This is a genomic window from Abyssibacter sp., assembly GCF_964229365.1.
Classification (GTDB): Bacteria; Pseudomonadota; Gammaproteobacteria; order Nevskiales; family OUC007; genus Abyssibacter.
The window spans coordinates 1-56,823 of sequence record NZ_CAXRDQ010000050.1 but is presented as its reverse complement, the minus strand read 5'-3'; the positions used below and the strand labels follow the sequence as shown (position 1 = coordinate 56,823).

Annotated in this window: 50 protein-coding genes, 5 tRNA genes and 1 pseudogene (1 of these 56 only partly in view); 37 read left to right on the top strand and 19 right to left on the bottom strand. The window is 62.9% G+C overall.

The genetic code is table 11. From position 1 onward, the window contains the following. Both lapB and ACE1EY_RS08465 read left to right on the top strand, forming a co-directional pair. A protein-coding gene (gene lapB / locus ACE1EY_RS08470) for a lipopolysaccharide assembly protein LapB (RefSeq protein WP_370299940.1) crosses the window boundary here: on the top strand, positions 1-274 show its final stretch. 884 nt of this gene lie to the left of the window's left edge; 274 of the gene's 1,158 nt are visible here — the last part of the coding sequence; its start codon lies beyond the left edge, outside the window; the stop codon is at positions 272-274. Positions 275-388: 114 nt separating this feature from the next. Next, positions 389-1,396 carry an NAD-dependent epimerase/dehydratase family protein gene (locus ACE1EY_RS08465; RefSeq protein WP_291512503.1) on the top strand — a complete coding sequence of 336 codons (1,008 nt, stop codon included), beginning with the start codon at positions 389-391 and terminating at the stop codon, positions 1,394-1,396. On the opposite strand, the gene ACE1EY_RS08460 is transcribed toward ACE1EY_RS08465, so the two are convergent. Next, complete coding sequence (locus tag ACE1EY_RS08460; RefSeq protein ID WP_370299939.1) at positions 1,371-2,819, bottom strand: M48 family metalloprotease; 1,449 nt, start codon at positions 2,817-2,819, stop codon at positions 1,371-1,373. The genes ACE1EY_RS08465 and ACE1EY_RS08460 overlap by 26 nt on opposite strands. Positions 2,820-3,128: 309 nt before the next feature. On the opposite strand from ACE1EY_RS08460, the gene ACE1EY_RS08455 reads away from it, so the two are divergent. Continuing rightward, positions 3,129-4,238 (top strand): AI-2E family transporter, encoded by a 1,110-nt coding sequence (locus ACE1EY_RS08455; RefSeq protein ID WP_370299938.1) that lies wholly within the window; start codon positions 3,129-3,131, stop codon positions 4,236-4,238. On the opposite strand, the gene ACE1EY_RS08450 is transcribed toward ACE1EY_RS08455, so the two are convergent. The 3 genes from ACE1EY_RS08450 to ACE1EY_RS08440 form a co-directional block, all read right to left on the bottom strand. Then, the gene (locus ACE1EY_RS08450; protein ID WP_370299937.1) at positions 4,228-5,628 is read right to left on the bottom strand and encodes a PhoH family protein; all 1,401 of its coding nucleotides are present in this window, start codon (positions 5,626-5,628) and stop codon (positions 4,228-4,230) included. The two genes, ACE1EY_RS08455 and ACE1EY_RS08450, sit on opposite strands and share 11 nt — an antisense overlap. Positions 5,629-5,698: 70 nt before the next feature. Continuing rightward, entirely contained in the window at positions 5,699-6,163 is a 465-nt protein-coding gene (locus ACE1EY_RS08445) for a peroxiredoxin (protein ID WP_370299936.1), read from the bottom strand. A gap of 18 nt (positions 6,164-6,181) precedes the next feature. Next, a complete protein-coding gene (locus tag ACE1EY_RS08440) occupies positions 6,182-6,721 on the bottom strand; it encodes an ACT domain-containing protein (RefSeq protein WP_291512497.1) in 540 nt (179 codons plus the stop codon). 137 nt (positions 6,722-6,858) lie between these two features. Between ACE1EY_RS08440 and dapA the strand changes: the two genes are divergently transcribed. The 3 genes from dapA (at position 6,859) to ACE1EY_RS08425 (ending at position 8,264) form a co-directional block, all read left to right on the top strand. Continuing rightward, the gene (gene dapA, locus ACE1EY_RS08435) at positions 6,859-7,740 is read left to right on the top strand and encodes a 4-hydroxy-tetrahydrodipicolinate synthase (protein ID WP_291512496.1); all 882 of its coding nucleotides are present in this window, start codon (positions 6,859-6,861) and stop codon (positions 7,738-7,740) included. Beyond that, positions 7,741-8,079: a hypothetical protein gene (locus ACE1EY_RS08430; protein ID WP_291512495.1), complete on the top strand. Its 339-nt coding sequence runs from the start codon at positions 7,741-7,743 to the stop codon at positions 8,077-8,079. Positions 8,080-8,174: 95 nt separating this feature from the next. Further along, positions 8,175-8,264 (top strand) — tRNA-Ser (locus ACE1EY_RS08425). Between the two features lie 61 nt (positions 8,265-8,325). On the opposite strand, the gene ACE1EY_RS08420 is transcribed toward ACE1EY_RS08425, so the two are convergent. Further along, on the bottom strand, positions 8,326-9,159 hold the full coding sequence (locus tag ACE1EY_RS08420; RefSeq protein WP_291512494.1) for a MerR family transcriptional regulator: 834 nt from the start codon (positions 9,157-9,159) through the stop codon (positions 8,326-8,328). 111 nt (positions 9,160-9,270) lie between these two features. Between ACE1EY_RS08420 and ACE1EY_RS08415 the strand changes: the two genes are divergently transcribed. Together ACE1EY_RS08415 and ACE1EY_RS08410 are read left to right on the top strand one after the other, a co-directional pair. After that, positions 9,271-10,125, top strand: a complete 855-nt coding sequence (locus tag ACE1EY_RS08415) for a metal-dependent hydrolase (protein ID WP_291512493.1) — start codon at positions 9,271-9,273, stop codon at positions 10,123-10,125. A 122-nt stretch (positions 10,126-10,247) separates the two neighbouring features. Next, positions 10,248-10,324, top strand: a tRNA-Met gene (locus ACE1EY_RS08410). Between the two features lie 114 nt (positions 10,325-10,438). Here the strand turns inward: ACE1EY_RS08410 and ACE1EY_RS08405 are convergent. Continuing rightward, positions 10,439-14,047 (bottom strand): annotated as a pseudogene (locus ACE1EY_RS08405) (hydantoinase B/oxoprolinase family protein). A gap of 311 nt (positions 14,048-14,358) precedes the next feature. On the opposite strand from ACE1EY_RS08405, the gene rimP reads away from it, so the two are divergent. The 7 genes from rimP to pnp all read left to right on the top strand — a co-directional run bounded on the left by rimP (position 14,359) and on the right by pnp (position 23,035). Beyond that, entirely contained in the window at positions 14,359-14,808 is a 450-nt protein-coding gene (gene rimP, locus ACE1EY_RS08400; protein ID WP_291512491.1) for a ribosome maturation factor RimP, read from the top strand. An 11-nt stretch (positions 14,809-14,819) separates the two neighbouring features. Beyond that, a complete protein-coding gene (gene nusA, locus ACE1EY_RS08395) occupies positions 14,820-16,361 on the top strand; it encodes a transcription termination factor NusA (RefSeq protein ID WP_370299964.1) in 1,542 nt (513 codons plus the stop codon). Between the two features lie 50 nt (positions 16,362-16,411). After that, entirely contained in the window at positions 16,412-19,150 is a 2,739-nt protein-coding gene (gene infB, locus ACE1EY_RS08390; RefSeq protein ID WP_370299935.1) for a translation initiation factor IF-2, read from the top strand. Positions 19,151-19,186: 36 nt separating this feature from the next. Next, positions 19,187-19,555, top strand: a complete 369-nt coding sequence (gene rbfA, locus ACE1EY_RS08385) for a 30S ribosome-binding factor RbfA (protein WP_291512488.1) — start codon at positions 19,187-19,189, stop codon at positions 19,553-19,555. Positions 19,556-19,562: 7 nt separating this feature from the next. Further along, positions 19,563-20,468, top strand: a complete 906-nt coding sequence (gene truB / locus ACE1EY_RS08380; protein ID WP_370299934.1) for a tRNA pseudouridine(55) synthase TruB — start codon at positions 19,563-19,565, stop codon at positions 20,466-20,468. A gap of 149 nt (positions 20,469-20,617) precedes the next feature. Further along, positions 20,618-20,887 carry a 30S ribosomal protein S15 gene (gene rpsO, locus ACE1EY_RS08375; protein ID WP_291512486.1) on the top strand — a complete coding sequence of 90 codons (270 nt, stop codon included), beginning with the start codon at positions 20,618-20,620 and terminating at the stop codon, positions 20,885-20,887. A gap of 60 nt (positions 20,888-20,947) precedes the next feature. Then, positions 20,948-23,035, top strand: a complete 2,088-nt coding sequence (gene pnp, locus ACE1EY_RS08370; protein WP_291512485.1) for a polyribonucleotide nucleotidyltransferase — start codon at positions 20,948-20,950, stop codon at positions 23,033-23,035. Between the two features lie 599 nt (positions 23,036-23,634). Here the strand turns inward: pnp and phaR are convergent. After that, positions 23,635-24,138, bottom strand: a complete 504-nt coding sequence (gene phaR, locus ACE1EY_RS08365; RefSeq protein ID WP_291512484.1) for a polyhydroxyalkanoate synthesis repressor PhaR — start codon at positions 24,136-24,138, stop codon at positions 23,635-23,637. A 54-nt stretch (positions 24,139-24,192) separates the two neighbouring features. After that, positions 24,193-25,077: a tRNA glutamyl-Q(34) synthetase GluQRS gene (gluQRS, locus tag ACE1EY_RS08360; RefSeq protein WP_291512483.1), complete on the bottom strand. Its 885-nt coding sequence runs from the start codon at positions 25,075-25,077 to the stop codon at positions 24,193-24,195. Between the two features lie 78 nt (positions 25,078-25,155). Here gluQRS and ACE1EY_RS08355 point away from each other — a divergent pair, with 78 nt between their 5' ends. After that, a complete protein-coding gene (locus tag ACE1EY_RS08355; protein WP_291512482.1) occupies positions 25,156-25,929 on the top strand; it encodes an HAD-IA family hydrolase in 774 nt (257 codons plus the stop codon). Beyond that, positions 25,922-27,478: an FGGY-family carbohydrate kinase gene (locus ACE1EY_RS08350; RefSeq protein WP_370299933.1), complete on the top strand. Its 1,557-nt coding sequence runs from the start codon at positions 25,922-25,924 to the stop codon at positions 27,476-27,478. The genes ACE1EY_RS08355 and ACE1EY_RS08350 overlap by 8 nt, the downstream gene beginning before the upstream one ends. A gap of 25 nt (positions 27,479-27,503) precedes the next feature. Here ACE1EY_RS08350 and ACE1EY_RS08345 read toward each other — a convergent pair whose 3' ends face one another. Together ACE1EY_RS08345 and queF are read right to left on the bottom strand one after the other, a co-directional pair. Then, the gene (locus ACE1EY_RS08345; RefSeq protein WP_291512480.1) at positions 27,504-29,474 is read right to left on the bottom strand and encodes a M3 family metallopeptidase; all 1,971 of its coding nucleotides are present in this window, start codon (positions 29,472-29,474) and stop codon (positions 27,504-27,506) included. Further along, positions 29,471-29,884 (bottom strand): preQ(1) synthase, encoded by a 414-nt coding sequence (gene queF, locus ACE1EY_RS08340; protein WP_291512479.1) that lies wholly within the window; start codon positions 29,882-29,884, stop codon positions 29,471-29,473. Before queF ends, ACE1EY_RS08345 begins: the two co-directional genes overlap by 4 nt. A 173-nt stretch (positions 29,885-30,057) precedes the next feature. Here queF and smc point away from each other — a divergent pair, with 173 nt between their 5' ends. From smc to ligA, 3 genes are read left to right on the top strand one after another with little or no spacing between them, the layout of a single operon-like run. Beyond that, a complete protein-coding gene (gene smc / locus ACE1EY_RS08335; RefSeq protein ID WP_291512478.1) occupies positions 30,058-33,564 on the top strand; it encodes a chromosome segregation protein SMC in 3,507 nt (1,168 codons plus the stop codon). 52 nt (positions 33,565-33,616) lie between these two features. Further along, a complete protein-coding gene (locus ACE1EY_RS08330; RefSeq protein ID WP_291512477.1) occupies positions 33,617-34,273 on the top strand; it encodes a cell division protein ZipA C-terminal FtsZ-binding domain-containing protein in 657 nt (218 codons plus the stop codon). Then, positions 34,270-36,282, top strand: coding sequence for an NAD-dependent DNA ligase LigA (gene ligA / locus ACE1EY_RS08325; RefSeq protein ID WP_370299932.1), 2,013 nt, complete (start codon positions 34,270-34,272; stop codon positions 36,280-36,282). The genes ACE1EY_RS08330 and ligA overlap by 4 nt, the downstream gene beginning before the upstream one ends. Here ligA and ACE1EY_RS08320 read toward each other — a convergent pair. Then, positions 36,262-37,209, bottom strand: coding sequence for a MipA/OmpV family protein (locus ACE1EY_RS08320; protein ID WP_291512475.1), 948 nt, complete (start codon positions 37,207-37,209; stop codon positions 36,262-36,264). The two genes, ligA and ACE1EY_RS08320, sit on opposite strands and share 21 nt — an antisense overlap. A gap of 39 nt (positions 37,210-37,248) precedes the next feature. Here ACE1EY_RS08320 and ACE1EY_RS08315 point away from each other — a divergent pair, with 39 nt between their 5' ends. Then, positions 37,249-38,304, top strand: a complete 1,056-nt coding sequence (locus ACE1EY_RS08315; protein ID WP_291512474.1) for a hypothetical protein — start codon at positions 37,249-37,251, stop codon at positions 38,302-38,304. Positions 38,305-38,314: 10 nt separating this feature from the next. On the opposite strand, the gene ACE1EY_RS08310 is transcribed toward ACE1EY_RS08315, so the two are convergent. Genes ACE1EY_RS08310 through ACE1EY_RS08300 form a run of 3 tightly spaced genes read right to left on the bottom strand, consistent with a single transcriptional unit; the run spans position 38,315 to position 39,422 of the window. Continuing rightward, positions 38,315-38,581, bottom strand: a complete 267-nt coding sequence (locus tag ACE1EY_RS08310; protein ID WP_291512473.1) for a BolA family protein — start codon at positions 38,579-38,581, stop codon at positions 38,315-38,317. After that, entirely contained in the window at positions 38,578-38,880 is a 303-nt protein-coding gene (locus tag ACE1EY_RS08305) for a YciI family protein (protein WP_370299963.1), read from the bottom strand. Before ACE1EY_RS08305 ends, ACE1EY_RS08310 begins: the two co-directional genes overlap by 4 nt. After that, positions 38,880-39,422: an inner membrane-spanning protein YciB gene (locus ACE1EY_RS08300; protein WP_291512471.1), complete on the bottom strand. Its 543-nt coding sequence runs from the start codon at positions 39,420-39,422 to the stop codon at positions 38,880-38,882. Before ACE1EY_RS08300 ends, ACE1EY_RS08305 begins: the two co-directional genes overlap by 1 nt. A gap of 70 nt (positions 39,423-39,492) precedes the next feature. On the opposite strand from ACE1EY_RS08300, the gene ACE1EY_RS08295 reads away from it, so the two are divergent. Genes ACE1EY_RS08295 through ACE1EY_RS08265 form a run of 7 tightly spaced genes read left to right on the top strand, consistent with a single transcriptional unit; the run spans position 39,493 to position 44,750 of the window. After that, positions 39,493-40,116, top strand: a complete 624-nt coding sequence (locus ACE1EY_RS08295; RefSeq protein ID WP_370299962.1) for an L-threonylcarbamoyladenylate synthase — start codon at positions 39,493-39,495, stop codon at positions 40,114-40,116. Between the two features lie 7 nt (positions 40,117-40,123). Continuing rightward, positions 40,124-40,798, top strand: coding sequence for a site-2 protease family protein (locus ACE1EY_RS08290; protein ID WP_291512469.1), 675 nt, complete (start codon positions 40,124-40,126; stop codon positions 40,796-40,798). Further along, positions 40,795-41,796 (top strand): tryptophan--tRNA ligase, encoded by a 1,002-nt coding sequence (trpS, locus tag ACE1EY_RS08285; RefSeq protein WP_291512468.1) that lies wholly within the window; start codon positions 40,795-40,797, stop codon positions 41,794-41,796. The genes ACE1EY_RS08290 and trpS overlap by 4 nt, the downstream gene beginning before the upstream one ends. Then, entirely contained in the window at positions 41,793-42,605 is an 813-nt protein-coding gene (locus ACE1EY_RS08280; RefSeq protein ID WP_291512467.1) for a ScpA family protein, read from the top strand. Before trpS ends, ACE1EY_RS08280 begins: the two co-directional genes overlap by 4 nt. Continuing rightward, positions 42,602-43,342: an SMC-Scp complex subunit ScpB gene (scpB, locus tag ACE1EY_RS08275; RefSeq protein WP_291512466.1), complete on the top strand. Its 741-nt coding sequence runs from the start codon at positions 42,602-42,604 to the stop codon at positions 43,340-43,342. Before ACE1EY_RS08280 ends, scpB begins: the two co-directional genes overlap by 4 nt. Beyond that, positions 43,339-44,094 (top strand): pseudouridine synthase, encoded by a 756-nt coding sequence (locus ACE1EY_RS08270; protein ID WP_291512465.1) that lies wholly within the window; start codon positions 43,339-43,341, stop codon positions 44,092-44,094. The genes scpB and ACE1EY_RS08270 overlap by 4 nt, the downstream gene beginning before the upstream one ends. A gap of 23 nt (positions 44,095-44,117) precedes the next feature. Beyond that, entirely contained in the window at positions 44,118-44,750 is a 633-nt protein-coding gene (locus ACE1EY_RS08265; protein WP_291512464.1) for a hypothetical protein, read from the top strand. On the opposite strand, the gene ACE1EY_RS08260 is transcribed toward ACE1EY_RS08265, so the two are convergent. The 5 genes from ACE1EY_RS08260 to ACE1EY_RS08240 form a co-directional block, all read right to left on the bottom strand. Continuing rightward, the gene (locus tag ACE1EY_RS08260; protein WP_291512463.1) at positions 44,717-45,418 is read right to left on the bottom strand and encodes a response regulator transcription factor; all 702 of its coding nucleotides are present in this window, start codon (positions 45,416-45,418) and stop codon (positions 44,717-44,719) included. The two genes, ACE1EY_RS08265 and ACE1EY_RS08260, sit on opposite strands and share 34 nt — an antisense overlap. Before the next feature lie 113 nt (positions 45,419-45,531). After that, positions 45,532-46,230, bottom strand: coding sequence for an SDR family NAD(P)-dependent oxidoreductase (locus ACE1EY_RS08255; RefSeq protein WP_291512462.1), 699 nt, complete (start codon positions 46,228-46,230; stop codon positions 45,532-45,534). Next, positions 46,227-46,883, bottom strand: coding sequence for an HAD family hydrolase (locus tag ACE1EY_RS08250; RefSeq protein WP_370299931.1), 657 nt, complete (start codon positions 46,881-46,883; stop codon positions 46,227-46,229). Before ACE1EY_RS08250 ends, ACE1EY_RS08255 begins: the two co-directional genes overlap by 4 nt. After that, positions 46,880-47,584 (bottom strand): bifunctional 2-polyprenyl-6-hydroxyphenol methylase/3-demethylubiquinol 3-O-methyltransferase UbiG, encoded by a 705-nt coding sequence (gene ubiG / locus ACE1EY_RS08245; protein ID WP_291512460.1) that lies wholly within the window; start codon positions 47,582-47,584, stop codon positions 46,880-46,882. The genes ACE1EY_RS08250 and ubiG overlap by 4 nt, the downstream gene beginning before the upstream one ends. Further along, positions 47,581-48,885: a TRZ/ATZ family hydrolase gene (locus ACE1EY_RS08240; RefSeq protein ID WP_291512498.1), complete on the bottom strand. Its 1,305-nt coding sequence runs from the start codon at positions 48,883-48,885 to the stop codon at positions 47,581-47,583. The genes ubiG and ACE1EY_RS08240 overlap by 4 nt, the downstream gene beginning before the upstream one ends. An 86-nt stretch (positions 48,886-48,971) precedes the next feature. On the opposite strand from ACE1EY_RS08240, the gene mtnA reads away from it, so the two are divergent. The 9 genes from mtnA to ACE1EY_RS08195 all read left to right on the top strand — a co-directional run bounded on the left by mtnA (position 48,972) and on the right by ACE1EY_RS08195 (position 56,745). Continuing rightward, entirely contained in the window at positions 48,972-49,973 is a 1,002-nt protein-coding gene (mtnA, locus tag ACE1EY_RS08235; protein ID WP_291512459.1) for an S-methyl-5-thioribose-1-phosphate isomerase, read from the top strand. A gap of 49 nt (positions 49,974-50,022) precedes the next feature. Then, positions 50,023-50,107: transfer RNA gene (locus ACE1EY_RS08230), tRNA-Leu, on the top strand. 54 nt (positions 50,108-50,161) lie between these two features. Further along, complete coding sequence (tig, locus tag ACE1EY_RS08225) at positions 50,162-51,493, top strand: trigger factor (protein WP_291512458.1); 1,332 nt, start codon at positions 50,162-50,164, stop codon at positions 51,491-51,493. Continuing rightward, the gene (clpP, locus tag ACE1EY_RS08220; protein ID WP_370299930.1) at positions 51,490-52,110 is read left to right on the top strand and encodes an ATP-dependent Clp endopeptidase proteolytic subunit ClpP; all 621 of its coding nucleotides are present in this window, start codon (positions 51,490-51,492) and stop codon (positions 52,108-52,110) included. Before tig ends, clpP begins: the two co-directional genes overlap by 4 nt. Before the next feature lie 93 nt (positions 52,111-52,203). Beyond that, complete coding sequence (clpX, locus tag ACE1EY_RS08215; protein ID WP_370299929.1) at positions 52,204-53,484, top strand: ATP-dependent protease ATP-binding subunit ClpX; 1,281 nt, start codon at positions 52,204-52,206, stop codon at positions 53,482-53,484. Positions 53,485-53,566: 82 nt separating this feature from the next. Then, positions 53,567-55,957 (top strand): endopeptidase La, encoded by a 2,391-nt coding sequence (lon, locus tag ACE1EY_RS08210; protein ID WP_370299928.1) that lies wholly within the window; start codon positions 53,567-53,569, stop codon positions 55,955-55,957. Positions 55,958-56,231: 274 nt separating this feature from the next. Continuing rightward, positions 56,232-56,504, top strand: coding sequence for an HU family DNA-binding protein (locus ACE1EY_RS08205; protein ID WP_291513774.1), 273 nt, complete (start codon positions 56,232-56,234; stop codon positions 56,502-56,504). A gap of 61 nt (positions 56,505-56,565) precedes the next feature. Next, positions 56,566-56,641: transfer RNA gene (locus tag ACE1EY_RS08200), tRNA-Val, on the top strand. 27 nt (positions 56,642-56,668) lie between these two features. Next, positions 56,669-56,745: transfer RNA gene (locus ACE1EY_RS08195), tRNA-Asp, on the top strand. The last annotated feature ends 78 nt before the right edge of the window (positions 56,746-56,823 follow it).

Below are 56,823 nucleotides of genomic sequence, written 5' to 3'. Positions count from 1 at the left end.
AGAGGGTGTGGCGTTGCTCGCGAGTTACCTGTCCTCCACCCCTTCATGGACGGCATTCAATCACCTGCTCGAACTGAATCAGTCCGAGCTGCCGGCCACATTGGCCGCTCCGCTACAAACACTGCACGGCGCTCTGCGCGCCACCCTGGCCAGCGCGCCGCTATACGCCTGCCAGCATTGCGGGTTCTCCGGGCGGGCCATTCACTGGCAATGCCCCAGCTGCCGGCATTGGGCGTCGATGATTCCCGTCTCTGACGCTGCGAAGCCAGCATAGGGCGCTTTCGCGCAGCCCGCGCGCACCTGGTATCTGCCCGTCAATTCGACGTTGGTCGAAGTTTTTCATATCCTCGACAGGATTTGCATAAGGCAGGTTGCGTAGGGAGGCTGGATGCCGCTGGCGTTTGTGACCGGGTCTACCGGGTTCGTGGGCCAGAACCTAATCGAAGCGCTAGGGCGGGACGGTTGGGACGTGATCGCTATGCATCGCGCCCATTCCGACATTGCGTATCTAGCCCAACTCGGCGTCACCCTGCAATGCGGCGATGTCACCCAGCTGGACAGTATCCGATCCGCCATGCCGCAGCGCCCCGATGTGGTGTTCCATGTTGCTGGGGATACCAGCCTATGGCGCCGTCAGCGTGCTGAACAAACCCTGGTCAACGTTCGCGGGACCCGAAACGTCGTCAGGGTCGCACTGGAACGCCGCGCGCGGCGCTTCGTCCACACGTCCAGCGCGGTCGCCTTCGGTTTGCATTCCGGTCGCATCAATGAGCAAACGCCGGTGTCGGCCGCGAAGTCCCCCATCGATTACGTTCGTACCAAGGCGATGGCGGAGCGCGAGGTACGTCGTGGTATTGCACGTGGCCTGCCGGGAGTGATCATCAATCCCGCGAATATCCTGGGTCGTTACGATCACAACAACTGGTCGCGACTGTTTCAGCTGGTGCAGCAGCGTCGTTTGCCCGGCATGCCGGACGGCGGTGGATCGTTCTGCCACGCCAATTCAGTCGCGCAGGCCCATCTCGCTGCGGCGCAGCAAGGACGCATCGGTAGCAACTATCTGCTGGGTGGCGAGGATGCGGCATACCTGACATTGGTGAAGCGCGTGGCCAAGGCGCTGGGGCGCACCGTCGCGCCACGTCCGTTGCCGGTGGCTGTCCTCTCGGCATACGCTCGCCTGGAAGAAACATTGGCACCCGTCTTCCGGCGCGAGCCGGATCTTACGCGCGAGACGGTGACACTGCTGTCCAGCAACATCTACTGCGATACATCACGAGCCGTCGAGGAACTCGGCTTCGAATGTGTTGATATGGACAGCATGTTGAACGACACCATTGAATGGATGCTGTCCGAGGGGATGCTGAAATCGATCAGCCGGTCGATCCCGTCCGCCTGAGTTCTTCCGGCGCCGTGCGCCGATACTCCAGCATTCTTGATTCGAGCCGTGCGCGTTCGGAATCGCTGAGATTCGGTCGCTGCAGACCCGTGTGCAACTGGTTGATCGCCGCCCGGTAATTGCCCCGGTATTTAAAGAATGCCGCCATTTGGTAGTGCGCCTCCGGCTCGCGTCCGCTGTCGCGCGCTGCCAGCGCGAGCAGACGGTAGGCATCGGGCTCGTGGCGGCGATAGGCGATACTGTCGAGCAGCACGCGACGCGCCTCGTCAGATTCGCCGGTGCGAACCAGCGTATCGGCGTAGGCGAGGGCGATCGGCTGGTAGTTCGGATGGCGTCGCAGCAATGCCGCATAACGCTCGAGGGCGGCTTCGTTCTGGCCAGCAGTGTGTTCGGCCTGGGCCATGGCCAACTGCACGTTCACCTGATCCGTGTCATCGATAGCCTGCAGATGCTCGAGCGCTCCGCTCCCATCGCCGCTGAGGATGTCGATGACCGCGAGGCCGTAGCGAGCCTCGTCGTCTGATTCGTCGTGGTCCAGCGACCGCTGGAAGAACTCGCGTTCCAGCGTGGGTGGCGCGGAAGCCAGGATGCGCGCGCGGGCGCGCATGTACTTGTATTGATCCGAACTGCTGCGGTTGACGGGTTCGTAGTCGTCGGCCCGATTCAGGGCTTCGGACACCCGGGTCGCAGACACCGGATGGGTCAGGAGGATTTCCGGCAACTGATTGCCGTACAGCCGTGTTTGCTGGTGCAGTCGCTCGAAGAAAGTCGCCATGCCCTTGGGATCGTAGCCGGCGTCCGCGAGAGTACGTATGCCCAGGCGGTCGGCCTCCAGCTCATGCGCGCGGGTGTGATTGATCTGGCGCTGCTGAATGGAGGCCAGGCCTACGCCCAGCGCAGCCTGGATCAGGTCGGGATCCGTCGCGCCGGCCAGGGCGGCCGCCACAACCAGGGCGGCGGTCGCAAGAGTCCAGCCGGTGGACCCCTGAAGTTGCCGCGCGATGTGGCGCTGAGTCACATGCGCCTCTTCGTGCGCCACGACACCGGCGAGTTCGGATTCGCTGGTCGACGCCTTGAGCAGGCCGGTGTGTATACCAATGTACCCGCCGGGCAGGGCAAAGGCGTTGATCGAATCATCCCGGATCACGAAGAACTTGAAGCCGTTGGGGCTGGACCCGCCGTGCGCCGCCAGCTTTGCGCCCACACTGGTGATGTACTCGGTGAGTTCCTGGTCTTCGAGTATCAACCCGGCGGCGTGCAGCTGCGCCTCGATTCGCGCGCCGATTTCCGCCTCCTCGGCGGGCGAGAGGGTCTGATCTGCGGGTTCGCCGAAATCCGGCAGATTCACGTTGGCTGCGACCGGGGAGACGATCAATCCCAGTGAGCAGATCAGGATTAGGAGACGGCGGGTTGTTGCAATCATTCGGTTTGCTGGCGTGTGCTACATTCGGCGGCACCCTGATCGACAGCGTGCGGGCGTGATTTTTAATCGTACGCCGATTAGATCATGGCTGCGCGCAGGAGTTCGTGAACCACGCATCAAGCGGCTTTCGGAACTCTGCGCGGTCGCTGGCGGTCTTCTCGATCCATGACGGAGGCCGACAAGACGTTTGCGACAAGCAGCGTGTGGTCAGCGCTTCGATCAACGAATGCATCCAGTGCGTAACAGATCGGTCCGCCGATCTGGGCGAATCATCGCCGTCGCCTATTCAAGTGAAGGAGCCGTTTCGACGTGCATGCGCTCAAGGACTGGCTCAAGCGCCAGATCTCCAATCCACAGGTGGTCAGCCTGGCGCTGGTCCTGCTGGCGGTCTGGATCATCATCACCTTTTTTGCTGGCACGCTGGCGCCGGTGCTGGTTGCGGTCGTGCTGGCGTATCTGCTGGAAGGCCCAGTCGCGTTGTTGCAGAACCGCACGCGGCTGCCTCGCATTTTTGCGGTGACGATCACTTGGGCCGTGTTCTGCGTGGGTTCTCTCGCCGCGTTGATCCTGTTGCTGCCGCTGCTGTCACGGCAGACCACGCAGATCGTGCAGGAAGTGCCCGTTATCATCGGCAACATCCAGGCTTACCTGATGACCCTGCCGGAAAAGTATCCGTCCATGGTGTCGCCGAAACAGGTCGAGGAGATCATGCTGTCGGCGGGGGATTACGTCACGCAGCTGCGTCAGTTCGTGCTGAGTAACAGCGTTGTTGTCGGTGTTGGCTTGCTGTACATCGCGGTGTACCTGGTGCTCGTGCCGCTGCTGATGTTTTTCCTGCTCAAGGACAAGGACCGGATCCAGGGCTGGTTCCGCGGGTTTCTACCCACCGACATCGGCCTGTTGCGGACAGTTTGGGGTGATGTCGACCGCCAGCTCGCCAATTACGTGCGCGGCAAGTTTGTCGAGATCGTGATTGTCTGGGCTGCCGCATTTCTCACGTTCACGGCGCTGTCCTTGAACTACGCGGTGCTGCTGTCGGCGCTGGTCGGACTCTCGGTGTTGGTGCCTTATCTGGGAGCGCTGGTTGTCACTGCGCCGATCGCGGCCGTGGCCTGGGCGCAATGGGGCACTGAGCCGGAGTTCTACTACGTGTTGATCGCCTACGGCATTCTGCAGGCGCTGGACGGAAACATCCTGGTGCCGCTGTTGTTCTCAGAAGCGGTGGATCTGCATCCGGTCGCGATCATCTTCGCGGTGTTGTTCTTCGGCGGTATCTGGGGCTTCTGGGGCGTGTTCTTCGCCATTCCATTGGCCACGGTCGTGAACGCCATTATCAACGCGTGGCCGGAACGCTTGCGCGAGCAACCTGTGCCGTTGACGACGGATGAGCCGGCAGACGACGCCTCCGTTACAACGTAGCTGAGGCGAAGGCGGCCAGCCGTGAGCGTTCGCCGCGTGCGAGGGTCACATGCCCGCCGTGTTCCCAGCCGCGGAAGTGATCCACCACGTAGGTGAGCCCGGAGTTGGTTTCCGTCAGATACGGCGTGTCGATCTGGCCGAGGTTGCCCAGGCATACGATCTTGCTGCCTGGTCCTGCGCGGGTGATCAGCGTCTTCATCTGTTTGGGCGTCAGGTTCTGCGCTTCATCCAGGATGATGTACCGGTTGACGAAGGTGCGTCCCCGCATGAAGTTCACCGAGCGGATCTTGATGCGCTTGGACAGCAACTCATTGGTGGCGGCGCGTTCCCACTCGCCGGCATCGTCGGATTGCGTCAGGACTTCCAGATTGTCCATCAGCGCGCCCATCCAGGGCGTCATCTTTTCTTCCTCGGTGCCTGGGAGGAACCCGATGTCGTCGCCCACCGGCACGGTGACTCGCGTCATGATGATCTCGCGGAAACGGGAGTGATCCAGCGTCTGCGACAGGCCAGCGGCCAGGGCGAGTAACGTCTTGCCGGTTCCGGCGGCGCCGAGCAGCGTGACGAAATCGATGGACGGGTCAAGCAACAGGTTCAACGCCAGATTCTGCTCGCGGTTGCGGGCATGCACCCCCCACACCGACTGCTTGCTGTCAGAGTAGTCGTTGACCACCTGGAGGGTGGCCGTTTCGTCCTGAATCGAGCGGACGATGAGATCAGGGCCGCTGCCATCTTCAAAGTAGACGAACTGATTGGCGTGTAGCTCGGCGATCTCCGGGCCGGCGAGGCGGTAGTGGGCCGAACCCAGCTCATCCGTCCACGATTCCATGTTCTCGCCATGGGCGGACCAGAAGCCGTCCGGTAACGCTTTGTACCCGGCCTCAAGAAGATCCAGGTCGTCGAGAACCCGGTCGCTGGCGTAGTCCTCGGCAGAGATTCCGGTGACCGCGGCCTTGATGCGCAGGTTGATGTCCTTGGACACCAGCGTGACCTGACGCTGTGGATGCTCCGCCTTCAAGGCCAGGGTGGTGACGAGAATGCTGTTATCAGGCTTGTTGCCCGGCAGCAGGTCCGGCAATTCCACGTTGGGCGGGCGAGTCTGGAAGAACAGTCGTCCGGTGGGCATGGCCTTGTTGCGGATGTTCAGGCCGAAATCGGGGAGTGGCAGACCAGCTTCGATCGCCTTCTCATCGGCGCCGTGGATCATCTCGTCCAGAAAGCGGCTGACCTGCCGGACGTTGCGTGACACTTCACTGGAACCCTTCTTGGCCGCGTCCAGCTCCTCCAGCACGACCATCGGTATATAGAGATCGTGCTCCTCAAAGCGGAACAACGAGGAGGGATCGTGCATCAGCACGTTGGTGTCCAGGACGAAAATTCGGGTCGACATGCCGGAGGTCTCGGTTGGCTGGGGCGACGCGCGTCAGTGAACGCGCGAGCTGTCGTTCACGGGCGCGTGTTCAGATCGATTTGACGGCATCGAGGACGGCTTGGGCGTGGCCCTTAACCTTCACCTTGCGCCACTCGTGGCGCAGCATGCCTTGCGGGTCGATGACGAAGGTCGAACGCTCTACGCCCATGTACTTGCGACCGTACATGTTCTTTTCCTTCATCACGTCGTAAGCCTTGCACAGGGTTTCGTCGGGATCGGAAAGCAGTTCAAACGGAAACTCGAACTTGGCCTTGAAGTTTTCGTGTGACCTGATGCTCTCGCGAGACACACCAAGGATCTGGGCGCCGGCAGCCTGAAACTCAGCATGGAGGTCGCGGAAGTCCTGGCCCTCCTGCGTGCAGCCGGGCGTGTTGTCCTTGGGGTAGAAGTACAGCACCAGCGTCTTGCCGTGAAAATCCGACAGCGACAGCGTTTGGTCGCCGGTGGCCGGGGCAGAGAAATCGGGTGCGGGTTGTCCGGTCTCAACGGTCATCTGATGAGCGTGCTCCTGTCAGTTCTTGATGGGGTCCAGCAATCCGTCCGCATGCAATTCATCGCACAAGTCCATGAACGATTCGCGTAGGGCTGGCGGATGCGCCGAAATCGGGACATGGACGACCATTTGCAGGCTGGCCAGCGCGGCGCCGGTCTGCGCCGCGTCGTAGTGCTGGGCGACGATCTCGACCACAGCGGATTCGTGGCTGCGGAAAAAGTCGAGCACGTCGCGCAACAAGCCGGCTTCTTGCGGTGCAATGATCTCCACCGCGTAAGGCCGCATCTTGGTGTCGTCAGGGCGTGGCGCGCTGCGCGTGCATTGCGCCGTCAAGCCGAGTTCGGAGGCGATGGCGGGCAGGGCGGTTTCCAAGCGGCCCAGGCTGCTCCAGTTGCCGCCGACCAACAGCGTCGCGGCGAACTGATCTCCGACCGGGTGGACCCGGCATTCGAGGATATTGCAGCCGCGATTGGCGATTTCGGTAACGAGGGACCGGGAAAGATCAGCCCGCTGAGGACCGTGCATCGCGATCGACAGCAGGTGTTGCGTATGCGGCATAGAAGAATGTCTAAGTTATACTGCCGCGCCCCGAAAGGGCGGCGGCGATTCGATAGTGGGCACGCATCGCCCTGAGAGTTTTCGAAATTCTAGCAAATGCATGCGGTCCAAGGGCCGATTCGCGAGAGTGCAACCCGATGTTTGAAGGCAGCAATGTTGCCCTGGTCACCCCGATGGATGCCGATGGCGCGGTGGATTTTCCCGCGCTGGATGCTCTGATCGAGTGGCATATCGAATCTGGCACCCAGGGATTGGTGGCCGTGGGGACGACAGGCGAGTCCGCGACGCTGAGCGTGGACGAGCACGTCGCCGTGATCCGGCGGGTGATCGAGGTCACCGCGGGGCGCGTGCCGGTGATCGCCGGTACCGGAGCGAACGCGACGGCCGAAGCCATTGCGCTGACACGGGCAGCCGAAGCTGCCGGGGCCGATGCCGCACTGGTCGTGACGCCTTACTACAACAAGCCCCCGCAGGAAGGGCTTTATCGCCACTACATGGCGATTGCCGATGCCGCGACGATTCCCATCATTCTCTACAACGTGCCCGGCCGGACCGGCTGTGACCTCGCGCCGACGACGGCAGAACGCCTGGCTGCGCATCCTCGGATCGTCGCGCTCAAGGAAGCCGTCGGCGCCCCAGAGCGCGTTGCCGAGCTACGCAGCCGCCTGCCGGCTCCGTTCGTACTGCTGTCCGGTGACGACGCGACCTCGGCCGACGCCATGTTGTCGGGCTTTGACGGTGTCATCTCGGTCACCGCCAATGTTGTTCCGGCCCAAATGCGCGCGTTATGCGATGCAGCCCGCGCCGGTGACGACGCCGCAGCACGCGCCGCGGATGCGCCGATGGCGGGGTTGCACTCGGCGTTGTTTCTTGACCCCAATCCCATTCCCGTGAAATGGGCGCTACATCAGATGCAACGCATCGGCCCCGGTATCCGCTTGCCGCTGGTGCCGATGAGAGCCGCATTTGAGGCGCCCGTGAAGACTGCATTGGCTGACGCCGGTGCGCTGGAGAACTGAATGATTGCTCGTTGTGTCGCCCTGACGTTCGTCGCCGCTGCAGCCGCTGGTTGCGCATCTACACCCTGCAGTAAGGATCGCCCTTACGAGCGGGCTGTGGCCTATCCGTATTTGCAGGACGCGCCTCAGGTCGCCGCGCCTGAGCCCAGCACGGAGTTCGCGATTCCGGAACTCGCCAATGCCGTCGACTTCGCCCAGTCGGGGGCCGGCGCCGAAACTGAAGCCGAGGACGACAAGAAAGTCTGCCTGGAAGTCCCGGCGGCACTGCCCTCGGCCGATACGGCACCGACCGATCCAGCCGGAGAGGCTAGCGACGCCGCCGAGGCGCCCGCCGCCTGAGGCTGGGCCGACATTGCCATTCCGGCGCGAGGTCGCTACCATCGCGCGCCGCGCTGGCAGGCTCTCGGCTTGATCCGGCGCGTCAAGAGTGAACAGGAGAAGTGGCCGAGCGGTTTAAGGCGCACGCCTGGAAAGCGTGTTGGGGTTTACGCCCCTCGAGGGTTCGAATCCCTCCTTCTCCGCCAGACTCAAAACCCCGCGACCGCGGGGTTTTTTGTGGGCGCGGGGATGATGCGTGAGCCGCCCCTATCGATTCTGCTCAGCGGCCTCGTGTGTCGGCGCGCGGTTTTGCTGTTCGTAAAGCGCCTCGAGAACATAGGAGAGGCGGTCTCCCAGGTGCTTGTTGGCCGCTATCTCCATGGCTCTGGCGACTTCGGACAGCACGCCTTGCTCGACCAGTGGCCGCAGCCGCCAGACGAGGTCGGCCAGTTCTGGCACCTTCTCGGCCGGTGGCAGGCCGGGTCCGTATTTGTCGAAGCAGTGACGTTCCACCAGGCGAACCATGTCTTCGCTGGCCGCTTCGACATTTGCGCGCAGTTTCCGTACGACGCTCACCATGTCTTCGAAAGGAATACCGGCGGCGACGAGTTCGGCCGCGGCATGCACGATGCGTGGGCTTGGCGCGCGAAACTTGGCCCCGGTTTGCTCCAGCAACCCCAGGTCGGTGGCGATCATCAGCCACCGCGGCGAGAAATGTCCGCGGAAGAGTTTCATGAGCTCGCCCAGCGAATAGGTTTGCGGCACCTCTTCGGTCCAAGGCGATGACACCGCTCGCTGCAACCCCATCAGGTCTGCAATGTCGTGGCCGGCCTCCATCGCCTGAAACAACTCGCCGATGCTGCTCAGCGTGTATCCGCGATCCAGCATCTCGGTGATCACGCGCAGACGCGAAAGATGATCGTAGGAGTAGATGCTGACACGTCCCCGCCGGATCGGCGGTGGAATCAGCGCACGGTCCTGATAGGCCCGGATGTTTCGCACCGAGGTGCCCGACAGGCGCGAGAGTTCGCGTATCCGATACTCGGCAGGTTCCTCATGGGCGCGGGCCCGCGGCGATAGTTCGTTGGCGTGCTCGGTCATGGGTGCCTCCCGTCTGCCATCAACAACAGGAATGTTACATCAAGTGATGTTGACATTCGATTCGAACGTTGACACTGTGTGATGACACTAACATTCACCGGAGTCTGTGAGATGTTGCCCACACGACGCGATTTTCGATTCAACCTGGGTTCTCGGGATGTGCTGGACTGGCACGAGCAGGGCCCCTACGTCACGCATTTCTTCAACACCCTGTCGGTGTTTTTCCCGGTGGGTGAACGCTTTTTCATGAACGCGGTACGGCACTATCGGGATCAGGTCACCGACCCTGAACTGAAGAAGGCCGTGACGGCGTTCATCGGCCAGGAGGCGATGCACGGACGAGAACACGAGGCCTACAACGAGGCTGTCGCGAAGGCCGGTATGCCGGTGGACGCGATGGAAGCCCGCGTGCATTGGCTGCTTGAGGAGCTGAAGTTGTACAGCCCCAAGTCCATGCAGCTCTCCGCGACCATCGCCCTGGAGCATTTCACGGCGATCATGGCCGACAAGCTGCTAGCTGACGAGCGAATCATGGGTGGTTCCGACGAGGTCATGGCCAAGATCTGGAACTGGCACGCACTGGAAGAAACCGAGCACAAGGCCGTGGCATTCGACGTCTGGAAGGTTGCGATGCAGGGCCGCCCGGAGGCTTATGCCAGCCGTGCGCTGGGTTTGGTTCTCGCCACCGTTATCTTTTGGCCGTTGGTGGCTGAATTCCACTGGCGCATGGTGCGCGCTGACAAGTCTTTGAAAAAAGGCGTTGTGGCGCGCCTGAAGGGTTACGCTGGCCTGGCGAACTTTCTGTTCCGCTCGCCCGGGGCGCTGAGCAAGACGGTCCCCGAGTGGTTTGACTACTTCCGACCGGGCTTCCAGCCCTGGGATCACGATAACCGTGCCTTCCTAGAGCGACTCCCTGAATTCGAGGCCGAAATGGCGCGGTTGGCCCACGGGCCGAAGGCGGCCTAGTCTTCGCCCCCTCGATTGCGCTCTGGAGGCGGTATCGGTTTCCGTAACGGACTGAATTGAAAGAAGAAGTAATCTTTCAGTTGCATGACAATCAGGGCTTCTATACTATCCGCGCTCCCTGGTGCGGGGTGGAGCAGCCAGGCAGCTCGTCGGGCTCATAACCCGAAGGTCGCAGGTTCGAATCCTGCCCCCGCTACCAACCGAATCGAAAGCCCTGCCTAGTGCAGGGCTTTTTCGTTTTCGGCTCAGGTGAATAGAACGCATCTGTGAGGTCATTTCGACTGTGCCGTGAGGCGTTCACGTCGTTCGTCGCTCAATCCTCCGGCTTGCCCCAGCCGCCGCCGCCGGGCGTACGGATTTCGATGCAGTCACCTGGTTGTACCTGGAGCCTCGCCTGTGGCCCGAGATCCTGCCGTGTTCCGTCGTTCCTATAGTGGGTGTTACGCCCGCAGGTTCCATCGCCTCCGCCGTGCAGTCCTCGGGGGGCGGTCTTGCGCTGAGAGCTCAGCACGCTGACGTCCATCTCGCTCAGAAATCGCAAGCGGCGAATCGCTCCGCTGCCGCCTCGTGAGCGGCCCGCACCACCGGACTGCCGCCACAGACCGAACTGCTCGACGCGAACCGAGTGCCGTCGTTCGAGAACCTCGACATCGGTCATTCGTGAGTTCGTCATATGTGTTTGCACCGCGTCGGCGCCTGCAAAACCGGCCCCCGCGCCAGCGCCGCCGCAGATCGTCTCGTAGTACTGCTCGGTGTCGTTGCCAAAACTCAGGTTATTCATCGTGCCTTGGGCGTGGGCTGCTGACCCGAAGGCCTCCAGCAATACATTCACAATGGCCTGGGAGGTTTCCACGTTGCCGGCCACGACCGCTGCCGGAGGTTCCGGATTGAGCAGGCTGCCAGCCGGGATTCGGAGCTCGACAGGCCGCAGACACCCATCATTGAGCGGCAAAGGGCGTGCGAGCAGGCACCGCAACACGTACAGCACGGCAGCGCGGGTAATCGCGGTCGGGGCGTTGCGGTTGCCGGCGTGCTGCGTGCCTGTGCCCTGGAAGTCCAGTACGAGATGGCCTGTATGTCGGTCCGGTGTCAGCGAGACGCGTATCGGTGTGCCGTCGTCCAGGTCGACGCTGCCAGTTCAAGGTTGGACTGCGCGGATCATCTGGCGAACGCAATCGGCGGAGTGATCAAGAATATGGTGCAGATAAGCCTGTGCTTGTGCAGCGCCGAACTGGGCGTCCAGCCTATCTAGCCCAGCAAGACCTTGGTGGCACGCCGCGATCTGGGCGCGCAGGTCGACCAGATTCAGGTCTGGTTGCCGGGCCGGGTGGGGGCCCTGGCCGAGATGATCGCGGATGACCGCTTCGTGAAAGCCGGACTCATCAACAATGCAGAGGCCGTCGAAGATGATGCCTTCTTCATCCAGGCGATGACTTTCGGCGGGTACCGAACCCGGGGTGATGCCGCCCACGTCGGCATGATGAGCACGGGCTGCCACCAGTTGCACCAACTCGCCCGAGGTGTCGAACCGGGGGGACACCACGGTGAGGTCCGGCAGGTGAGTGCCGCCTAGATACGGGTTGTTCAGCAGCCATGCGCTGCCGGGCGCTAACACGCTGCGGTGCCGTTGCAGCAGCGACTGCACGGCCGCACCCATGGACCCCAGGTGGACCGGTATATGGGGGGCGTTGGCGACCAGTTCGCCATTCGCGGTGTAGATGGCACAGGAGAAATCCATGCGCTCCCGCACGTTCACCGAGTGCGCGGTGCGGCGCAGAGCCTCACCCATCTGCTCGGCAATGGCCATGAGCCGGTTGTGGATGATCTCCAGCCGCATGGGGTCTGCGGCGGTGCTCTCGTTCGTTGGTGCAACGCGTACTCTGCTGGCCTGTCGCAGGCGCAGCCCGCCACGCTGGCGGGTGGCCATCCAACCCGGCTCGACGACGATGCAGCTATTGGGTTCCGTGATCAGCGCCGGACCTTTGATTTGCTGTCCTTCGGCCATGTCGTCACGGCTAAGCTGCGAGGCGGTGACCCGCTCGAGCCGGCCGGACAGCTTGGCCCAGACGTCGATGCTGCGTCCGGTGGGCGACTTTGCTGGTACGGGGTCGATGGGCCGGAAGCCATGTCCGCCGCCCAGCGCTTCGATCGTGAGCGAGCGCAAGCGGATAGCACGTTGCTGATCGGCGAACCCGAAGACTTGGCGATGTTGTTCGAGAAAGTCCGATGCCAAGCGGTCCAGGCGCTCAAACGGGAGCGTGAGCGTGGTGTCGGTACCGTCAAAATGCAGATCGGCAGAGTACTCCACCCGGATCTGCTCATTGGCTACGCCTTGATCGGCCAGGCGCTGTCGTGACTGCTGGGCCGCGACAGTGATGGCGTGCTGCAGTGTTGTCGAGTCGCAGGCCGCCAGAGGCTGGTCGATCGCCAGTTGTTCGATCTGCGATAGCTCGGAGAGTCCGATGCCTAGGGCGGACAACACGCCCGCGGCCTCCGGGATGAAGATGTCGGAGACCTCCAGCGCCTGGGCCACCAGGCAGGCCAACTGGCCGCCGGCACCGCCGAATGCAACCAGCGTGTAGTCCTGCGTGTCGATGCCTTGCTCGACGGTGATCCTGCGGATCGCGTTGGCCATGTTCTCTACGGCGATCTCGATGTAGCCGTAGGCCAGTTGCTCAGGCGAGTGTGGTGAGTTGTCGCCGTGCAACGCGATGGATAATCGGTCCAGCGCTTGATGAGATGCCTCAGGGTCGAGCGGCTGGCGCCCGTCCTGCCCGAACACGGCGGGAAAATGCTCGCGGAGCAGCCGGCCCAGCACGAGATTGGCGTCGGTGACGGCGGCAGGCCCAGCGCGGCCGTAGCAGGCAGGGCCGGGGTACGCGCCGGCGGACTCGGGACCCACGGTGGCGCGTCCGTCCTGAACGCCGAGTCGCGACCCTCCGCCAGCCGCTACGGTGTGCAGTTGCACACTGGGACTTCGCACGACCACGCCGGCAACCTGCGTCTCGTCGACCCGTTCGACGCGTCCGGCGCAATGGAACACATCAGTGGATGTGCCGCCCATGTCGAATCCGATCAAGCGCTCCACGCCGGCAGCCTGGGCGGTGCGAACGGCGCCCATGACGCCGCCGGCGGGACCGGATAGCAGCGCGTGGCACGCGCGGAACTGAGCGGCATCGGCCAGAGCGCCGGATGACTGCATGCAGCGGATGGTCACGCCGGGCAGGGCGCGGCGAAGCTCATCGATGTACTGCGAGACCGACGCCTGCAAGTAGGCTTCGGCGCCGGCGGTCTGCATGCGCTCGAGAAAGCCGGGCAGGGCGGAGACCTCGTGAGACACGACCACTCCGCCAAAGTCGTAGCGGGCGGCCAGTTCCGCGACTCGGCGCTCATGCCTGGGGTTTATGGTCGCGTGCACCAGGGCAATGGCCAGGGCTTTGCAACCCAGCGCTTTGGCCTGTTCCAACGCCGAGTGCACCGTTTGTTCATCCAGTGCCGTCACGACCTCGCCATCGCTATTCAGGCGTTCTGTAATCTCGAATACGCAATCGGTCAGCGGCGGCTCGCGGCGGATATCGAGCGCAAACAGATCGGGCCTGCGCTGATCGCCGATGACGGAAAGATCCCCAAAACCTTCCGTGATGAACAATGCGGTCTTCGAGCCTGTACGCTCGAGCAGCGCGTTGGTCGCCACGGTCGTGCCCACGCGCAGCTCGACGATCTGCTCGGTCGGGATGGGTTCGCCCGCGACGACATTCAGGCACCGTCGCACGGCCTCGACAGTCGCGTCCTGGTAGCGATCGGGGTTGCGGGACAGTAGCTTGAACTCGATGAGCTCACCGTCCGGGCGTTGCGCCACAACGTCGGTGAATGTGCCGCCGCGGTCCACCCAGAACCGCCAGCGGCGTTCAGGACTTCTCATAGAGCGTGTTCCCTGATCGGTCATTTCGGTTTGCTGCAGCGCACATCTGGGGCCTTGGCGGCTAAAATGCACCAAGGCTCAGGTGAACGAATACCGGGTGGCACCTTGAGTGTGGGGGCGGTCATCCCTATAATTCCGCGCCTCATGCGGGGCGTGGGCCATGTGCTGAAGCGGCGCGAACGATTGCGCTGGCGCCGACGTCTGAACGAATTGTATCGCTGAGCGAGCTTGTCGAGAGCGCGCTTGGCGATCGGACCGGATAAGGGAGCCCCGACCGATCGGGGCTTTTTTATTCTGAGGAGTGAAATGAATTGCAGCGGGAACTGACAGCATTGATCGAGCCAGTCGTCGAATCACTCGGCTACGAGCTCGTGTGGCTGCAACTTGCTGCAGGCGACCGGGACCAACTGGTCCGGTTGTACATTGACCGAGAAGATGGCATCGGTCTCGGCGACTGCGAGCGCGTGAGTCGCGAGGTTAGCGCGCTCATGGATGTCGAGGATCCGATTTCGGGGAACTACACCCTGGAAGTGTCTTCGCCGGGTCTGGATCGTCCTTTGGTGAAGCCGGAGCATTTCGACGCCTTTGCCGGTTCGGAGATCAAGCTGCGTCTGGTGGACAGCATCGAAGGCCGCAAGCGGTTTCGTGGTCAGCTGACCGCACGTGACGACGCCGAGATCGAAATGGTCGTAGATGGAACATCGCATCGCTTTGCGCTGCGCGATATTGAGTCGGCGCGCCTTGTGCCGGAGGTTGAATGATGGCGGGTGAAATGAACAAGAACGTGCTGCTCGTAGTCGACGCGGTGTCCAATGAAAAGGGCGTCGAAAAGGACATCATTTTCGAAGCCATTGAAATGGCGCTGGCCTCCGCGACGCGGAAAAAGCATGCCGAAGACATCGATGCGCGGGTCGAGGTCGACCGGCAGACCGGTGCCTACAACACCTTCCGGCGCTGGGAAATCGTGCCGGACGATGCGCCACTGGCCGATGAGGCAGACGAGGATTACGAGGGCCCCGTGTTTGTCGCCGAGACCCGCACGCTGCGTGTGACGGATGCCCAGGCGCAATACGAAGGCATCGAGGTTGGTGATTTTGTCGAGGAGCCGATGGAATCGGTCGAATTCGGCCGGATCGCCGCGCAGGCGGCCAAGCAGGTCATCGTGCAGAAAGTGCGCGAGGCCGAGCGGGCGCAGGTTGTCGAGGCGTACAAGGACCGAGTCGGTGAGTTAATCACCGGTCTGGTCAAGCGCATGGAACGCGGCGCCGTGATCATGGACCTGGGCGGAAACGCCGAGGCGATTATCCCGCGCGATCAGCTGATTCCGCGTGAGCCGATGCGCCCAGGCGACCGTGTGCGGGGCTTCCTCTATGATGTGCGGCCTGAGCCGCGCGGACCGCAGCTGTTCGTGAGCCGGACCCGCCCTGAATTCCTGATCGAACTGTTCCGCATGGAAGTGCCCGAGATCGGTCAGGGCCTGATCGACGTCAAGGGTGCCGCTCGTGATCCGGGGCTGCGTGCCAAGGTCGCCGTGCTGGCCAAGGACAAGCGCATCGATCCGGTCGGTGCCTGCGTCGGCATGCGTGGGTCACGCGTGCAAAGCGTTTCCAACGAGTTGGCCGGTGAGCGCGTGGACATCGTGCTCTGGAACGACAATCCCGCCCAGTTTGTCATTAATGCCATGGCGCCCGCCGATGTGGCCTCCATCATCATGGATGAGGATTCGCATGCGATGGACGTTGCCGTGGACGGCGAAAAACTGGCGCAGGCCATTGGCCGCGGCGGTCAGAACGTGCGTCTGGCTTCCGAGCTCACGGGCTGGACGTTGAACGTCATGACCATCGAGGACGCCGAAAGCAAGGGCGAAGATGAGGCCGAGCGTCTGATCGGCCTGTTCCGCAATCAGCTGGATGTCGATGAGGAAGTGGCCGTCATCCTGGTTCAGGAAGGCTTCACGTCGATCGAGGAGATCGCCTACGTGCCGGCCGAGGAACTGACCCAGATCGAGGAATTCGACGAGGGCATCGCCGAGGAGCTGCGCAACCGGGCACGCAATGTTCTGCTGTCGCGCGCGATCGGCGGCGGCGAAGGCGACAAGGCGCAGCCTTCAGAAGATTTGGTCAGTCTGCCGGGGATGAGCGAAGTGGTTGCCTACGCCCTGGCAGCAGAAGGATTCACCAATCGCGAAGAGTTGGCTGAAGCCGCAACAGATGAAGTTGCTGGCCTCGGCGGACTTACGGATGCAAAGGCGGCCGAGTTGATTATGGCTGCCCGCGCCCACTGGTTTGAGGATGAGGAAGCCGCAGCGGAATAAGTCCGTGTTGCGATCAAACCCCATCCACGATTTGAATTGAGAGGACTCGAATGGCTGAAATGACAGTCCAAGACCTGGCCAAGGAAGTTGGTATCGCTGTTGACGCGTTGCTGACGAAGCTTGAAGAAGCCGGGATCAAGGCCACGAGCGCCGACTCCGCGATTTCCGACGAGGACAAGTTGCAGTTGCTGCGGCACCTGCGTACGGGTTCCGGATCGGTGAAGTTGTCGACTTCTGGTGACAAGCGCATCTCGGTGCCTTCGCGCAAGCGTAGTCAGTTGAAGGTGAGCGGGCAGCGTGGAGCACCGACGCGTACGGTGAACGTGGAAGTGCGCAAGCGCCGCACGTTTGTACGGCGCGACCCGGAGGCTGATGAAGCGGCCGCCGCAGCCGAGCAGGAAGCGGCTGCGCGACAGGCTGAGGAAGAAAAGGCACGTTTGGAAGCCGAGGCGGCCGAACAGCGCGCGGCTGAGGAACAGGCGACGGCGGAAGCCGAAGCCAAGGCAAAAGCCGAAGAGGAAGCCCGGCTCGCAGCCGAGCAGGAAGCTGCCGAAAAGGCAGCGGCCGAAGCCAAGGTAGACGAAGCTCCCAAGGCTGACGAAACACCAGCGGCTGAGGCGCCCGCCGAGCCTGTCGCGAAGGATGACGCACCCGCGACGGAAGCCGCTTCAGGCGAAGCCAAGCCGGCTGAAACGGAGTCTGCGGAAAAGTCGCCAGAAGCCCCTGCCGAAGCAGCCGGGCCAAAACGTCGCGTTATCGCGGACGAACTGGCGCGAGGCGAGCTTGAAGCCGCTCGCCGCCGAGCCGCAGAGAATCTGCGTCGTGCGTCCAAGGCACCGCCGCCACCTCCGCAGCAGCAGCGCAACAAGCAGGAAGAAGAGCAGCGTCGCCGCGAAGAACTCCATGTGGCCAAGGGCAAGGCCGGCCGTCGTCGCAAGTCGGGACGTTCGCCGTCACGCGTCAGGGTGACGACAGAGCACGGCTTCGCGCGGCCGACTGCACCCGTCGTGCGCGAGATTGAAGTGCCGGAAGCGATTACCGTGGGTGATCTGGCGCAGCGCATGGCCATCAAGGCCACCGATCTCATCCGCGAGATGATGAAGATGGGTGAGATGGCCACGATCAATCAGGTGCTGGATCAGGACACTGCGACTCTTCTGGTTGAGGAGATGGGGCATAACGTCCGCCGCACCAGTGAGGGCGATCGCGAGGAGTCCCTCATCCAGGGAGCCGTTGGCGCCTCCGATGACACTGCGGAGAAGCAGCCGCGTCCGCCGGTCGTGACCATCATGGGCCATGTCGATCACGGCAAAACGTCCTTGCTTGATTACATCCGCAAGTCGCGTGTGGCCGCCGGCGAAGCGGGCGGTATCACGCAGCACATCGGCGCCTATCACGTGGAGACGCCGAACGGCATCGTCACGTTCCTGGATACACCCGGTCATGCCGCATTCACCAAGATGCGCGCTCGCGGGGCCCAGGCGACGGATGTCGTGGTTCTGGTCGTCGCCGCTGACGATGGCCTGATGCCACAGACGAAGGAGGCCATTGATCATGGCCGCGCTGCTGGCGTGCCCATGGTGGTCGCCGTGACCAAGTGCGACAAGGAAGATGCCGACCCAGAGCGGGTTCGCAACGAGTTGTCGCAGGAGCAGGTGATTCCGGAAGAATGGGGTGGCGATTACCAGTTCATCAATGTCTCTGCCCATACCGGTGAAGGCGTTGACTCCCTGCTGGAAGCCATCCTGTTGCAGTCCGAGGTTCTGGAACTGCGCGCGGCGGTGGACGCACCGGCCAAGGGTGTTGTGGTCGAGTCGAGCCTGGAGAAAGGGCGCGGACCGGTTGCGACCGTATTGGTCAAGGAAGGCACGCTCAGCAAGGGCGACGTGATCATTGCAGGCGCGAACTTCGGTCGCGTCCGGGCATTGTTCGATGAAACCGGCACGCAGGTGCAGTCCATCGGCCCGTCCATGCCGGCCGAGGTGCTGGGTTTGTCCGGAACGCCAGAAGCCGGTGACGAAGTCCTGGCCGTGGCGGACGAGAAGAAGGCCCGCGAACTGGTCGGATTGCGTGAGAGCAAGCAACGTGAGAAGCGCCAGATGGATCTGGCCAAGGAACGTCGCACGGCCATGATGGCGAGCTTGTCCGAAGGCGGTCTCAAGCAGTTGGCGATCATGATCAAGGGCGACGTGCAGGGCAGTGTCGAAGCCTTGTCCGATGCCATCGCCAACATTCCCACTCAGGAAGTTTCGGTCAAGGTCGTGTCGTCCAACGTGGGCGGTATCAGCGAATCCGACATCGATCTGGCTGCGGCCTCCAATGCCCTGGTGATCGGCTTCAACGTCCGTGCTGACGCCAAGGCGCGCAAGTCCGCGCAGGAAAGCGGTGTGGATGTTCGCTACTACAGCGTCATCTACGACGTGATGGACGACATGCGTGACGCGGTCAGTGGTCTGCTGGGCACCGAGACCAAGGAGCAAATTGTCGGCACCGCCGAGGTTCGCGAGGTTTTCGAAGCCTCGAAGTGGGGCCAGGTCGCTGGCTGTCTGGTGGTCGAAGGCCAGGTCCGCCGCGGTTTGCCGATTCGCGTGCTGCGTGACAACGTCGTGATTTATGAAGGCGAGCTCGAGTCTTTGCGCCGACACAAGGACGACGTGCAGAAGGTCGATGCCGGGACCGAGTGCGGTATCGCCGTCAAGAACTACAACGACGTGCGTGCCGGCGACAATATCGAAGTCTTCGAACGTATCGAAGTGCAGCGCAAGGTTGTCGAAACGGCTGAGGCCTAAGGCCTCCGCCTTTCGGTCCGTCAGGAGTCCGCCGCCGTGCCGCGTGAAACGCCCCGTTCCAGTCGTGTTGGATCACGCATTCAGCGCGTGCTGGGTCAGGTGATCTCGGCCGATATCCGGGACTCTCGATTGGGTCTGTCCACCGTCACGGATGTCGAGGTTACCAAGGACCTCTCGGCGGCGCGTGTATACATCAGCGCGCTCGGCGATCGCGAAGCAGCGGATCAGGCAGTCGAGGTGCTGAACGAACGTGCGCCGTATCTACGCCATCGTGTTGCCCAGGCAATGTCGTTGCGGCACACGCCATCCTTGCGGTTCATGCCCGACTACAGCCAGGCCGATAGCGACAGAATTCGCTCGCTGCTGAACAGCGGTCCAGCGGGCGAAGCCGACAACAAGGAATAGCGCGCTCATGGCACGACGCAGGCGCGGGCGTCCGGTCAGCGGCATCCTCTTGCTCGACAAGCCAATGGGCGTGAGCAGCAATGGTGTGCTGCAGCGCGTTCGCCACATGTTCAATGCGCAGAAGGCCGGGCATACCGGCAGCCTTGATCCGCTGGCCACCGGGATGTTGCCGATCTGCTTTGGCGAGGCGACCAAATTATCAGCGTATCTGCTGGATGCCGACAAGCGGTACGAAGTGACCGCGGCGCTTGGTGCAAGCACCTCAACCGCCGATGCCGAAGGTGAGATCACCGGTCGAGCGGCCGTTAATCCACAGGCGTTCGCACAGTCGACCAGTCAGTTCGTCGGCGATATCGAGCAGATCCCTCCGATGTATTCGGCCGTGAAGCATCACGGGCAGCGGTTGTATGAGCTGGCCAGAGCCGGCGAAACGGTGGAGCGAAAGCGTCGGCGGGTCACGATCCATTCCATCGAAGTCATCGCGGTCACGGAATCCAGCGTCAGCCTGGATGTTCGCTGTTCCAAGGGGACTTACATCCGCACCTTGGTCGAAGACATCGCCAAGGCGGCGGGGTCCCTGGCGCACGTCGCAAGTCTGCGCCGGACCCAGGCAGGACCATTCGGCGGCGACATGGTGACCATCGACACGATTCAATCCCTGTCCGAAGAGGGGAGTGACCCTCTGGACGCGCTGCTGCTGCCTGCGGTGACGGCTTTGCGTGACTGGCCCATGGTGCATGTGAATCAGGAGTCCGCTTTTTTTCTCCGGCAAGGGCAGGCGGTTCAGGTGTCAAAGGCGCCGAGCGCAGGGACCGTGGCGATCATCGGGCCACAGGAAGACCTCATCGGAATCGGCGAAATTCTGGATGATGGACGCGTGGGTCCACGCCGCGTTTTAGCGGCGGTGAGATAGGTTCGACGGGCTGCATATCGTGCCGACTCTGCCGCCGGTCGCGCTGTGCGGCAAAAAAGCGCAGAACGCCTTGTTTTCATACGATTGCCACACTAGAATACGCGCCCTTCGCCACCCATGGGCGTGCCCGATTTTCCAGGAGTTAATGAATGTCTTTGTCGTCTGAGCAAAAGCAGAGCGTGATCGGTGATCATCAGCGTTCGGCTGCCGATACCGGTTCGCCTGAGGTTCAGGTGGCGCTGCTGTCCAAGCGGATCACCGAACTGGGTGACCACTTCGCAAAGCATAAGAAAGACCATCACTCCCGTCGTGGCCTGCTGAAGATGGTGAACCACCGCCGCAAGCTTCTTGATTACCTCAAGAACAAGGATTTGGGGCGCTATCAGGCACTGATTAAAGAACTCGGTCTACGCCGCTAGGCCGAACTGATTCAACACCGGCCGACGTTCTGTCGGCCGTTTTTTTGCAACGGATAAATAATGGATTCGATCAAGAAGACCTTCCAGTACGGTAGTCATACCGTCACGCTCGAAACCGGCGCTGTCGCGCGCCAGGCCTCCGCCGCCGTCACGGTGAACATGGATGACACGGTTGTCCTCGTGACTGTCGTGGCCCAAAAGGAGGCCAAACCGGGCCAAGGCTTCTTCCCGCTAACGGTGAACTACCAAGAGCGGTTCTACGCCGGCGGACGCATTCCCGGTGGCTTCTTCAAGCGAGAAGGCCGTCCGACCGAAGGCGAAACGCTGACGTCCCGGCTGATCGACCGTCCGGTTCGCCCCTTGTTCCCGAAGGGCTTCCTGAACGAAGTGCAGGTTGTCGCGACCGTGATCTCGGTTAATACCGAGGTGCCCGCAGACATCCCGGCACTCATCGGCGCCAGCGCTGCGCTGACGTTGTCCGGCTGCCCGTTCGCCGGTCCGATCGGCGCGGCACGCGTCGGTTACATCGGTGGCGAATACGTCCTGAACCCGACCAGAGCGCAGCTTGCCGAATCGGCGCTGGATCTGGTTGTCGCAGGCACGGAAGACGCCGTGTTGATGGTCGAGTCCGAAGCCAACGTGCTCAGCGAGGAAGTGATGCTGGGTTCCGTCCTGTTCGGTCACGAGCAGTCGCAGACCGCGATCCGCGCGATCAACGAACTCAAGGCTGAAGCCGGAAAGCCCGCATGGGAATGGTCGGCAGCAGAAGAAGATACCGCGTTGGCGAGCGCCGTCGCCGCGGCTGAGTCCGATGTGACTGCGGCCTACGCCATCGCTGACAAGCTGGCCCGCCAGGATCGTCTTGGCGAGATTCGGGCGGCCCTGATCGAAAAGCTGGTGACCGACGAAGACGACGCATGGAGTGCTTCTGACGTTTCCGGTGCGTTCTCCAAGCTGGAAAAGCGCATCGTCCGCAGCCGCATCCTAGAAGGGCAGCCGCGTATCGATGGCCGTGATACCCGCACGGTCCGCGGCCTGGACATCCAGGTCGGTTCGGTACCACGGACCCACGGTTCTGCGATCTTCACCCGCGGTGAAACCCAGGCGCTCGTTGTCACGACGCTGGGCACCGGCCGCGATTCGCAGATCATCGACAGCGTGACGGGCGAGACCAAGGACAGCTTCATGCTGCACTACAATTTCCCGCCGTACTGCGTGGGCGAAACCGGTTTCATGGGGTCGCCGAAGCGTCGTGAGATCGGCCATGGGCGTCTGGCTCGCCGCGGTATTGCCGCTGTGATGCCGGATCTGGAAAACGACTTCCCGTATGTCGTGCGCGTGGTGTCCGAGATCACCGAGTCCAACGGCTCCAGTTCCATGGCATCGGTTTGCGGTACGAGCCTGTCGCTCATGGATGCCGGTGTGCCGATCAAGGCGCCGGTCGCTGGCGTGGCCATGGGCCTGATTCTCGACAACGACCGCTTTGCCGTGCTCACCGACATTCTTGGTGACGAAGATCACCTCGGCGACATGGACTTCAAGGTGGCTGGTACCACCGAGGGCGTGACCGCCCTGCAGATGGACATCAAGATCGCCGGCATTACTCGCGAGATCATGGAACGGGCGCTGGATCAGGCACGCGAAGCGCGTCTGCATATCCTGAAGGCCATGAATGAGGTGATCGACTCGCCGCGCGAGAACATGTCCGAGTGGGCGCCCCGGATCACGACCATCAAGATCAACCCGGATCGCATCCGTGACGTGATCGGCAAGGGTGGGGTCACCATCCGTGCGATCACTGAAGAAACGGGCACCACGATTGATCTGGATGATGACGGTACGGTGCGTATCGCCGCGGTCGACAAATCCGCTGCCGATGCCGCTGTAAAGCGGATCGAAGAACTCACGCGGGACGTGGTTGCTGGCGAGATCTACGAAGGCAAGGTTGCTCGACTCATGGACTTTGGTGCGTTCGTGACGATCTTGCCAGGTAAGGATGGTCTTGTTCATATTTCCCAGATCTCTGACCAGCGTGTCGAGAATGTCTCGGACGAGTTGTCGGAAGGTCAGGAAGTCCGCGTCAAAGTGCTGGAAGTGGACAAGCAGGGTCGCGTTCGTCTGTCGATGCGCTTGGAAGAAGGCGAATAGTCAGATTGGAGAATCGCTCATCCCATATCGTGGCTTGATTAGCACGATAGGATTCGTTAATGTAACGATTAACAGTTGCTTCACATGATTTGGGGAAATCGGAAGTAACTGCCACGAATCCGGGGGGTGAAGTGGAAAGGCTCTCAAAATAGAGCGCCAAGGTGCGTGAAAGGCGTGACGCCTTTCTCAAGGAGACTGGACAAAAGCCCGGCATGCCCGGGCTTTTGTTTGTCTGCGATTTGATGGTGCCGCGGCGCGGGTGCCAGATCATGGTCGCGCGCAACCGCCAAGCCCGCTCGGGGCGGCGGCGCTTCGTTCTGGCGGCGCCGTTTTTCATCCGTTTATCGAACTGCGCCAGCGACCGCTTGCGGCTGGGGGTGTGTCCTATGGGCGGAGGCGCCGGATAACAGACAAAAAAAAGCCCCCGGGGGAGGGGGCCAAGGTGCGAGAAAGGCACGAGGCCTTTCTGGAGGAGACTCTGTTCAAGCCGTCGCGCCAGAGAGTCGCTGATCGGCTGTCTATGTTGCGATGCAGTATATGGTTAGCTTACTAATGTGTCAACAAAAATGTTGCAGTGCACGTAACGTCTGTGACCGGCGTCACGAGTCGGTCGTCGAGGTGGTCTCTTCCTCGTCGGCCTTCCCGGTTTTGTTTCGCGATAGGTTCTTGACGAACTCGCGACGGACGGCGCGCCATAACTGCGTGTTCTCGGATGCCAGGTCTTTAAGAGTCTGAAGTGGCGTCGCAGTTCCCAGGCGGTTGCGAAGTTGATCCTTCAACTGCTGGCTACGCTCGATGAACAGTTGCAGCGACAGCTCCAGATAGTGGCTGGCCGTGCTCTGCATGCTATCGCCGTAGAAACGGATGAGCTGCTCGAGCAACTGGGTGCGGAACAGCGGGTTACCGCCTTCCTCCTGTTCGGAGATGACCTGCAACAGGATGTTGCGGGTGATGTCCTGGCGTGTCCGCTTGTCGATGACGACGAACTTCACCTCGTCGATCACCAATTGGCGAATCTCCTCCAGGGTGATGTAGCGGCTGATCGCGGTGTCGTACAACCGGCGATTCGGATATTTTTTGATGACACGAACGTCGTCAGTCATGAAAAGTCTTGAATTGTTGCACTGCGGAAGTGTGCCAGATGGGGCCGCTAGCGCCTAGCGCGAAATCGTCGCCTGCCGATCGGCGAGATAGTCCTTCCAGGCGCAAATGGCCGCGCGCCAGAGCCCGTTCACGCTCTGCGGGAACGTCTCGCGGCCGAGGAATGGCCGTAGACCGAGGGCGTCCAGCGCATGGCGCAGGACCGCAAGCGGCTCCGACGCATCAATCGCCGGTGCGTGATTCTGCTTGCTCAGCTTTCGCCCGTCGGGCCCCAGTAGCACCGGGATATGCGCGTATCGCGGTGGGGTGAGTTCCAGCCGCTCCAGCAACAGTCGTTGCGGCGACGTGGTCGGTAACAAGTCATCCCCGCGGACAACGTCGGTGATCCCGTCGAGCACGTCATCTACCGCCCCAGCGAGAATGTAGGCGAAGCTGTCGTCGGCGCGAACGATCGTGGGGTCGCCGTAGTCCTGACCGGATTGGCTGTACTGCGGGCCGGCGAAGCGGTCGTCAAAGGCGTCGCCCGGTTGTTCCAAGCGCAGCCGCAGGGATCGGCCGGAGCGGCCCTGCGCGAGCCCATCGCGGCAGGTGCCTGGATAAACGCCAGGGGTCTGCGCCGCTTCTCGAATCTGGGCGCGGGTGCATCCGCATGGGTAGATCAGGCCTTGCCCCCGCAGGGCGGCTGCCGCGTCTCGGTATCGGTGCTGCTGACGGGATTGGTAGGTGGGCGGTCGGTCCGGTGTCATGCCCAGTGCTGCCAGCGTGTCGAGAATATGTTGGGCGATCGCCGGGTCGGAACGGCCCTGGTCCAGGTCTTCGATACGCACCAGCCAAACCCCGTGGTGAGCCTTGGCATCGAGATAACTCGCGGCGGCAGCCACCACCGAACCCAGGTGCAACGGGCCGGAGGGCGAGGGCGCAAAACGTCCGACGTAGGTCACAACTCAGTCCGTACAGTCGTCGCGAGGCATGGAATGACCCGTATGATATGGACTTGCTCGCTCAAATCTCGATGACCCGTGTGGCTTAAGGCACTACTGTTCGATCTTGATGGCACGCTGGCCGACACCGAAGCGCAGGGTCACCGGCCGGCGTATAACAGTGCCTTCAAGGATCTGGGCCTGGCCTGGAAGTGGGGGCCGAAACTCTACCGCAAGCTGCTGAACATGCCAGGGGGCCGGGAGCGTGTGCGGCATTACGTCGAAGCCTATCAACCAGAGCACGGTGATCAATCGGTGGACGAGCTGGTGGAGGCCGTCCACAGTGCGAAATCCAGGCATTACGCAAAGCGACTTGAGCGCGGCAAGATTCCGCTGCGCCCCGGTGTGCGCCGCCTGATCGAGGAGGCCAAGGCATTGGGTGTGCAAGTCGCAATCGTCACCAATGCCAGTCGCGCGAGTATCGAGCCGTTTCTGGCGCACGCCATGGGTCCGGGCCTGATCGACAAGGTGGATCTGGTGGTGGGTTCCGAGGACGTGCGCGCCAAAAAACCGTCTCCCGATCTATACGAGCTTGCGCTCGAACGCCTGGGCGTGCCGGCTGGCCATTGTGTGGCGATCGAGGACTCCGACGTCGGGTTGCAAGCAGCGCGTTCGGCCGGCCTGACCACCTTGGTGACGGTTAACTCCAACACCCGAAAACAGGCGTTTGACGATGCGGTGCTGGTCGTGGACAGCCTGGGGGAGGCCGATATGCCCGTGGAGATCCTGGATTCACTCGGGGCGGATGTCGGTTGTCATGTCATCGACGTGCCGTTTCTGAACAGCCTGATCGAGCCTCCGGTTAGTGGCTGACCGCTATGTGCTGGCATTGGACGTGGGCACGCAAAGTGCACGCGCGATCGTCTTTGACGCCGGTGGCGCACTGGTGGCGCGGGCGCAGGTGGCCTTCACGCCATATCACTCCGCCGCGCCAGGCTGGGCGGAGCAGGATGTCGAGGTGTATTGGGCGGCGTTGCGCGACAGCTGTCATACGCTCTGGAACGAGGCCGGCGTCGATCCCGCGAACATCGAAGCCGTCAGCCTGACAACGCAACGCGGCTCGGTCGTGTGCGTGGATGAACGCGGCGAGGCGCTGAGGCCGGCGATCCTCTGGTTGGACAAACGGGTTCAGCCCGGTCTGGGCAATGTTCCCGGCCCGTGGGGCTGGTTGTTCCGTACGCTCGGTGTGCACGAGACCATCGCCCAGTTTCGTGCCGACGCTGAATCGAACTGGTTGCAGGCTCATCAACCGGCGTTGTGGCAGCGCACACGACGCTTCCTGTTTCTATCCGGCTATCTCACGCATCGGCTGACCGGGCACTTCCGTGACTCCGTTGGGTGTCAGGTCGGCTACGTTCCGTTCAGCTACAGCCAGCAGCAGTGGGCGCACCGCTGGGACTGGAAGTGGAAGGCGGTCTGCGTGCGGCCCGATCAACTGCCGGAACTGGTCCCGCCTGGGCAGTCGCTTGGCGGGCTCACGACGGCCGCGGCGGGCGAACTCGGTTTGCCAGAGGGCCTGCCGTTGGTGGCGGCCGCCGGCGATAAGGCCTGCGAGGTGCTGGGCTCCGGCGCGTTGTCGAGCGACGTGGCTTGCCTGGGCTATGGCACCACGGCGACGATTAACACGGTTTCGGAGAAATACCGCGAGGTGATCCGCTACCTGCCGGCCTATCCGGCGGCCGTGCCGGGGCATTACAACACCGAAATCCAGATTTTCCGCGGGTTCTGGATGGTGTCCTGGTTCAAGCAGGAGTTTGGTGCGCCGGAAGAACAAATCGCCGCATCCACGGGGTTGCCGACCGAGGCCGTGCTGGACCAGCAGATTCGCGATATTCCTGCCGGTTCCCAGGGTTTGATGCTGCAGCCGTACTGGAGTCCCGGCATCCGTGATCCCGGGCCGGAGGCCAAGGGCGCGATTATCGGGTTCAGCGATGTTCACACGCGGGCGCATGTCTATCGCGCCATTCTCGAAGGTCTGGCCTACGCGCTGCGCCATGGCCGCGAAAAGATCGAGAGGACGACGCGACAACCGGTTCGCCGCCTGCGCGTCGCCGGCGGTGGTTCGCAAAGTGACGTCGCCATGCAGATCACGGCTGACGTGTTCGGCTTGCCGGCGGAACGGCCACATGTTTACGAGGCATCGGCGCTGGGGGCCGCGATCAATGCGGCGGTGGGCACCGGGATGCATCCCGACTACCGGACGGCGGTGCGCGCCATGACCCATGTGGGCGACGTGTTCGACCCCGAGCCCGCCGCGGTGCGCACCTACGACCGTCTCTACACCCGCGTTTATGAGCGCATGTACGGCCGGATGAAGCCCTTGTATCGTCAGCTGCGCCGAACCACGGGCTATCCGCCCTAGCAGCCCGTGGTTCGTCCGGGGCGGATCAGCGGGTGATGGCGCTGCGCTGGCCGCGCACTTCCTCGAAAAATGCCGTGTTCGACGGCGGACGGCCGAGAAAGTCTTGCACCATTTCTCCGGCGGGGCGTTCGGAGCCGCGAGCGAGAATCAACGTGCGGAAACGCTGACCGACCTGCGGGTTGATAACGCTGGCACCGAAGGCCGACAGCATGTCCAGCGCAATCGCCTCGGACCACATGTAGCCGTAGTAGCCCGATGCGTAGCTGCCAGCGATATGCGAGAAGGCGCCGGGGAACTGCGTTTCGGGCGCATAGCCGTACGGTGTCGCCGCGGTCATCTGCTTCCACACGTCCATCGCAGGCTGCGGCTTGCCGCGATACAGCGCAAAGTCGTAGCTCGCGTACAGATGCTGGCGGGCATAGCGCATGCCACTGGCGAGGCGGCGCGCTACATCCAGTCGTTCGATCTGTTCGGCGTCCAGTTGCGGGCAACCGCTGCAGAATTGCTGAAGCAGGGCGAGTGACTCCGGTCGCCGTGCCCATTCCTCGAACATCTGCGAGGGCGCCTCGACGAAGTCGCGCTCCACGCTGGTGCCCGCCTGCGATACGTAGCGTGTCCGCGACAGCACACCGTGCACGCCATGGCCGAATTCGTGGAAGAACGTCTCGACCTCGGACTGGGTCAAGCCCTGACGGTCGAAGTTCGTGACCAGTACCGAGATCGGCAGCCGGTCCTGGGCGCGGCTGGCGCCCCGCACCGGGAATGCGGCCGCATGCTTGTACTTGCCGTCGCGCGGGAACAGGTCCAAATAAATGCCGGAGAGCAATTCGCCGCTGCGGGCATCGACGACATCGTAGTAGGTGACATCTTCGTGCCATACCGGGACGTCCGCCGGGACAAAACGCACGCTGTACTGGCCTTCGGTGACGGCGAGGATCCAGTCGCGGACCGCGAGCGACGGAAAGTACGCCCGCAGCGCCTCTTGGTCGATCTTCGCGGTTTGCTGGCGATACTGCTCGATATAGTAGGAGCGGTCCCACTGTTGCAGGGTCACGGCTTCGAGCGGCTTGCCGAGGTCTTTCGCCTTCATCGCTCGCAGCCGTTCCACGTCACCGGCTTCGGCGTCGCGGGTCACGGCGCCAACCTCGTCGAGGAAGCGCTCGAGCCGTGCGGGTCCGCCCACCATGCGCCGCTTCAACACGAAGTCGGAAAAGCTCGCCAGGTCATGCAGCTGAGCGTACTCGTAGCGCAGCTGGACAATTCGGTCGAGCAGTTCGAGATTGGCTGCCCCGCCGCGGCGATTGAACGCCGTGTAATAGCGTTGCCGCGCGCCTTCGTCCCGCGCGCTGCGCATGAACGGGGCGTAGTCCGGGGAGTCGAAACCCACGGTTAGCGTGCCGCCGGGTTCGACGCCACGCTGCTCCAGATACGTGGCCGGCAGACCCGCCAGTTGGGCGCCTGAAAAGCTCAACGTCTGATCGTTTTCGCGGATGTTGCGCGCGAACTGCTGACTCAGAGACTGAATTTCGGTGAGGATGGCCGCCGCACGTTCACGTTTGGCCGGCGGCAGGCTCACCCCGGAATCGGCGAACGCATTGAGCAGGTCCTGCTTGAACTTGCGGTCGATCGCATCTGCTGGTTCGACGGCCTGTACACGCTGGTATAGAGCCTCATTCTGATAAAGCGAGGTCTCAAACTGGGTGTAGGCGACAATGCAGGCCTCACCGGCATCGCGGACCGCCTTGTCCGGATGAACATAGGCCAGGACGTAGATCGGGCCGACAGCTGTTTCGACGGAGGCTGCCGTCCGGTCCCAGTCGAGCAGAATGTTGCCCTGACGCGTGGTCAGCGCATTGGCCCGTGCCTGGCCTACCGCCAGCGCCTGATCGCAACTTGCCTTGATCTGTTTGGCATCGAGCATCGGCAGCGTCACCCGCGCCGATGCCAGCCCGCTGGCCGTAAGCAATCCGGCCAGAACCAGTCCGCGCCAGATCATGCGGCACCTGCCGTGCGAATCGGGGGCACCGGTGACGGCGGGCCGGGTGTCCAGTCGGGGGCGCGGTGCTCGGCAACCACGGTCGTGTAGATACCGCCGCGAACGAAGAATTCCGCGGTCAGGCGCATGTAGCGCGGGGCCGTGCCGGCCACGAGATCGTCGAGAATCCGGTTCGTTACGGCCTCATGAAAGGCGCCTTCGTTGCGAAAGCTCCAGATGTAGAGCTTCAGCGATTTCAGTTCGACACAGGTCTGATCGGCAATGTAGTCCAGATAAAGCGTGGCGAAGTCCGGCTGGCCGGTTTTCGGGCACAGGCAGGTGAATTCGGGAATGCGCATCTGAATGAGGAAATCCCGATCCGGGTTCGGATTCGGAAACGTTTCCAGGTCCTTGGACGGCTGGGTGGACATGCGGTCTCCAGAGCAGGGCGCGGCGCCAGATTGCGGTGGGCATTGGCTGCGCGTATTGACGGTTGGGGCGGCGGCTTGAGTAACCGAGGCTCCGGTGATCCCGGCCCCGGCTACTTCGCGGCGACCGCATTAATCTACACTACCGGGTTTGTATCTCAGAACAGCGTCCCCTGATGCGGCTCAGCGCCATTCGGCTAGCCGGGTTCAAGTCCTTTGTGGACCCGACTCATCTCAAACTCGATTCCAACCTGACGGCCGTGGTCGGTCCGAACGGCTGTGGCAAGTCGAACATCATCGACGCCGTCCGCTGGGTGATGGGCGAGTCCAGCGCCCGGCAGCTTCGCGGTGACGCGATGGAGGACGTGATTTTCAACGGCTCCAAGGGGCGCAAGCCCGTGGGTCGCGCCTCGGTGGAGCTGGTTTTTGATAACAGCGCGGGGCGGCTGGAAGGTCAGTTCGGGCAGTACGCGGAAATCTCCGTCAAGCGCGAGTTGGCCCGCGATGGCCAGTCCACGTACTTCCTCAACGGCAAGCGCTGCCGGCGGCGGGACGTTTCCGACCTGTTTCTTGGTACGGGGCTGGGTTCGCGGAACAGCTACGCGATCATCCAGCAGGGCACGGTCTCGCGCTTGGTTGAGGCGCGGCCCGAGGACATGCGCAACATCATTGAGGAAGCCGCCGGCATCTCTCGCTACAAGGAGCGACGGCGCGAGACCGAGAACCGGATTCGTCACACCCGCGACAATCTCGATCGCCTGGATGATCTGCGCTCCGAGTTGGGTGAACGGCTCGCATTGCTCAAGCGCCAGGCCGACAACGCCGAGCGTTACAAGCAGTTCAAGGCGGAAGAGCGACAGGTCAGCGCCGAATTGCTGGTCCTGCGTCTGCAGGCGCAGGAACAGGAAGGCCGCGAGCAGGAATCGCGTATCGAGGCGGCGCGCGTGGCCTATGAGGCCGCGAGGGCGGAATCCGATGCAGCGGCGAAATCGGCCGATGAAGCGCGGCAGTCCCAGCAGACAGCCAGCGACGGACTACAGTCGGCGCAGGGCGCGTTCTACGGCGCGGAATCGGCGCTGTCGCAACTCGATCAGGCGATTCGGCATGCCAAGGAACTGGCGGAGATTCGTCGTCGAGAGCAAGCCCAGCTTGCCGGCGAACTCGACCGCCTAGAGAGCGAGCAGAAGACCGCCGGTGACACTCGTCAGTCCCTGGAGCGCGAACTTAGCGAAGCACGATCGGCGTTGTCATCCGCCACCGGCGAGGAAGACCGGTTGGCCGAACAGGCCGCGCAAAGCGAGTCGGAGTTGAGCCGAATCCAGGCTGGCTGGGACCAGATTGTGGAGCAGGCGCAGAAGCCTTTGCGGGAGGCCGAACGTGAGCGTGTCCGTGTCGAGCACGCCGAGCGCCAGCTGGAAGACTATGCGCGACGGCAGGACAAGCTCGTCGCGCGGCTGGCGGAGGTCGACCTGGGCGCCGCCGAGGCGAAGGCCGTCGCATCGCGCAAGCGACACGAAGCGTCGACCACCGATCTGGAAGCCGCGAGGACGCGCGTCACCGACGTGGACCAGCAACTCGCTGTGCTGCGCACGACACGCGTGGAGGCGGATCGCGCCCTGGACGACGCGCGGCAACAGCTGCACCGCGTACGGGGACAGCGAACATCGCTGGAAGCGCTGCAACGGGCAGCCCTGCAGCAGGACCAGGAACAACTCGGGCCTTGGTTGACACAGCATGGCGTGGCCGAGCGACCCCGGCTGGCGAATTTGCTTCAGGTCGAGCCGGGTTACGAAACGGCCGTGGAATCGGTGCTTGGTCCATGGTTGCAGGCTGTCGCGGCTGGCGAGATGCCTGAAGTGGATGATGCGCCACCGGCCGCGCTGGGCCTGGTCTCCGATGGTCCGTCTGGGGCGATGGCCGTGCCGGCAACGGTCGCGGGCGCGCGGCCGCTGATTGCTGCCGTGGAAGGGCCGGCGGTGCTGATGGCGTTGCTTGACGGCGTTTACTACACCGACGATTCCTCCACCGTGGCGCAGCGCGCCCACCACCTCAAAGCCGGTCAGCGGCTGGTCACGTCGGATGGATCGATGTTCGGTCCTGGCTACCGCTGGTATGCGTCTGCAGGCGCCACTGGCGATTCGGTCATTGCACGCGAGCGCATGCTCAAGCAGCTGCATCAGGACCTGCAGGCGGCAGAGGCTGAAGAACACCGTCAGCGTCAGGCGCTGGACGCCGCTCGCGAGCAACTGGCGACGTTGGACCGTCAGCGCAGCGAATACGTCGCCGCAGCCGATCAGGCGGGGCGTGAGTCTGCGCGGGCACTGGCCGAGCGAGAGCGCGACCAGAGCCAACTCGATCAGATGAAGCGGAATCAGGTCTCGGCCCAGACCGAGTTGACTGAACTGGTCGAGAGCCGTGCGGCCGCAGAATCCAGTTTGCAGGCGGCACGCCGTTCGCTCACCGACCTCATGGAACAAGCGGCCCAGGCGGAGCAACGGCGAAATGCACTACAGGCAGAGCTAACCCAGGCGCGCCAGCAGATGGCGGAGATTCGTCATGGCCTGGATCAGGCGCGGCGCGCGCGGCAGGACGCCGCCATGCGGCTGTCGGAGAGGGAGACCCGTCTCGGCGCCGCGCGGCAGCGCGTGGACGAACTGGTTGCCCGCCGGCGCGAGCTCGATGCGCGGCTACGCGCCGAAGATGCCCGAGCCGATCGCAGTGAAAAACCGATCGAGACACTGGAGGCCGAGCGCGGTCCCGCCGAGAAGCACAAACAGGCCGCAGACGCAGACCTGCGTCAGGCCCGCGAACGCTTGCAGACGGCGGAGGTGCGTGTACGCGAGCGCGCGGATCTGGCCCGCAAGGCGAGCGCCAAGCTGGAGCCCCTGCGTGAGCGGCTGCAACAGGCCAAGCTCGACGCCCAGGGTTTGCAAGTGCGCCGCCAAACGCTGCTTGAACGCCTGCAGGAGATGAACGTCACCCTCGCCAGCGTGCGTTCTGGGCTGTCCGAGGACGCGACGGTAGATGCCTGGGTCGAACGGCTGTCCTCGCTGGAGCGACGCATCCAGCGCCTCGGCGCCATTAATCTCGCGGCAATCGAAGAGTTTGCGGAGCAGCAGGAGCGCGCCGAATACATCGACCGCCAGCACGCCGATCTCACGGGGGCGCTGGATCAGCTGACGAACGCCATCAACCAGATCGACCGCGAGACGCGCGCGCGATTCCGCGAGACCTTCGAGACGGTGAACGGCCATTTCCAGACCCGCTTTCCGATGTTGTTTGGCGGCGGCGAGGCGACATTGGAACTCACCGGTGACGACTTGCTGGAAACCGGCATCCGCGTGATGGCGCGACCGCCTGGCAAGCGCAACGCCTCGATTCAGCTGCTTTCCGGTGGCGAAAAGGCAATGACTGCTGTCGCACTGTTGTTCGCATTGTTCCAGCTGACTCCCGCCCCGTTCTGCATGCTGGATGAGGTCGATGCGCCGCTGGACGATGCCAACGTGAGTCGTTATTGCGACATGATTCGCCACATGTCGGACGACGTGCAATTTATAATCATTTCTCACAACAAGCTGACCATGGAACTCGCCGATCGGCTGCATGGCGTGACCATGCAGGAGCCCGGCGTTTCGCGGCTTGTCAGTGTCGACATGGAACAGGCGCTGGAGATGGCCGGATGAGCTGGTTCTCTCTTGACATGGTGCGTCCTGGACTCACACAAACGGATTTAGCATGAGTGCAATGCAATGGGCCCTGCTGGTGGCCGGATTGGCCGTCGTGGGCCTTGTTTACTGGTACAGCCGACGCGATCTGGGTGATGGCGCTGGTGGGCCTAGCGAAGAAGACCGCGGACAGATCGGGCTTTGGGACACGTTCGGCGATCAATTCGACGAGTTCGGCGTGGGCAAGGCGCGCACGCGCTCGGCGCCGGGGCTGGACGACGACGCGCCGGACGCGGTCTCCGAAGAGGCCAAGCAGCAGCTGATCGTGTTCTACCTGGTGGAGCGCGAGAATGCTTTCATTCCCGGTACGCATATCCACCAATCGATGGATGCGCTGAAGATGCAGTTCGGTCATCGGCACATCTACCATCGGATCAAGGAAGTCGGCGGCGTTCCACAGGAAGTCTTTTCCATCGCAAGCATTGCCAAACCAGGTTATCTGGACCCGCAAGAAGCCGAGAGCTTCTCTACGCCGGGGCTGGTGGTGTTCATGAACCTGCCGGGGCCGGAGCATCCGGAGGTCGCCTTCGACGACATGCTGCGCACCACGCGCAAGCTGTCGGAATGGCTGAAGGCCGACATCCTGGATGACCGTCGGGAGCCGCTCACCGACGAGCGTGTGGAGGCCCTGCTGCGAGACGCGCGCTTGAGCGCGAACCCCCGATGACGACCGCCGCGCAGCGGGCTGCCGCGCTGCGTGAGCAACTCCACGAGCACGCGTATCGCTACTACGTGCTTGATGATCCAGGCATTCCCGATGCCGACTACGATCAGCTGTATCGGGAACTCGAAGCCATCGAGGTCGAGCACCCCGAACTGGTCACGCCGGATTCGCCGACCCAGCGTGTCGGTGCGCCGCCGGACAGCGCCTTCGAGCCGGTTCGGCATCGCCTGCCGATGCTGTCCCTGTCCAACGCCTTCTCCGAGCAGGAAGTGCGTGATTTCCACCGCCGCGCCCAGCAGCGTTCGGGGGAGGCCGAGCTGCGTTACGTCGTCGAGCCGAAAATGGATGGACTGGCGGTGTCGCTGACCTACGAGCAGGGTGTCCTGATCAAGGCGGCGACGCGGGGCGATGGGCGCACGGGTGAGGATGTCACCGCCAATGTGCGCACGATTCACCAGGTGCCGTTGCGGCTGTCCGGCGATGCACCCGCGCGGGTCGAAATCCGAGGGGAAATCTACCTGCCGCTGGCCGGCTTTCGCGAGATGAACCGCCGCCTGGAGGCCGATGGTGCCAAGACTTTCGTGAATCCCCGCAATGCGGCGGCCGGCGCGCTACGGCAGTTGGACCCTGCGATCACCGCCCAACGGCCGTTGGGAATCGTGTGCTATGCCCTCGGCGATATTGAGGGTTTCCGGTTGCCGACCACTCATTCCGCGTTGCTTGAGCAACTCCGATCCTGGGGGCTGCCGGTGTCGGAGCTGAATCAGCCAGCCGAGGACATTGATGCCTGTCTGGACCGCTACGCAGCCTTGCAAGCCATGCGCGCCGAGCTGCCGTTCGAGATTGACGGCGTGGTTTACAAGGTCGATGACTTGGCGCTGCGCGAGACGTTGGGTCAGGTAGCCCGCGCGCCGCGCTGGGCGATTGCGCACAAGTTTCCGGCCGAAGAGGCCAGCACCCGCCTGCTGGATGTGGAATTCCAGGTCGGGCGCACCGGGGCATTGACCCCGGTGGCGCGGCTGGCCCCGGTGTTTGTCGGCGGGGTCACCGTGTCCAATGCCACGCTGCACAACATGGACGAGATCGAGCGCAAGGATGTGCGCATCGGCGATCAAGTGGTCGTCCGCCGCGCCGGTGATGTCATTCCCGAGGTTGTGCGCGCGTTGAAGGAACAGCGTCCGGCGGACGTCCACAGGGTGCAGCAACCGCCGCAGTGCCCGGTCTGCGGATCGGATGTCATCCGTGCGGAGGGCGAGGCGATCGCGCGCTGCACTGGAGGCCTGGTCTGTTCGGCACAACGCGAAGGCGCGTTGCGCCATTTCGTATCGCGCCGCGCCATGGATGTCGATGGCATGGGCGACAAGCTGATCGAGCAGTTGGTCGGCAGTGGCCGCGTGCAATCGCCGGCCGATCTCTACACCCTGACCCAGGCCGAGCTGGCCGGATTGGAGCGCATGGGGGAAAAATCGGCGTCCAATCTGGTGGCCGCGTTGGAACGCTCCAAGCACACCGAGTTGGGGCGGCTGATCTACGCCATCGGCATTCGTGAAGTCGGCGAGGTCACCGCGCAGGCCTTGGCCCAAGCGTTCGGCGATCTGCAGCCACTCATCGATGCCGACGAGGCCGCGTTGCTTGCGGTGCCCGATGTCGGTCCGATTGTGGCCCAGCACGTGCGGCTGTTCTTCGAGCAGGCGCAAAACCTGAGCGTGCTGCAAGCCCTGCAGGATCTGGGAGTGAACTGGCCGAGCATCGACATCGCCGCAAAGCCGGCCGAGCTGCCGCTAAGCGGCAAGACCTTTGTGCTGACCGGCTCCCTGGACACGATGACGCGGGATGAAGCGAAACAGCGGATTCAGGCCATGGGCGGCAAGGTGACTGGCAGCGTGTCGAAGAAGACCGATTACGTGGTCGCTGGCGCCGATCCGGGGTCCAAGCTGGATAAGGCGCAGACGCTGGGCGTAGAGGTGCTGGACGAAGCGGGCTTGGCGGCCTTACTCGACGGGCCGGGCTGATTCCTCGCCGACCGCCGGTTCGACCACACGGGGTTTGGCCGCTTTGACGGTCTTCGGTGCCGGCGGCTCGCGCACGGGCGAGTAGGGGGCGAGCTTTTCGCTGCGCCAGATCCGACGCGCGATGCCGATGCCGAGAATGACCGAATGCTCGGTGTCGATCAGCGGGCTGTCGGCGAAGTTTGCGCCGGACAGATTGTCGTAAAGCAGGAATGTTCCGATGCGTGTATCGCCGCGCCGCCAGGTGACTACGGCGTTCGCGCGGGCACCCGAGTAACCGCCACCAGCCGCAAAGGCGGGCCGATTGGCCCGTGCGAACTGCGGGTCGACCTCATAGAAATAATCGTGGTACTTCTCGGTCGCGAACAGCGGACCGATGGACAGCGTCAGGCCCCAGGCCGTGCCGCCGACCAGCCAGTTGCGCGACGCCTCGAAATTGGGATGTATCAGCCAGCCAATGGCATCGAAATGCTGCAGATCCGTGGCGATGACGGCGCGCGCAGGAATGCGGATGCGGTGCACCCAGCGGCCGGGTTCGCGCTTGAGCACGAAATCCAGCGATGGGCCGATTTCGAAGGTGCCTTCGATGTCGGGCATGCCTTCGCGGTTCGGATTGTCATCGGCATCGCCGGGCAATGACGTCGCCAGCGACAAGGACAGCTCGGTATTGAATTCCTCGAACAAGGAGGCAGCCGCACCCTCCCGACCAATGCGAAAACGTTCTCCGCGATACGCGGCATACGGGGCGAGAAGACCGAAGGTGCTGAAGTGCTCCGCGCCACGATAATCTGGGAAGATCGACGCAGCACCGCCGATCCCGGCTTCCCATAATGGGTCACGCACCGCGTCGGAGCTGTCGGCGGCAAGCGCCGGAAAACAGGCAAGCGTGAGCGCGGCAAGCCCTAGGGCCGCAGAGTAAAGTGAGTTCATGCGAGGCAGTGTGCAGCGTTTGTTGAACGAAGGCGAGTCATGATCTGGCTATGGCGTCTCGGGCGTCTGGGTGCCGCCTCGTGGCTGGCATGGCTTTGCTGGTCCTTCGTGCCCACGGAGCGTTTTCATGCCGAACTGGACGCCATGGATGATGCCCCGTTTGAGAGCCGATTTCGCCAACAGTTCGAGGCCGATCAGCTTTCGGAGGCGGCCGTAAGCCTAAACGCGGGCTGTGACGCCCAGGTGATCCCATCATCTGACTGCCAACGGTATCGGCTTCAGCTGGACGCCCGGCGCGAATCCGCCGCGTATCGGTGGTCGCAGGCCGCCCATGGTGCGATCACCGGCGAGGCCCCGTCGGACACGGCGCTGGCGGGCGCGGTGGTCGCCGATCTGTTCGTCATTGGCGACATCAGGGACCTGGTCATCCAGTCCATACGCTGGACACGAGGCGAGCCGACCGATCCGGTCATCGCCGCGTTGTCCGGGGTGGGCCTGGCGCTGACTCTGGCGCCATCAGCCGATCTCGGTACCGCCTTGCTCAAGGCGGGCCGCCGCGCAGGCGCGCTATCGGCACGTTTTACGCGCAGCCTGGTTCGGATGGCGCGGCGCAGTGGAGATGGTCGTCGTATCGCGGCCGTGACCGCAGACGCACGTCGCCTGGCCAGGCAGACCGACGCCGCGACGACATTGCGCATTCTGCGTCATGTCGAACATCCTGCTGATCTCGCGCTGGCCGGCCGTTTGACACGACGAGCCGGTCTCGGCGCGTATGCACTGGAGCACGGGGGGCGTACGACGCTACGCATGATGAAGACGCTAGGGCGCCAGGGTGACGCCATGATTCTTCGCGCCGCGCGCAAGGGCGGGCCGGGGTTGCGCCTGCTGGCGCGGACCGGTCGGCTCGCGTTGCGGCCGCATCCCTTGCTGGGGCTGGCGAAGTTCGTCCGCAAGGGGCGGGCACGTGAATGGGTAGAGCGCCAGTTGCTGCAGGACGCTGGCCCGATCCGTTGGGGGGCGACCGGCTGGCTGGTGCTGGAACTATGGCTGCTCAGCGGATGGCTGCGCCGACGACGGGGGAGGCGTCTTGGTTAATCCCTCGGGCTCACGGCGCGGCGTCCAGCGCCAGCGCGTGGATATCCGTATGCATCAGATCGCCCAGTGCCGTGTAGACAGCGCGGTGGCGCTCGACAGCGCGCAAGTCGGCGAACATGGCGGCGCGGATGCGCACGCTGAAGTGGCCCTTGCCGCTTCGGGCGCCGGCGTGGCCGACATGCAGATGACTGTCGTCCTGAATGGCGAGTTCATAAGGATCGAAGGCCGACTCCAGCCGTTTGCGGATTTCGGCGATGCGCGTGTCCTGCAGGGTCATTGGGGATAGACGGGCTTGAATGGGAAGATATCGACGCGGGTATACACCCCGGCGTCCTGGTATGGATCGGCGTCTGCCCAGGCGCGTGCGTCGTCGATCGACTCGAACTCCGCGACGATCAAGCTGCCGTGATAGCCCGATGCCGAGGCATCCGGATGTTCGGTGATCGGCAGGGGCCCGGCCAGCAGCAGACGACCGGCATCCTGTAGTGCATTCAGGCGCGCAAGATGGGCAGGGCGGGCCGCCGCGCGGGCGTCCAGCGAACCCTGCGCATCGTGGGCGACGATGGCGAAGGCCATCATGCGCTGGGTTCTTCCTTGGGCAGATAGGGCGCCACGAACGGCAGATGCCCCAGCAGGAAAGCAAATGACGCCGCAGGGAATCCGAAGGTCTTGATCATGACCCAGGTGGATTCTGAAAAATGCAGCGCAATGGGCACATTCACGATTGCACAGACCAGGAAGAACACGGCCCAGGCCGCGTTGACGCGCGCCCACAACCAGTCAGGCAGGGCGATCATGGTCGGTGGAATGCGGGCCATCAGAGGCTTGTCGCCAATGAAATGGCTGCCGATGAGGATCACCGAGAACACTGCATAGACCACGGTCGGCTTGAGCTTGATGAACAAGGGGTCGCGTATCCATAGCGTCAGGCCGCCCAGCACCAGCGCCACACAGGCCGCAACCAGGTTCGTCTTGTGCCATTCCCCGGTGTGTAGCCGATGGACGGCCACGGCGAGAAACAACGCCCCGATCAGGACCATTGTCGCGACATAGATGTCGTAAACTACGTACGCGGCCACGAAGGCCAGCGCCGGTAACCAATCCAGCATCGTTTTCATGCGACGCATTATAGCGGTCGCATCTCCACTCGACCTTGCTGCATGGCAATTGTCCATGCACCGCGTCCTTATGGCCCAGCACGTCGCAATTCATCCCGTTGACCCGCAACGCCGCCTGGTCTTGCAGGTCGTTGAACAGCTCAACGCCGGGGCGGTGATCGCGTATCCGACGGATTCGTCCTATGCGCTCGGCTGCCACATGGGCGACAAGCAGGCGATGGCGCGTATCCGGCGGCTGCGTGGTTTTGATGATCGCCACCACATGACCTTGCTATGCCGCGATCTGTCCGAGATATCGGTCTACGCCAAGGTCGACAACCGCCAATATCGAATGCTGCGTGCGGCCACACCCGGGCCATACACCTTCGTGCTCAAGGCGACGCATGAAACGCCTCGCCGGCTGCAGGACGCCAAGCGCAAGACGGTGGGGATCCGCGTGCCCGATCACAACATCTGCCAGGCGTTGCTGGACGTGCTGGGCGAGCCGTTGATGACCTGCACGGCCTTGCTACCCGGTGACGAGTTGCCGCTGTCTGATCCGGACGACGTGCTGGCGCAGCTCGACAATGAGGTCGATGTGATTGTCGATGGCGGCGCGTGCAGCGTGGAGCCGACCACCATCGTGGACATGAGCGGCGATCTGCCCGAGATCATCCGCGAAGGGCAGGGGCCGGTGGCGGCCCTGGGCCTATAATTTCGCCATGCAGGAATTCACGTTCATCCAGTTGCTGGCGATCTGGGCCTTGCCGGTGATCTTCGCCGTGACCGTCCACGAGGCCGCACACGGGTTCGTCGCCCGCAGTCTGGGTGACGACACCGCCAGCCGCCTGGGCAGGTTAACGCTCAACCCGATCAAGCATGTCGATCCGGTAGGCACCCTGCTGGTGCCGGGGCTGATGTTGCTGGGCGGTGCGTTGATGGGCGCGGGCGGCATCATTTTTGGCTGGGCCAAGCCCGTGCCGATCAATGCGGGGCGTTTTCGCGATCCGCGGCGCGGCATGGCGATCGTCGCTGTTGCCGGCCCATTGTCCAACCTGATCATGGCTTTCGGCTGGGCCGTCGGGCTCAAGCTCCTCGTGATCACCGGCACCACGGCCGCCTGGGGGCAAGGTGTTGCATACATGTGCTTCGCGGGCGTGCTGATCAACCTGGTGTTGCTGGTGCTCAATCTGCTGCCGATTCCGCCACTCGATGGCAGCCGCGTGCTGGCAGCGCTGCTGCCGCGCGAGGCGGCAACGCAATACATGAAGGTCGAACCTTACGGTTTGGTCATTCTGATCCTGCTGCTGGCCACCGGGGTGCTCGGCTTCATGATCGGGCCGCCGATGGACGGCCTGCGCAACGTCCTGTTCCGACTGCTGGGAATTTCTCTGTGACCGACCAACGACCTGTGATGCTGTCCGGCATTCAACCCTCCGGACACCTGACCCTCGGCAATTATCTCGGCGCCATTCGCAACTGGGTGCAGAAGCAGGACGAGTACGACACGCTGTTCATGCTGGTGGATCTGCATTCGATCACCGTGCGCCAGGACCCCGCCGCGCTACGCGAGCGCTGCTACGAGTTTCTGTGTCTGTACATGGCCTGCGGGCTGGACCCTTCGCGCAACACCTTGTTCGTGCAGTCGCATGTGCCGGCGCACTCCGAGCTGGCATGGCTGTTGAACTGCTACACCTACGTCGGTGAGCTCAACCGCATGACGCAGTTCAAGGACAAGTCCCGTAAGCATGAGGCAAACATCAACGCCGGGCTGCTGAACTATCCGGTGCTGATGGTCGCGGACATCCTGCTGTACCAGAGCGATCTGGTGCCGGTGGGACAGGATCAGAAACAGCACATCGAACTGACGCGCGACGTGGCGCAGCGCTTCAACGCGATTTATGGTGAGTTGTTCAAGGTTCCGGAGGTCTATATTCCGGAAATCGGCGCACGCATCATGAGCTTGCAGGACCCGACCGCAAAAATGTCCAAATCCGACACGGTGGAGTCGAACTACATCACGCTGCTGGACGAGCCCAAGCGCATCGTCAAGAAGATCAAGCGGGCGGTGACCGACTCTGAGGCCGAAGTCCGTTACGACGTCGACGCCAAGCCGGGCGTGTCGAACCTGATGAGCATTCTGGCGGCGGTGACCGGCAAGAGCTTCGACCAGATCGAGGCGGACTATGCCGGCAGCGGCTACGGCCAGTTCAAGCAGGACGTGGCCGATGCACTGGTGGCCGAGCTGGAACCGATTCAGGCGCGTTACGCCGAACTGCGACAGGACACGACGCAGCTGTCCGCTGTGCTCCAGCAGGGTGCCGAAGCGGCGACCGCGCGCGCGCAACCCACCCTGCGCCGCGCCCGCGAAGCGATTGGCCTGGTGCCCGCGTGAGCGAGGCGGTTGTCGCGGAACCGCAGGACTGGACCGTCAAGGTCAACGGCCAGCCGCTTGCCGCACTACCCAAGGATCTCTACATCCCGCCGGACGCGCTGGAGGTTTTTCTCGAAGCCTTCGAGGGACCGCTGGATTTGCTGCTGTATCTGATCCGTCGTCAGAACATCGACATTCTCGATATCCCGGTTTGCCAGATCACCACGCAGTACATGGACTACATCCGTCTGATGCAGCACATGCGTTTCGAACTCGCGGCCGAATACCTGGTGATGGCGGCCATGCTGGCGGAGATCAAGTCACGCCTGTTGCTGCCGCGGCCGGTGATGGACGACGAGGACGAGGAAGACCCGCGGGCCGGATTGATCCGGCGACTGCAAGAATACGAGCGCTTCAAGCAGGCCGCCGAAGGGATTGAAGCCATGCCGCGGCATGGCCGGGAGTTCTGGAGTGCCAGTGCCCGACCGGACCATATTGAGGTGCGTTCCGAGCCGCCACCCCCCAGCTTGCGCGAGTTGTTGGAATCGCTGCGCGATGTGCTTCAGCGCGCCGAGTTGTTTGCCAGTCATGAGGTGGCGCGCGAACCGCTGAGTGTGCGCGAACGAATGGGGCGTCTGATCGAATTGCTAAAGGATCGCCAACCCAAGCCCTTCGCGGTGCTTATAGATTTCGGCGAGGGTCGCGCCGGGGTTGTTGTCTGCTTTCTCGCGGTGCTGGAACTCGCCCGCACGGCGATGATCGAGATCGAGCAGTCCGATCCGGATGCCTTGCCCATGATCCGGCTCGCCGGTCCGCAGGAGGCCGCATGAACGAAGGCGCAGGTCCGGCGGCGGAGCAGTCCAGCCTGTCATCTGACGAGCTTGGTCGCATCGTGGAAGCGGTGTTGCTGGCCAGCGACCAACCGCTGTCCTTCGAGCGCCTGCAGGCGGTGTTTGATACCGATGCCGCGCCGTCGCGAGCGCAGCTGCGTGAGGCACTGGATTGGATCGCCGCGCAGCGCGCCGAGTCGTCCACGGAATTGACAGAGGTCGCCAGTGGATGGCGCCTGCAGGTACGCGAAGCCTACGCGCCTTGGGTCGCCCGCCTGTGGCGGGAGAAGCCCCAACGCTATTCGCGCGCCTTGCTGGAAACGCTGGCGATCATCTGCTATCGCCAGCCCATCACCCGCGGCGAGATTGAAGAGATTCGTGGCGTGTCGCTATCGGCGAACATCGTGCGCACATTGTTGGAGCGTGGGTGGATTCGCGAGGTGGGACACCGAGAAGTGCCCGGCCGGCCGGTTTTGCTGGGTACGACCCGGCAGTTTCTCGATGACTACAATCTGAAGTCACTGGATCAACTGCCCGCGCTGCCCGAGATCAAGGATCTCGATGCCCTGCATGCGGCGTTGGCAAGGCTGGACCCGCAAGGCGAGGCCTCGGCCGAACCAGACGAAAACGGCACGGCCGATGAGACCGGCGAAGATCAGCGCCAGGTTTCGGGTGGCGACGACGCGGACGCAGATCCAGGCGATGCGCCTGATGGCCCAACACGGTTACCGACATGAGCGAAGGCGAACGTATCCACAAGTTTCTATCCCGCGCTGGCCTGGGGTCGCGCCGCGAGATCGAGGGCTGGGTGCGCGAGGGACGGGTCAAGGTCAATGGACAGATTGCCACCGTCGGGCAGCCGGTAACCCCCGCCGACAGTATCGCCGTGGACGGTCGTCGCGTCGCCATGCGAGTGGCGGCCGACGTGCCCTGTAAGGTGCTGATCTATCGCAAGCCCACGGGCCAGATCGTCACCCGCCGTGATCCGGAAGGTCGGGAGACGGTCTTTCAGCACCTGCCGCGGCCAGGGCGCGGCCGCTGGGTCGCGGTCGGACGGCTCGACGTGGCGACATCCGGTGTCCTGCCGTTCACCACCGATGGTGAGTTGGCGCAGCGGCTCATGCGGCCGGAGTACCGGATTCCGCGCGAGTACTCCGTTCGGGTGTTCGGGCGGGTCACCGATGCGCAGCTCGATATTCTGCGTAAGGGCGTGGCGCTGGAGGATGGTGTCGCGCGATTCGACGCCATCGAAATCGGCGGCGCCACCGGAGACAACCAGTGGTTCCATGTCACCGTTCATGAAGGTCGTAACCGCCTCGTACGGCGGCTATGGGAAAGTCAGGACTTACAGGTCAGCCGGCTGATCCGGACCCGATTCGGGCCTCTGGTCGCCGATAAATCGATCCGAGCTGGCGGTAGCCGACTGGCCCGGCCCGATGAGGTGAAGGCCTTACGCGAGCTGGTCGGGATGGGTGGCGCATCGCGCTGAGCCTAACCGCGCTATTCCAGCAGTTGGACCGTGCCCACGGTCCCTTGCCGGGCTGGTGGCCGGCGGAGTCGGGCTACGAGGTGCTGGTGGGGGCTTTGCTGATTCAGCAGAGTCGCTGGCAGCAAGTGGAGCGCTCACTGGTCCGTCTGCGCGCCGAGACCGGTTTGCAGCCTCATGCCATTGCGTCGGCACCCGAGGGCGCCCTCGCCGAGTGGATTCGCCCTTCCGGATTTAACCGTCAAAAGGCTGTGCGTTTGCGTGCGCTTAGCCACTGGTGGAGTCAATCCGGCGGCGAGGACGGTCTTGGCGATGTCGCGACTCCGCAATTGCGTGATGCGTTGCTCGCGCAGCCGGGGATCGGGCCGGAAACGGCCGATGCCATTTTGCTCTACGCCTTCGGCCGACCGGTCTTCGTGGTGGATGCTTATCTCAAGCGCCTGCTGGCGCGCACCGGCCTGGGTGCGGCGGCGACCGGCACGGACCTCGGGAGCCAGTGCCTGAAGGCCTGCGGAGAGACAGCCGCTTGTTCACGCAAGGCGCATGCGCAGGTCGTCGTGCACGCCCAGTCCTACTGCCGCAAGCAACCGGTGTGCTTACCGTGTCCGCTCGCCGGAGTTTGCGCCTACGCGGGGTCTTCGATGGCGGCGAGCCGATAACCCATCTTGGGCACGGTGTGCAGCAATGCCTTGTCGAACGGCCGGTCAATGGCATTGCGCAGGGTGTAGATATGCACGCGCAGCGCGTCTGAGTCCGGTGGGTCGTCGCCCCAGACCACCGATTCCAGCGCCGAGCGTGACACCACGTCAGGCGAGCGCTGCATGAGCAGCGTGAGGATGCGGATGTGGATCGGCGCCAGCTCGATGCGATGCGTGCCACGTTTGACCTCCAGCGTACCGAGGTCGAGCGTTAGATCCGCTATCTGTAATCGCTTTGAGGCCGGTGCCGCCGAGCGGCGGACCAGCGCCTTGACGCGCGCGTCCAGTTCAAGAATCGAAAACGGCTTGGCGAGGTAGTCATCGGCGCCGGCGGCGAAGCCCTCGATCTTGTTCTCGACCGCCCCGCGGGCAGTGAGCATCAGAACCGGTGTGTAGCGTTCGCTGCGTTCGCGCAAGGCGCGGCAAACTTCAAGGCCGTTCATGCCGGGGAGCATCAAATCAAGAATGATGATGTCGTACTCGTTCTCCAGCGCGAGCTTGAGCCCGAGTTCGCCGGTGCCGGCTGAGTCAAGAACGAATCCTTGCGGTTCGAGTTGTCCGTAGATGAAGGCGGTGATGTCCTCGTCATCATCCACGACCAGGATGCTTGTGGGTTTGTCCCCATTCATCCCCAAATCCTTTGGGCTGAGTTACTTACACGGATACGTTAACAGACCTTTCACCGCCTCGGGCAACGAAATTTTCCGGGCGGGGTGGAAGCCGATTTGCCGTATCGGAGGTTTCACGCGGTCGATGATCCCCGAACCAGCTGCAGCAAGCGTTCAGCGTTGCGCTCCGGCGTTTCGAGTTGACTGGGCGCGATCGCGGGGAATGCCAGCCGTCGCAGCGCCGTGAACATCGGCGGTGGCGAAAAGCTGAGCATCCGGATCGAGCTGGTGGCGTCCAGCTCCTGGGCCCAGGTGTCCTGCATTTTCCAAAGGGCGGCCTTCGACAGCCCGTAGGCGCCCCAGAATGCATTGGAGCGGCGTGCATCGGCATCGTCGATCCAGACGACTGCCGACTGCCGGGCGGCCAGCAGCCCGAGCAACGAGCGCGTCAGCAGCCACGGCGCCGTGACATTCACATGCATGATCGTCGCCATGTCCGTGGGCTTGAGCTCGTGCAGTGGCGTCAGTCCGGTGAACTGTGCCGCGCAGTGAACGAGCACGTCCAGCCGCCCGAATTGGGTAGTCAGCATGTGCGTGACCTGCTCGTAGTCATCGATGCTGGCGCCCGCCAAGTTCAACGGCAGGACTGCCGGTTCCACGCCTCCGTCGTCGGCGATGGCTTCGGCGGTGTCTTCGAGCCGGCGACGGCTGCGACCGGCGACGATGACGCGGGCGCCCTGGCGGGCAGCAGCCAGCGCCGTGGCGCGGCCCAGGCCGCTGCCGGCGCCGGTGATCAGCCAGACCGGTGGATCGTTGGGTGCGCTTGTGTTCACAGGGTGTTGATCAGGGCGAGCAGGTCACGGGGGCGGTCGGCGTGGTGATCGGCTTGCCATGCGGTGGGCGGCGCGACGTCGTCGGGGACATAACCCCAGCCAACCGACACGGTGGTCATTCCGGCGCGGCGGCCTGCCTCAATGTCCGACAGCGCGTCGCCGACATAGACGATGTCCGCGACGGGCAGGGCGAGCCGATCCGCGGCGAGCAGCAGCGGCGCAGGATGGGGCTTGCGCTCGCCGGCGGTATCGCCGCCAATCAGTAACGCGCAATCCTGCAGCACGGCGGCCTGGGGCAGCGCATCGAGAACCTGGCGGGCCAATACCTCCAGCTTGTTGGTGACGATGCCCCAGGTCAGTCCGCGTGCCTTGAGCGTCTCGGGTAGTGGTTCCAGGCCATCGAACAGGCGGGTGGCCGATGCGATGTCGCGGGCGTAGTGCTCGACCAGGCGCGTCGTTAGCGCCGTGTCGTCCGCAACCTCACCGAATGCCAGGCGCACGAGGCCTCGGGCGCCACGTGACACGTAGCGGCGCATCAGCTCCAGCGGGATGGCTTCGCGGTCTTCCTCCGCTAGCAGGGTGCTCAATGCTCGGTGCAGGTCCGGCGCGGTGTCGAGCAGCGTGCCGTCCAGGTCGAAGAGCCAGGCCTTCATGCGGCCGGGCACGTGCGCATGAAGTAGTTCACACCTACATCGGTCGGGTGCAGACGATAGACCTGCGTGATCGGGTTGTAGACCAGCCCGGTCATGTCTTGCACCGCCAGGCCTGCATCGCGGCTCCACGTGGCCAGTTCGGCGGGGCGGATCAGCTTTTCGTACTGGTGCGTGCCGCGAGGCAGCATGCGGAGCAGGTATTCGGCACCGACAATGGCCAATGCGAAGGCTTTGGGGTTGCGGTTAATCGTCGAGAACAACACCTCGCCATCGGGTTTCACCAGCGTCCGACAGGCGGCGACGATGGATGACGGCTCCGGTACATGCTCTAGCATTTCCAGGCAGGTCACGAGATCAAACCTCCCCGGCATAGCCTGCGCCAATGCTTCGGCGCTGGTCTCGCGGAAATCGATGTCCAGCCCGCCGTCTTCGGCATGCAGTTGGGCCGCTCCAAGCAGTTCGGAGGACAGGTCAATGGCCGTAACCTTGGCGCCGGCCCGGCACATGGCCTCCGCGACGATGCCGCCGCCACAGCCGATATCGGCGACACGCAAACCTTTGAGCGGTCGGGTGGCTTGGATGTAGTCCAGGCGCAGCGGGGTGATGGCGTGGAGCGGACCCATGGGGCCATCCGGAGCCCACCAGTCATGGGCGAGGGCATTGAAGCGGCCGAGTTCGGCCGGATCGGCGTTCTGATTCATGCGGGTTCCTGCATGCGCTGTGCCCAGTGGGCTGCGCGATCCATGATTTGCGGAGCATTGAGCGTTTTGGCTTCGCGGCGTTCGAGCAGGCGTTGACCCGCCACCCAGACATCCGAGACCTGTTCGCGGTCGCAGGCGTACACGAGTTGCGAGATCACGTTATGCACCGGCCAAGTGTTTGGTTGGCGCATCGAAACGGCGATCATATCGGCGGATTTTCCGGGTTGAAGACTGCCGATGACGGACTCCAGGTTCAACGCGCGTGCGCCGCCTAGCGTGGCCGCCTGCAAGGCTTGCCCGGCCGAGAAGGCGGTGGCGCGTTGTGTCGTCAGTTTGGCGAGCATCGCGGCCGTTCGCATCTCCCCGAACATGTCGAGATCGTTGTTGCTGGCCGCGCCATCGGTTCCCAGCGCGACATTCACGCCGTGATCCAGGAGGTCGTCAACACGGCACTGGCCGCTGGCGAGTTTCATGTTCGATTCCGCGCAGTGCACCACCGAAAGGCCGCGTGCGCCACAGAGTCTGATGTCGTCATCGGTCAGCGCGGTCATGTGGACAGCCATGAAGCCCGGTTTGAGCAGACCCAGGCCGTCCAGCCTCTGCAGCGGCCGCTGACCGGTCGTGCGCAGCGCTTCATCGACCTCGAAACGGGTTTCGTGGACATGCATCTGGACCGGCAGGTCCAGCTCGTCCGAGAGCGTGCGCACACGCTTGAGCGGCGCGTCAGAGACGGTATAGGGCGCATGCGGCGCAAAGATCGTGGTGACCAGGGGCATGTCGCGAGAGGCATCCCGCACGCTCAATCCTTTGGACAGATACTCGTCCGCATCCTTGGCCCAGGCGGTAGGGAAGTCGATCAGGATCATGCCCACCGCTGCGCGCATGCCCGCAGCATCGACGGCCTTGGCCACGGCATCGGGGAAGAAGTACATGTCGGCAAAGCAGGTCGTGCCGCCGCGCAGCATTTCCAACATTGCGAGTTGCGTGCCGTCGCGCACGAAGGCTTCCGACGCAAAGCGTCCCTCGGCGGGCCAAATGTGCTGTTCCAGCCATTCCTGCAACGGCAGGTCGTCGGCCATGCCACGCATCAGACTCATCGCCGCGTGCGTGTGGGCATTCACCAAGCCCGGTAGCAAGGCGTGGTCCGGCAGATCGATGTGCTCGACGGCCTGCACGCTATCCAGCGCCTCGGGCGGGATGATCGCCGTGATCCGGCCGTTGTCCATGGCCAGGCCATGGCCTTCCAGTACCGCCATCGGCTCGATCGGTAGTAGCCAGCGCGGCGTGAGCAAGGTATGCACTTCCAACTTGAAGAGTCCCGGTTGGCGTAGGCAGATGCTCCGCGAACTGAGACCATGTCCCAGAACGTGAAATCGGAGGTCGGTGATTGGCTGAAAGCATAACAAAGGGATGTCCGGATCCCGCGCGCTGGACGGGGCGCACCCTGCGCCTGCTTGACCAGCGTTGCTTGCCTGCGCGCGAGACCTATGTCGACTGCGAGCGCTGGGAGGATGTCGCTGACGCCATCGCCAACATGGTCGTGCGTGGCGCGCCGGCCATCGGTGTCGCGGCCGCTTTCGGACTAGCGCTGGCGGCCCGCTCCAACACCGGCCTGGCCGGCCTGGCGCTTGCAGGTGAGCGCCTGAAACTGGCTCGGCCGACGGCGGTGAACCTGGCCTGGGCGGTGGATCGTGTTCTGGCGCGCTGCGGCGATGAATCCAGCCTGTTCGACGATGTGCTGCAACAGGCCCTGTCGATCCAGGCCGAAGACTTGCGCGCGAACCACGCCATGGCCCGGCACGCGACGGAATGCCTGCAGGGCAATGTCAACGTCTACACCCACTGCAACACGGGCTCGCTGGCGACTGCCGGATTCGGCACCGCGCTGGGTGTGGTTCGACAGCTGCAGGCAGAGGGGCGCCTCGGAGATGTCTTCGTTGGCGAAACCCGACCTTGGTTGCAGGGCGCGCGCCTGACTGCGTGGGAGCTGGCGATGGACGGTATCCAGCCGACCTTGGTTGTCGATTCGGCAGCGGCGAGCATCATGCGCGCCGGTCGTATCGACGTGGTCATCACCGGCGCGGATCGCATCACTGCTGACGGTGATGTACTGAACAAGATCGGCACCTACGGGCTGGCGGTGCTGGCGCGCCATCACGGCTTGCGCATGATGGTGGTGGCCCCGATGTCGACCGTGGACATGAACGCTACGAGCGCATCCGAGATCGAAATCGAGGAGCGGCCGTCCGATGAGATCACCACGTGGGCAGGGCAGCGGCATGCACCGCAAGACATTCGGGTATTCAATCCGGTGTTCGATGCGACGCCCTACGCGCTGATCGACTGGATCGTGACGGAGCAGGGCGTGTTCCAGCCCGCGATGATCTAGACGTTCGCACACCGCCGCGAATCCCGCTCTGGTAAACTCTCGCGCCCTCGCGAAAGTGGCGGAATTGGTAGACGCGCTGGATTTAGGTTCCAGTGGGGAAACCCGTGGGAGTTCGAGTCTCCCCTTTCGCACCAGATTTCACATCCCGGTCCACGACCGTGGCCGGTCCACAGAAGTAGATAGCAAGCATGGACGTATCCGTAGAGCAATCCGAAGGCCTCCGTCGGCGCCTGAGCGTCGAGATTCCGGCAGACCAGCTGGAGCAGGCATTCACCACCCGTATTCGCCAGTTGGGCCAGCGCGCCAAAGTGCCGGGTTTTCGTCCGGGCAAGGTGCCGATGAAAGTCTTGCAGCAGCGCTACGGCGACGCCGCGAGGGCCGAAGCCGTCGAGGAATTGCTCCGGGCAACCTATCCGCAGGCGATCGAAAAGTCGGAACTCAAGCCGGCTGGTTTCCCGACGTTCGATATCCAGGCTGAGGCCGTGGGCGAACCGCTGAAGTACACGGCGAGCTTCGAGGTGTTTCCCGAGATCAGCCTGGCTGGCCTGGATGCGATCACCGTGGAGCGTCCGACCGTCGAGATCGGTGACGCTGACGTCGAACGCACGCTGGACACGATCCGCCAGCAGCACCGCGTCTGGAAGCCCGTCGAACGCGCTGCCGAGAGCGGTGACAAGATCAAGCTGGATTTCCTTGGCAAGCTGGACGGCGAACCTTTCGAGGGCGGGAAGGCCGAGGACCAGGAGGTCGAGCTAGGCGCCGGCCGGTTCATCCCGAGCATGGAGACCGCGCTGATCGGTCTGACGGCCGGTACCGAAACCACGATCGACGTCGAATTCCCCGAGGACTACCAGGCGGAGAATCTGAAGGGCAAACAGGCTCAGTTTGATGTGAAGATTCACAGTGTCGAGGCGGGCGAAGATCCCTCGCTCGATGACGCCGAGCTGCTCAAGACGCTGGGCGTCGAGGAATCGGCTGGCGAAGCAGGCCTGCGCGACAAGATCCGCGAACAATTGGGCCGCGAGCGTGACAAGGCGGCCACAACGCAGGTCAAGGAACAGGTCATGGATGGCTTGCTGGCCGCCAATCCGATCGACGTGCCCCAGGCAATGGTCGATGAAGAGATTCAGCGGATGCGGCAGGAAGCGGTTCAGCGTTTTGGCAACATGCCGAACAATGACCCTGACGCAATGGCTCGGATGCTGCCGGACGACTTGTTCAAGGACAATGCGGCCAAGCGCGTGGCGCTGTCCCTGCTGATTTCCGAAGTGATTAAAGAGAAGTCAGTCAAGGTCGAAGAGGAACATGTGGAGGCGGTGATCGCTCGCTACGCGTCTGAGCTCGCGGACAGTGATCAGGCGATGCAGTACTATCGATCACAGCCGCAGATCATGCAGCAGTTCCAGGCGCTGGCGATGGAAGAGCGGGTGGTTGACACGCTGCTGCAAGATGCGAAGGTCACCGACAAAGTCGTGAGCTTCGACGATCTGATGAACCCGAATACTGAGGCCGCTGAATGAATGAACGCGCGCTGAATCTGGTCCCGATGGTCATCGAGCAAACCCCTCGCGGGGAGCGCTCGTTCGATATCTACTCACGCCTGCTGAAAGAGCGGGTCGTGTTCGTCGTGGGCCCGATCGACGATCACATGGCCAATCTGATCGTCGCGCAGTTGCTGTTCCTGGAGTCCGAAAATCCGGACAAGGACATCAATCTCTACATCAACTCGCCCGGCGGGTCGGTGAGCGCCGGACTGTCGATCTACGACACCATGGAGTTCATCAAGCCCGATGTGGCGACGATGTGCATCGGGCAGGCCGCGAGTATGGGTGCGGTGTTGCTGGCAGGTGGCGCCAAGGGCAAACGTTTCGCGTTGCCTCACTCGCGCGTGATGATTCATCAGCCACTGGGTGGGTTCCAGGGGCAGGCGACGGATATTGAGATCCACGCCAAGGAAATTCTGTTCATCCGCCAGCGCCTGAACGAGATTCTTGCGCAGCACACCGGGCAGGATCTCGACAAGATTTCGAAGGATACGGACCGCGATTTCTTCCTCTCGGGAGAAGGCGCGAAAGATTATGGTCTGATTGATGAGGTCCTGGATCGTCGGCCTGGCGCGGAGACTGGACAGTCCTGAGCGCATCCGTCGGGTCCGGATCTTGCTTGATATTCTGCAGCCGGGTGTGGCGGTGTCACACTTTGGTTGACGAGACGAAACGACGAAACGCTGATGGCAAACGAATCTAAAAACGGGAATGGCCGCGTGCTGTACTGCTCCTTCTGCGGAAAGAGCGAGCACGAGGTGCGCAAACTGATTGCCGGACCCTCCGTGTTCATCTGCGATGAATGCGTCGAGCTCTGCAATGACATCATCCGCGAGGAACTGCAGGCCAAGCCGGTCAACCAGGGCTTGCCCAAGCCGCAGGAAATCAAATCGGTTCTGGACGAGTACGTGATCGGCCAGGAAGGCGCGAAGAAGGTCCTCGCGGTTGCTGTCTACAACCACTACAAGCGTCTCGGCGCGAAAGGTGTGGATGACGGCGTCGAATTGCAGAAGTCCAACATCCTGCTGATCGGACCCACCGGTTCTGGCAAGACACTGCTCGCGGAAACGCTTGCCCGGTTGCTCGATGTGCCGTTCGCGATCGCTGATGCGACCACGCTGACCGAGGCGGGTTATGTCGGCGAGGACGTCGAAAACATCATCCAGAAGCTGCTGCAGAAGTGCGACTACGAGGTCGAAAAGGCGCAGCGCGGCATCGTATACATCGATGAGATCGACAAAATTTCGCGCAAGAGCGAGAACCCGTCGATCACGCGTGATGTGTCTGGCGAAGGCGTGCAGCAGGCACTGCTCAAGCTGATCGAAGGCACGATGGCGTCGGTACCGCCGCAAGGTGGCCGCAAGCATCCGCAGCAGGAGTTTCTACAGGTCGACACCTCCGGCATCCTCTTTGTCTGCGGCGGCGCTTTCGCCGGCCTGGACAAGGTCATCCGCGATCGTTCGGAAAAATCCGGCATCGGGTTCGGTGCTGACGTCAAGAGCCGCGATGACAATCGCGATCTGGGCGAGGTGCTGGCCAATGTCGAACCCGAAGATTTGGTGCGGTACGGCCTGATTCCCGAGTTCGTCGGCCGTCTTCCGGTGGTGGCTACGCTGGAAGAGCTGGACGAGGACGCGCTGATCTCCATCCTGCGCGAGCCGAAGAATGCGTTGACCAAGCAGTACGCCAAGCTCTTCGACATGGAGAATTGCGAACTCGAGTTCCGTGACGAAGCCCTGCGAGCTGTCGCCGCTAAGGCGAAGGAACGCAAGACGGGTGCTCGCGGATTGCGCACGATTCTCGAACGCATTTTGCTGGACGTCATGTACGACCTGCCGTCGATGGAGAACGCCGTGAAGGTGGTTGTCGACGATGCCGTCGTGCGCGGCGATGCCCGGCCTTACATCGTCTATGAAAATCCGAAGGAATCGCTTCCAGAGGCGTCAAACGTCAAGTCGTCCGCCTGACACCGACGCCGACATGTCGATTGGCGCTTGAATCTGCGCTGGTCGGTTCCATTTAGTGGGCAGTCGATCAACAGGCGCACGCATGTCAGAAGAACAGCAAGTCCCCGTCCTGCCATTACGCGATGTGGTGGTGTACCCCCACATGGCGATTCCCCTGTTCGTGGGGCGGGACAAGTCGGTGAACGCCCTGAACGCGGCGATGGCCGATGACAAGAAGATCTTGCTGGTTGCGCAGCGAGAGGCCGAGACCGATGACCCGGGACTGGACGATGTCTACGAGGTCGGAACGTTGGCCAGCATCCTCCAGCTGCTGAAGCTCCCGGACGGCACCCGAAAGGTGTTGGTCGAAGGCACGGAGCGCGCGCGGGTCACGAACTTCACCGAGCAGGACGGCGGCTACCTCGTCGCCGAGTACGCCCCATTCGACGAACGCGATGACGATGAGACGCGCGAGATGGATGCTCTGGTGCGGTCGACGCTGGGTCTGTTCGAGCAGTACGTAAAGCTCAACAAGAAAACACCGGCTGAATTGCTGCCGTCCCTCACCAGCATGGATGATGCCGGCCGCCTCGCGGATACCATCGCCGCGCATCTGAGCCTGCGGCTTGAAGACAAGCAGACCATCCTCGAAGCCGATAGCCCGCGCGCTCGGCTTGAGCACATCGTCGCTCTCATTGAGGGCGAGATCGACATCCTCCAGATCGAAAAGCGCATCCGTGGCCGCGTCAAGCAGCAGATGGAAAAGTCTCAGCGCGAGTACTACCTGAATGAGCAGATGAAGGCCATTCAGAAGGAACTCGGCGAGATGGAAGACGCGCCCAACGAGATGGAGGAGATCGAGAACAAGATCGAAAAGGCCGGCATGCCAAAGTCGGTCAAGGCCAAGGCCACGGCCGAGTTCAACAAGCTGAAGATGATGTCGCCGATGTCTGCCGAGGCCACAGTGGTCCGCAATTATCTCGACGCCATCACCGGCGTGCCGTGGAAGAAGCGGACCAAGACACGTATCGACGTCGAACGGGCGCAAGATCAGCTCGACGAGGACCACTACGGTCTGGAGTCGGTCAAGGAACGGATCCTCGAGTACCTCGCGGTTCAGAGCCGGGTGCGCAAGCTGCGCGGGCCGATTCTGTGTCTGGTCGGCCCGCCTGGCGTGGGCAAGACCTCCTTGGGGCAGTCCATTGCGCGGGCGGTCAATCGCAAGTTCGTCCGCATGAGCCTGGGCGGCGTGCGCGACGAAGCGGAGATCCGTGGGCATCGCCGGACCTACATCGGCTCCATGCCGGGCAAGATTGTTCAGAATCTGACCAAGGTCGGCGTGCGCAATCCGCTGTTCCTGCTCGACGAAATCGACAAGATGGCGATGGATTTTCGCGGTGATCCGGCATCGGCCTTACTGGAAGTGCTTGATCCCGAGCAGAACAACACGTTCAACGACCATTATCTGGAAGTGGATTTCGACCTGTCGGATGTGATGTTCGTCGCCACCGCCAACACCCTGAACATTCCAGGGCCATTGCTAGATCGCATGGAAGTGATCCGCTTGCCGGGTTACACCGAGGATGAAAAGGTCAATATCGCGCAGCGGTACCTGTTGCCGAAGGCGATCAAGGACAATGGCCTGAACGCCGACGAGCTATCGGTCTCTGAAGGCGCGGTGCGTGATGCCGTGCGTCTGTACACGCGCGAAGCCGGCGTCCGTAATCTGGAGCGGCTGATGAGCAAGATCGCGCGCAAGGTCGTCAAACAACTCGTTGAAGACCCTAAGCGTGGGCCGCTCCATGTCACGGTTCGCAACCTGAACAACTATCTCGGCGTTCCGCAGTTCCGTTTCGGCCAGGCCGAGGAAGAGAACCGGATCGGGCAGGTGACCGGGCTGGCCTGGACCGAGGTCGGCGGCGAGTTGCTAACGGTCGAAACGGCCGTCGTCCCGGGCAAGGGGCGGTTGACGCATACCGGTAGTCTGGGTGACGTCATGAAGGAGTCCGTGCAAGCGGCGCTCACCGTGGTGCGCAGTCGCGCGGCTGCGTTGGGGGTTGCGCCGGACTTTCAGCACGAGATGGATATTCACGTTCACGTGCCGGAAGGGGCCACACCAAAAGATGGGCCGTCGGCCGGTATCGCGATGGCGACTGCGCTGGTGTCTGCGCTAACCAAGATTCCGGTGCGCGCGGAAGTGGCGATGACCGGTGAGATTACGCTGCGTGGCGAAGTGCTGCCGATTGGCGGCTTGAAGGAGAAACTGCTGGCCGCGCACCGTGGTGGAATCAAGACAGTAATGATTCCGCACGAGAACACCAAAGACCTCGCGGAGATTCCCGCGAACATCAAGAACAAGCTCAATATCGAGCCTGTTCGCTGGATTGACGATGTTCTGAAGCTGGCGCTTGAGCATTTGCCGGAGCCGGCCGAGTCGGAGCACCCGCCATCGGCGGCAACGGAAGGCGGCAAGGAGCCGGTTCGAGCCCATTGATCGATCAGTTGCCAAAAAACCGCGTCATTTCGCGGTTTTTCGGTTGACGCTCTTCTCGGCACGCTGCTATAAAACGCACAAGCCCGAGGCTTGGGCGAACGAAGTTTCAAGGGATGGAGAACACACGCCGGTCAGGGATGCCGACCGAACATTCGCAGCGCGGCCGCTGCGTCGGTGGGGCTTTCTAATCACAAGACCCTTGGAATGCACAGTGAGTGCGATGCACGGATGCGCATCCACCGTATACACACGTAATTGAGGGGATCCTCGTACTATGAATAAGACTGAACTCGTCCAGCTGGTCGCCGAATCCGCTGACCTTTCGAAGGCTGATGCCACCAGCGCCGTCGACGCAGTATTTGATGGCATCACCGCTTCCTTGAAGAAGGGTGACAAGGTTTCGCTCGTGGGTTTCGGTACCTTTGCTGTTCGCGACCGCGCCGCCCGTACTGGCCGCAACCCGAAGACTGGCGAGACCATCGAAATCGCTGCAGGCAAGACGCCTGGATTTAAGGCTGGTAAGGCGCTCAAAGACGCGATAAAATAACTCGCGTCGGGCAGGTGCCCAACGAAAACCCAGGCGGTTCACCGTCTGGGTTTTCATTTCCGGGTGCTTAGCTCAGCTGGTAGAGCGTCGCCCTTACAAGGCGAATGTCGGCGGTTCGATCCCGTCAGCACCCACCAGTCAAACGAGAACAGTTTCAGTTTCGCGGAGCGGTAGTTCCGTTGGTTAGAATACCGGCCTGTCACGCCGGGGGTCGCGGGTTCGAGTCCCGTCCGCTCCGCCATTTTCTCCCTGTCCGTACCGATCACATGGGTAACGGATTATTCCGGAGACATCGGTAACACCTTAGCATCGAAGGGGT

What these genes read in the sequence shown, in the direction of transcription:
- ACE1EY_RS08465 (WP_291512503.1), top strand. Translation starts at nt 389, where the DNA reads ATGCCGCTGGCGTTTGTGACCGGGTCTACCGGGTTCGTGGGCCAGAAC.
- ACE1EY_RS08460 (WP_370299939.1), bottom strand. Translation starts at nt 2,819, where the DNA reads ATGATTGCAACAACCCGCCGTCTCCTAATCCTGATCTGCTCACTGGGA.
- ACE1EY_RS08450 (WP_370299937.1), bottom strand. Translation starts at nt 5,628, where the DNA reads ATGTCGACCCGAATTTTCGTCCTGGACACCAACGTGCTGATGCACGAT.
- ACE1EY_RS08445 (WP_370299936.1), bottom strand. Translation starts at nt 6,163, where the DNA reads ATGACCGTTGAGACCGGACAACCCGCACCCGATTTCTCTGCCCCGGCC.
- ACE1EY_RS08440 (WP_291512497.1), bottom strand. Translation starts at nt 6,721, where the DNA reads ATGCCGCATACGCAACACCTGCTGTCGATCGCGATGCACGGTCCTCAG.
- dapA (WP_291512496.1), top strand. Translation starts at nt 6,859, where the DNA reads ATGTTTGAAGGCAGCAATGTTGCCCTGGTCACCCCGATGGATGCCGAT.
- ACE1EY_RS08430 (WP_291512495.1), top strand. Translation starts at nt 7,741, where the DNA reads ATGATTGCTCGTTGTGTCGCCCTGACGTTCGTCGCCGCTGCAGCCGCT.
- ACE1EY_RS08420 (WP_291512494.1), bottom strand. Translation starts at nt 9,159, where the DNA reads ATGACCGAGCACGCCAACGAACTATCGCCGCGGGCCCGCGCCCATGAG.
- ACE1EY_RS08415 (WP_291512493.1), top strand. Translation starts at nt 9,271, where the DNA reads ATGTTGCCCACACGACGCGATTTTCGATTCAACCTGGGTTCTCGGGAT.
- nusA (WP_370299964.1), top strand. Translation starts at nt 14,820, where the DNA reads ATGAACAAGAACGTGCTGCTCGTAGTCGACGCGGTGTCCAATGAAAAG.
- infB (WP_370299935.1), top strand. Translation starts at nt 16,412, where the DNA reads ATGGCTGAAATGACAGTCCAAGACCTGGCCAAGGAAGTTGGTATCGCT.
- truB (WP_370299934.1), top strand. Translation starts at nt 19,563, where the DNA reads ATGGCACGACGCAGGCGCGGGCGTCCGGTCAGCGGCATCCTCTTGCTC.
- rpsO (WP_291512486.1), top strand. Translation starts at nt 20,618, where the DNA reads ATGTCTTTGTCGTCTGAGCAAAAGCAGAGCGTGATCGGTGATCATCAG.
- pnp (WP_291512485.1), top strand. Translation starts at nt 20,948, where the DNA reads ATGGATTCGATCAAGAAGACCTTCCAGTACGGTAGTCATACCGTCACG.
- phaR (WP_291512484.1), bottom strand. Translation starts at nt 24,138, where the DNA reads ATGACTGACGACGTTCGTGTCATCAAAAAATATCCGAATCGCCGGTTG.
- ACE1EY_RS08345 (WP_291512480.1), bottom strand. Translation starts at nt 29,474, where the DNA reads ATGATCTGGCGCGGACTGGTTCTGGCCGGATTGCTTACGGCCAGCGGG.
- queF (WP_291512479.1), bottom strand. Translation starts at nt 29,884, where the DNA reads ATGTCCACCCAGCCGTCCAAGGACCTGGAAACGTTTCCGAATCCGAAC.
- smc (WP_291512478.1), top strand. Translation starts at nt 30,058, where the DNA reads ATGCGGCTCAGCGCCATTCGGCTAGCCGGGTTCAAGTCCTTTGTGGAC.
- ACE1EY_RS08330 (WP_291512477.1), top strand. Translation starts at nt 33,617, where the DNA reads ATGAGTGCAATGCAATGGGCCCTGCTGGTGGCCGGATTGGCCGTCGTG.
- ligA (WP_370299932.1), top strand. Translation starts at nt 34,270, where the DNA reads ATGACGACCGCCGCGCAGCGGGCTGCCGCGCTGCGTGAGCAACTCCAC.
- ACE1EY_RS08320 (WP_291512475.1), bottom strand. Translation starts at nt 37,209, where the DNA reads ATGAACTCACTTTACTCTGCGGCCCTAGGGCTTGCCGCGCTCACGCTT.
- ACE1EY_RS08315 (WP_291512474.1), top strand. Translation starts at nt 37,249, where the DNA reads ATGATCTGGCTATGGCGTCTCGGGCGTCTGGGTGCCGCCTCGTGGCTG.
- ACE1EY_RS08310 (WP_291512473.1), bottom strand. Translation starts at nt 38,581, where the DNA reads ATGACCCTGCAGGACACGCGCATCGCCGAAATCCGCAAACGGCTGGAG.
- ACE1EY_RS08305 (WP_370299963.1), bottom strand. Translation starts at nt 38,880, where the DNA reads ATGGCCTTCGCCATCGTCGCCCACGATGCGCAGGGTTCGCTGGACGCC.
- ACE1EY_RS08300 (WP_291512471.1), bottom strand. Translation starts at nt 39,422, where the DNA reads ATGAAAACGATGCTGGATTGGTTACCGGCGCTGGCCTTCGTGGCCGCG.
- ACE1EY_RS08295 (WP_370299962.1), top strand. Translation starts at nt 39,493, where the DNA reads ATGGCCCAGCACGTCGCAATTCATCCCGTTGACCCGCAACGCCGCCTG.
- ACE1EY_RS08290 (WP_291512469.1), top strand. Translation starts at nt 40,124, where the DNA reads ATGCAGGAATTCACGTTCATCCAGTTGCTGGCGATCTGGGCCTTGCCG.
- scpB (WP_291512466.1), top strand. Translation starts at nt 42,602, where the DNA reads ATGAACGAAGGCGCAGGTCCGGCGGCGGAGCAGTCCAGCCTGTCATCT.
- ACE1EY_RS08270 (WP_291512465.1), top strand. Translation starts at nt 43,339, where the DNA reads ATGAGCGAAGGCGAACGTATCCACAAGTTTCTATCCCGCGCTGGCCTG.
- ACE1EY_RS08260 (WP_291512463.1), bottom strand. Translation starts at nt 45,418, where the DNA reads ATGAATGGGGACAAACCCACAAGCATCCTGGTCGTGGATGATGACGAG.
- ACE1EY_RS08250 (WP_370299931.1), bottom strand. Translation starts at nt 46,883, where the DNA reads ATGAAGGCCTGGCTCTTCGACCTGGACGGCACGCTGCTCGACACCGCG.
- ubiG (WP_291512460.1), bottom strand. Translation starts at nt 47,584, where the DNA reads ATGAATCAGAACGCCGATCCGGCCGAACTCGGCCGCTTCAATGCCCTC.
- tig (WP_291512458.1), top strand. Translation starts at nt 50,162, where the DNA reads ATGGACGTATCCGTAGAGCAATCCGAAGGCCTCCGTCGGCGCCTGAGC.
- clpP (WP_370299930.1), top strand. Translation starts at nt 51,490, where the DNA reads ATGAATGAACGCGCGCTGAATCTGGTCCCGATGGTCATCGAGCAAACC.
- clpX (WP_370299929.1), top strand. Translation starts at nt 52,204, where the DNA reads ATGGCAAACGAATCTAAAAACGGGAATGGCCGCGTGCTGTACTGCTCC.
- lon (WP_370299928.1), top strand. Translation starts at nt 53,567, where the DNA reads ATGTCAGAAGAACAGCAAGTCCCCGTCCTGCCATTACGCGATGTGGTG.
- ACE1EY_RS08205 (WP_291513774.1), top strand. Translation starts at nt 56,232, where the DNA reads ATGAATAAGACTGAACTCGTCCAGCTGGTCGCCGAATCCGCTGACCTT.